48 protein-coding genes, 1 other RNA gene and 1 pseudogene (2 of these 50 only partly in view) are annotated in these 56,062 nt (G+C 71.6%); 27 read left to right on the top strand and 23 right to left on the bottom strand.

Going from position 1 to position 56,062, the window contains the following annotated elements; translation table 11 throughout:
• From rfbB to AC3IF1_RS22880, 7 genes are all read left to right on the top strand, one after another.
• Positions 1–733, top strand: partial view of a dTDP-glucose 4,6-dehydratase gene (gene rfbB, locus AC3IF1_RS22910; RefSeq protein WP_489219479.1) — the 3' portion only. The gene continues 317 nt to the left of window position 1, outside the view; 733 of the gene's 1,050 nt are visible here — the last part of the coding sequence; the start codon falls outside the window, past its left edge; it ends in the stop codon at positions 731–733.
• Positions 733–1,638 carry a dTDP-4-dehydrorhamnose reductase gene (gene rfbD / locus AC3IF1_RS22905; protein WP_489219478.1) on the top strand — a complete coding sequence of 302 codons (906 nt, stop codon included), beginning with the start codon at positions 733–735 and terminating at the stop codon, positions 1,636–1,638. The genes rfbB and rfbD overlap by 1 nt, the downstream gene beginning before the upstream one ends.
• Positions 1,635–2,525, top strand: a complete 891-nt coding sequence (gene rfbA / locus AC3IF1_RS22900) for a glucose-1-phosphate thymidylyltransferase RfbA (protein ID WP_243968033.1) — start codon at positions 1,635–1,637, stop codon at positions 2,523–2,525. Before rfbD ends, rfbA begins: the two co-directional genes overlap by 4 nt.
• A gap of 290 nt (positions 2,526–2,815) precedes the next feature.
• On the top strand, positions 2,816–3,913 hold the full coding sequence (locus tag AC3IF1_RS22895) for an OpgC family protein (RefSeq protein ID WP_243968031.1): 1,098 nt from the start codon (positions 2,816–2,818) through the stop codon (positions 3,911–3,913).
• Positions 3,874–4,758, top strand: coding sequence for an SGNH/GDSL hydrolase family protein (locus AC3IF1_RS22890; protein WP_489219476.1), 885 nt, complete (start codon positions 3,874–3,876; stop codon positions 4,756–4,758). Before AC3IF1_RS22895 ends, AC3IF1_RS22890 begins: the two co-directional genes overlap by 40 nt.
• Positions 4,759–4,812: 54 nt before the next feature.
• Complete coding sequence (locus AC3IF1_RS22885) at positions 4,813–6,153, top strand: lipopolysaccharide biosynthesis protein (protein ID WP_489219475.1); 1,341 nt, start codon at positions 4,813–4,815, stop codon at positions 6,151–6,153.
• Positions 6,150–7,286, top strand: a complete 1,137-nt coding sequence (locus AC3IF1_RS22880; RefSeq protein WP_489219474.1) for a GNAT family N-acetyltransferase — start codon at positions 6,150–6,152, stop codon at positions 7,284–7,286. The genes AC3IF1_RS22885 and AC3IF1_RS22880 overlap by 4 nt, the downstream gene beginning before the upstream one ends.
• A gap of 67 nt (positions 7,287–7,353) precedes the next feature.
• Here AC3IF1_RS22880 and AC3IF1_RS22875 read toward each other — a convergent pair whose 3' ends face one another.
• Positions 7,354–7,632 carry a hypothetical protein gene (locus tag AC3IF1_RS22875; RefSeq protein WP_489219473.1) on the bottom strand — a complete coding sequence of 93 codons (279 nt, stop codon included), beginning with the start codon at positions 7,630–7,632 and terminating at the stop codon, positions 7,354–7,356.
• Positions 7,633–7,742: 110 nt separating this feature from the next.
• Between AC3IF1_RS22875 and AC3IF1_RS22870 the strand changes: the two genes are divergently transcribed.
• Positions 7,743–7,997: a hypothetical protein gene (locus tag AC3IF1_RS22870; RefSeq protein WP_243968026.1), complete on the top strand. Its 255-nt coding sequence runs from the start codon at positions 7,743–7,745 to the stop codon at positions 7,995–7,997.
• A gap of 59 nt (positions 7,998–8,056) precedes the next feature.
• Here the strand turns inward: AC3IF1_RS22870 and AC3IF1_RS22865 are convergent, their stop codons facing one another.
• Positions 8,057–10,402, bottom strand: a complete 2,346-nt coding sequence (locus tag AC3IF1_RS22865; protein ID WP_489219472.1) for a PAS domain-containing sensor histidine kinase — start codon at positions 10,400–10,402, stop codon at positions 8,057–8,059.
• A 175-nt stretch (positions 10,403–10,577) separates the two neighbouring features.
• Entirely contained in the window at positions 10,578–13,190 is a 2,613-nt protein-coding gene (pepN, locus tag AC3IF1_RS22860) for an aminopeptidase N (RefSeq protein WP_489219471.1), read from the bottom strand.
• Between the two features lie 240 nt (positions 13,191–13,430).
• Here pepN and AC3IF1_RS22855 point away from each other — a divergent pair, with 240 nt between their 5' ends.
• The 9 genes from AC3IF1_RS22855 to murD all read left to right on the top strand — a co-directional run bounded on the left by AC3IF1_RS22855 (position 13,431) and on the right by murD (position 23,736).
• Positions 13,431–13,871, top strand: a complete 441-nt coding sequence (locus AC3IF1_RS22855) for a VOC family protein (RefSeq protein WP_489219469.1) — start codon at positions 13,431–13,433, stop codon at positions 13,869–13,871.
• A gap of 44 nt (positions 13,872–13,915) precedes the next feature.
• Positions 13,916–14,314, top strand: an RNA gene (gene rnpB, locus AC3IF1_RS22850) — RNase P RNA component class A.
• Positions 14,315–14,746: 432 nt separating this feature from the next.
• A complete protein-coding gene (gene rsmH, locus AC3IF1_RS22845; RefSeq protein ID WP_489219467.1) occupies positions 14,747–15,823 on the top strand; it encodes a 16S rRNA (cytosine(1402)-N(4))-methyltransferase RsmH in 1,077 nt (358 codons plus the stop codon).
• The gene (gene ftsL, locus AC3IF1_RS22840) at positions 15,820–16,233 is read left to right on the top strand and encodes a cell division protein FtsL (RefSeq protein ID WP_243968019.1); all 414 of its coding nucleotides are present in this window, start codon (positions 15,820–15,822) and stop codon (positions 16,231–16,233) included. Before rsmH ends, ftsL begins: the two co-directional genes overlap by 4 nt.
• A gap of 66 nt (positions 16,234–16,299) precedes the next feature.
• A complete protein-coding gene (locus AC3IF1_RS22835) occupies positions 16,300–18,120 on the top strand; it encodes a peptidoglycan D,D-transpeptidase FtsI family protein (RefSeq protein WP_489220448.1) in 1,821 nt (606 codons plus the stop codon).
• 10 nt (positions 18,121–18,130) lie between these two features.
• Positions 18,131–19,591, top strand: a complete 1,461-nt coding sequence (locus AC3IF1_RS22830; protein ID WP_489219466.1) for a UDP-N-acetylmuramoyl-L-alanyl-D-glutamate--2,6-diaminopimelate ligase — start codon at positions 18,131–18,133, stop codon at positions 19,589–19,591.
• A gap of 16 nt (positions 19,592–19,607) precedes the next feature.
• Entirely contained in the window at positions 19,608–21,074 is a 1,467-nt protein-coding gene (locus tag AC3IF1_RS22825) for a UDP-N-acetylmuramoylalanyl-D-glutamyl-2,6-diaminopimelate--D-alanyl-D-alanine ligase (RefSeq protein ID WP_489219465.1), read from the top strand.
• Positions 21,075–21,151: 77 nt separating this feature from the next.
• A complete protein-coding gene (gene mraY, locus AC3IF1_RS22820; RefSeq protein WP_243968016.1) occupies positions 21,152–22,237 on the top strand; it encodes a phospho-N-acetylmuramoyl-pentapeptide-transferase in 1,086 nt (361 codons plus the stop codon).
• A 134-nt stretch (positions 22,238–22,371) separates the two neighbouring features.
• A complete protein-coding gene (gene murD, locus AC3IF1_RS22815) occupies positions 22,372–23,736 on the top strand; it encodes a UDP-N-acetylmuramoyl-L-alanine--D-glutamate ligase (RefSeq protein WP_489219464.1) in 1,365 nt (454 codons plus the stop codon).
• A gap of 22 nt (positions 23,737–23,758) precedes the next feature.
• Here murD and AC3IF1_RS22810 read toward each other — a convergent pair whose 3' ends face one another.
• Positions 23,759–25,357, bottom strand: a complete 1,599-nt coding sequence (locus AC3IF1_RS22810; RefSeq protein ID WP_489219463.1) for a gamma-glutamyltransferase family protein — start codon at positions 25,355–25,357, stop codon at positions 23,759–23,761.
• A 170-nt stretch (positions 25,358–25,527) separates the two neighbouring features.
• Here AC3IF1_RS22810 and AC3IF1_RS22805 point away from each other — a divergent pair, with 170 nt between their 5' ends.
• Positions 25,528–27,063: a cation:proton antiporter gene (locus AC3IF1_RS22805; RefSeq protein WP_489219462.1), complete on the top strand. Its 1,536-nt coding sequence runs from the start codon at positions 25,528–25,530 to the stop codon at positions 27,061–27,063.
• A gap of 407 nt (positions 27,064–27,470) precedes the next feature.
• Here the strand turns inward: AC3IF1_RS22805 and gshB are convergent, their stop codons facing one another.
• Together gshB and AC3IF1_RS22795 are read right to left on the bottom strand one after the other, a co-directional pair.
• Entirely contained in the window at positions 27,471–28,427 is a 957-nt protein-coding gene (gene gshB / locus AC3IF1_RS22800) for a glutathione synthase (RefSeq protein ID WP_489219461.1), read from the bottom strand.
• A 46-nt stretch (positions 28,428–28,473) separates the two neighbouring features.
• Complete coding sequence (locus AC3IF1_RS22795) at positions 28,474–28,761, bottom strand: hypothetical protein (RefSeq protein WP_243968011.1); 288 nt, start codon at positions 28,759–28,761, stop codon at positions 28,474–28,476.
• 442 nt (positions 28,762–29,203) lie between these two features.
• Here AC3IF1_RS22795 and AC3IF1_RS22790 point away from each other — a divergent pair, with 442 nt between their 5' ends.
• The 3 genes from AC3IF1_RS22790 to AC3IF1_RS22780 all read left to right on the top strand — a co-directional run bounded on the left by AC3IF1_RS22790 (position 29,204) and on the right by AC3IF1_RS22780 (position 32,315).
• A complete protein-coding gene (locus AC3IF1_RS22790; RefSeq protein WP_243968010.1) occupies positions 29,204–29,413 on the top strand; it encodes a hypothetical protein in 210 nt (69 codons plus the stop codon).
• A 103-nt stretch (positions 29,414–29,516) separates the two neighbouring features.
• Positions 29,517–30,281: a hypothetical protein gene (locus tag AC3IF1_RS22785; protein ID WP_489220447.1), complete on the top strand. Its 765-nt coding sequence runs from the start codon at positions 29,517–29,519 to the stop codon at positions 30,279–30,281.
• A gap of 1,074 nt (positions 30,282–31,355) precedes the next feature.
• On the top strand, positions 31,356–32,315 hold the full coding sequence (locus AC3IF1_RS22780) for a helix-turn-helix domain-containing protein (protein WP_489219460.1): 960 nt from the start codon (positions 31,356–31,358) through the stop codon (positions 32,313–32,315).
• Between the two features lie 232 nt (positions 32,316–32,547).
• Here AC3IF1_RS22780 and AC3IF1_RS22775 read toward each other — a convergent pair whose 3' ends face one another.
• Genes AC3IF1_RS22775 through AC3IF1_RS22765 form a run of 3 tightly spaced genes read right to left on the bottom strand, consistent with a single transcriptional unit; the run spans position 32,548 to position 36,147 of the window.
• Positions 32,548–33,174, bottom strand: a complete 627-nt coding sequence (locus AC3IF1_RS22775; protein ID WP_243968006.1) for a DUF1254 domain-containing protein — start codon at positions 33,172–33,174, stop codon at positions 32,548–32,550.
• On the bottom strand, positions 33,162–33,845 hold the full coding sequence (locus tag AC3IF1_RS22770) for a DUF1214 domain-containing protein (protein WP_489219459.1): 684 nt from the start codon (positions 33,843–33,845) through the stop codon (positions 33,162–33,164). Before AC3IF1_RS22770 ends, AC3IF1_RS22775 begins: the two co-directional genes overlap by 13 nt.
• Positions 33,846–33,849: 4 nt before the next feature.
• The gene (locus AC3IF1_RS22765; protein WP_489219458.1) at positions 33,850–36,147 is read right to left on the bottom strand and encodes a transglycosylase domain-containing protein; all 2,298 of its coding nucleotides are present in this window, start codon (positions 36,145–36,147) and stop codon (positions 33,850–33,852) included.
• A 248-nt stretch (positions 36,148–36,395) separates the two neighbouring features.
• Between AC3IF1_RS22765 and AC3IF1_RS22760 the strand changes: the two genes are divergently transcribed.
• Positions 36,396–36,887, top strand: a complete 492-nt coding sequence (locus tag AC3IF1_RS22760) for a YcgN family cysteine cluster protein (RefSeq protein WP_243968055.1) — start codon at positions 36,396–36,398, stop codon at positions 36,885–36,887.
• 13 nt (positions 36,888–36,900) lie between these two features.
• Here AC3IF1_RS22760 and AC3IF1_RS22755 read toward each other — a convergent pair whose 3' ends face one another.
• The 6 genes from AC3IF1_RS22755 to AC3IF1_RS22730 form a co-directional block, all read right to left on the bottom strand.
• Positions 36,901–37,578 (bottom strand): NrsF family protein, encoded by a 678-nt coding sequence (locus AC3IF1_RS22755; RefSeq protein WP_489219457.1) that lies wholly within the window; start codon positions 37,576–37,578, stop codon positions 36,901–36,903.
• Positions 37,578–38,135, bottom strand: coding sequence for a sigma-70 family RNA polymerase sigma factor (locus tag AC3IF1_RS22750; protein ID WP_489220446.1), 558 nt, complete (start codon positions 38,133–38,135; stop codon positions 37,578–37,580). Before AC3IF1_RS22750 ends, AC3IF1_RS22755 begins: the two co-directional genes overlap by 1 nt.
• Positions 38,136–38,245: 110 nt before the next feature.
• Entirely contained in the window at positions 38,246–38,965 is a 720-nt protein-coding gene (locus tag AC3IF1_RS22745) for a DUF1223 domain-containing protein (RefSeq protein WP_489219456.1), read from the bottom strand.
• Between the two features lie 68 nt (positions 38,966–39,033).
• Positions 39,034–39,828, bottom strand: a complete 795-nt coding sequence (locus AC3IF1_RS22740) for a creatininase family protein (protein WP_489219455.1) — start codon at positions 39,826–39,828, stop codon at positions 39,034–39,036.
• Positions 39,829–39,933: 105 nt separating this feature from the next.
• On the bottom strand, positions 39,934–40,467 hold the full coding sequence (locus AC3IF1_RS22735; RefSeq protein ID WP_489219454.1) for a protein phosphatase CheZ: 534 nt from the start codon (positions 40,465–40,467) through the stop codon (positions 39,934–39,936).
• Between the two features lie 111 nt (positions 40,468–40,578).
• On the bottom strand, positions 40,579–40,962 hold the full coding sequence (locus tag AC3IF1_RS22730) for a response regulator (RefSeq protein ID WP_091719055.1): 384 nt from the start codon (positions 40,960–40,962) through the stop codon (positions 40,579–40,581).
• 300 nt (positions 40,963–41,262) lie between these two features.
• Here AC3IF1_RS22730 and AC3IF1_RS22725 point away from each other — a divergent pair, with 300 nt between their 5' ends.
• Positions 41,263–42,249 (top strand): bifunctional riboflavin kinase/FAD synthetase, encoded by a 987-nt coding sequence (locus AC3IF1_RS22725; protein WP_489219453.1) that lies wholly within the window; start codon positions 41,263–41,265, stop codon positions 42,247–42,249.
• A 63-nt stretch (positions 42,250–42,312) separates the two neighbouring features.
• Positions 42,313–42,531 (top strand): DUF2093 domain-containing protein, encoded by a 219-nt coding sequence (locus AC3IF1_RS22720; protein WP_161393655.1) that lies wholly within the window; start codon positions 42,313–42,315, stop codon positions 42,529–42,531.
• Positions 42,532–42,534: 3 nt separating this feature from the next.
• On the opposite strand, the gene lpxK is transcribed toward AC3IF1_RS22720, so the two are convergent.
• From lpxK to AC3IF1_RS22705, 3 genes are read right to left on the bottom strand one after another with little or no spacing between them, the layout of a single operon-like run.
• Positions 42,535–43,518: a tetraacyldisaccharide 4'-kinase gene (lpxK, locus tag AC3IF1_RS22715; protein ID WP_489219452.1), complete on the bottom strand. Its 984-nt coding sequence runs from the start codon at positions 43,516–43,518 to the stop codon at positions 42,535–42,537.
• Positions 43,518–44,849, bottom strand: a complete 1,332-nt coding sequence (locus AC3IF1_RS22710) for a 3-deoxy-D-manno-octulosonic acid transferase (RefSeq protein WP_489219451.1) — start codon at positions 44,847–44,849, stop codon at positions 43,518–43,520. The genes lpxK and AC3IF1_RS22710 overlap by 1 nt, the downstream gene beginning before the upstream one ends.
• Entirely contained in the window at positions 44,846–45,631 is a 786-nt protein-coding gene (locus AC3IF1_RS22705; protein ID WP_243967993.1) for a lysophospholipid acyltransferase family protein, read from the bottom strand. The genes AC3IF1_RS22710 and AC3IF1_RS22705 overlap by 4 nt, the downstream gene beginning before the upstream one ends.
• A gap of 292 nt (positions 45,632–45,923) precedes the next feature.
• On the opposite strand from AC3IF1_RS22705, the pseudogene AC3IF1_RS22700 reads away from it, so the two are divergent.
• Both AC3IF1_RS22700 and AC3IF1_RS22695 read left to right on the top strand, forming a co-directional pair.
• Positions 45,924–46,418 (top strand): annotated as a pseudogene (locus tag AC3IF1_RS22700) (VIT1/CCC1 transporter family protein); the annotation flags it as partial.
• A 77-nt stretch (positions 46,419–46,495) separates the two neighbouring features.
• Complete coding sequence (locus tag AC3IF1_RS22695) at positions 46,496–47,404, top strand: metallophosphoesterase family protein (RefSeq protein WP_243967992.1); 909 nt, start codon at positions 46,496–46,498, stop codon at positions 47,402–47,404.
• Between the two features lie 51 nt (positions 47,405–47,455).
• Here AC3IF1_RS22695 and AC3IF1_RS22690 read toward each other — a convergent pair whose 3' ends face one another.
• A complete protein-coding gene (locus AC3IF1_RS22690; protein WP_243967991.1) occupies positions 47,456–47,617 on the bottom strand; it encodes a hypothetical protein in 162 nt (53 codons plus the stop codon).
• 307 nt (positions 47,618–47,924) lie between these two features.
• Here AC3IF1_RS22690 and AC3IF1_RS22685 point away from each other — a divergent pair, with 307 nt between their 5' ends.
• A complete protein-coding gene (locus AC3IF1_RS22685) occupies positions 47,925–49,319 on the top strand; it encodes an amidase family protein (protein WP_489219450.1) in 1,395 nt (464 codons plus the stop codon).
• 22 nt (positions 49,320–49,341) lie between these two features.
• Here AC3IF1_RS22685 and AC3IF1_RS22680 read toward each other — a convergent pair whose 3' ends face one another.
• The 4 genes in view from AC3IF1_RS22680 to AC3IF1_RS22665 are tightly spaced (at most 31 nt apart) and all read right to left on the bottom strand, a layout consistent with a single transcriptional unit that may run on beyond the window.
• Entirely contained in the window at positions 49,342–50,484 is a 1,143-nt protein-coding gene (locus tag AC3IF1_RS22680) for a M20/M25/M40 family metallo-hydrolase (protein ID WP_489219449.1), read from the bottom strand.
• On the bottom strand, positions 50,481–51,953 hold the full coding sequence (locus AC3IF1_RS22675) for a M81 family metallopeptidase (RefSeq protein WP_489219448.1): 1,473 nt from the start codon (positions 51,951–51,953) through the stop codon (positions 50,481–50,483). Before AC3IF1_RS22675 ends, AC3IF1_RS22680 begins: the two co-directional genes overlap by 4 nt.
• Positions 51,954–51,984: 31 nt before the next feature.
• The gene (locus tag AC3IF1_RS22670; RefSeq protein ID WP_489219447.1) at positions 51,985–54,576 is read right to left on the bottom strand and encodes a penicillin acylase family protein; all 2,592 of its coding nucleotides are present in this window, start codon (positions 54,574–54,576) and stop codon (positions 51,985–51,987) included.
• Positions 54,573–56,062: the 3' portion of an acetolactate synthase large subunit gene (locus AC3IF1_RS22665; protein ID WP_489220445.1), read on the bottom strand. 55 nt of this gene lie beyond the right edge of the window; 1,490 of the gene's 1,545 nt are visible here — the last part of the coding sequence; the start codon falls outside the window, past its right edge; it ends in the stop codon at positions 54,573–54,575. Before AC3IF1_RS22665 ends, AC3IF1_RS22670 begins: the two co-directional genes overlap by 4 nt.

Genomic DNA, 56,062 nt, shown 5'->3' with positions numbered 1-56,062 from the left:
GATGCTGGACGGGGCCCGCAGGTATTATGAATCCCTGCCGGAGGCGGACAAAAAGAGCTTCCGGTTCCTCCACGTCTCCACCGACGAGGTCTACGGCTCGCTGCCGCCGGACGCCTTCTTCACCGAGGAGAGCCGCTACGACCCGCGCTCGCCCTACTCAGCCTCGAAGGCGGCCTCCGATCACCTGGCGCGGGCCTGGCACGAGACCTACGGCCTGCCGGTGCTGGTGACCAACTGCTCCAACAATTACGGGCCGCGTCACTTCCCCGAGAAGCTGATCCCGCTGATGATCCTCAATGCCCTGGAGGGCAAGGCACTGCCGGTCTACGGCGACGGTCAGAACGAGCGCGACTGGATCCACGTCGAGGACCACGCCAGGGGCCTCGTCGCCGTGCTGGAGCGCGGCCGGGTCGGACAGACCTACCTGCTCGGCGGCCGGGCGGTGCGCAACAACCTGGCGGTGGTGAAGGCGCTCTGCGCGGCCTTCGACCGTCTGCGCCCGGAGAACGCCCCGCACGAGAAGCTGATCAGCTTCGTCGCCGACCGCCCGGGCCATGACCGGCGCTATGCCATCGACTGCACCAAGGCCGAGACCGAGCTCGGCTGGCGCCCCCAGAAGACCTTCGAGCAGGCGCTCGAAGCGACCGTCGCCTGGTACCTCGACAACGAGAGCTGGTGGCGCCCGATCCGCGAGGGCCGCTACAAGGGCGAGCGCCTGGGGCTGAACACCTGATGGGGGTCCTCGTTCTCGGCGGTGGCGGCCAGGTCGGCACCGAGCTGCAGGCCCTGGCCTGGCCGGACGGCGTGTCGGTGCACGCGCCGAGCCGCACCGGACTCGACATCACCGACCCGGCGGCCGTGGCGGCGGCGCTCGACAGCTGCGCGTACCGGGTGGTGATCAACACCGCCGCCTACACCGCGGTCGACAAGGCCGAGTCCGAGGTTGTGGCGGCGTGGCGCCTCAACGCGCTGGCCCCGGCGATCCTGGCGGCGGCGACGGCCGAGCGCAAGATCCCCCTCGTCCATGTCTCGACCGACTACGTCTTCGCCGGCACGAAGCCAGACGGGGCCTACGCCCCCGACGCACCCATCGACCCGCAGAGCGTCTACGGGGCCAGCAAGGCCGCGGGCGAGCTCGCGGTGCGCACCGCCAACCCGCGCCACGCCATCGTCCGGACCGCCTGGGTGGTGAGCCCGCACCGGGGTAACTTCGTCAAGACGATGCTGCGGCTCGCTGGCGAGCGCGACGCCCTGACGGTGGTCGACGACCAGCACGGCTGCCCGACCTCCGCGGCCGACCTCGCCGCCGCCCTGGCCACGATCGCGCAGCGCATGGCGACCGACGCGCAGGCGCCCACCGGCACGTTCCACTGCGTCAACGCGGGCGACACGACGTGGCGCGGCTTCGCCGAGGCGATCGTCGCCGGCGGGGCCCGGCGCGGCGGCCGCTCCATCCCGGTCGAGGGCATCCCGACCGCTGCCTATCCGACCCCGGCCCGGCGGCCGGCCAATTCGCGCCTGTCCACCGACAGCCTCACGGCCGCCTACGGCATCGCCCCGCGGCCCTGGCAGGCGGCGCTCGACGACATCCTGGACCGGCTCGTCGGGCCGGTTCGCGAGGGAGTATCCAAGCCATGAAGGGCATCGTTCTGGCCGGCGGCTCCGGCACGCGGCTGCACCCGGCCACGCTGTCGATCAACAAGCAGCTCCTGCCGGTCTACGACAAACCGATGATCTACTATCCGGTCTCGGTGCTGATGCTCGCCGGCATCCGCGAGATCCTGATCATCTCGTCGCCGGAACACCTCGACAATTACAAGCGCCTGTTCGGCACCGGCGAGCAGTTCGGCCTGCGATTCTCCTATGCCCTGCAGCCCCGGCCGGAGGGCCTCGCCCAGGCCTTCGTGATCGGCCGCGAGTTCGTCGGCACCGACGACGTGGCGCTGATCCTCGGCGACAACCTGTTCTTCGGCGCCGGCATGGGCGCGTTGCTGGCGCGGGCCGCGGCGCGCAAGCAGGGGGCCACGGTCTTCGCCTACCACGTGGACAATCCCCAGGCCTACGGCGTGGTCAGCCTCGACAAGACCGGGCGCCCGACCCGGATCGTCGAGAAGCCGCAGAACCCGGATTCGACCTGGGCGGTGACCGGCCTGTATTTCTACGACAACCAGGTCCTCGACATTGCCGCCGACGTGAAGCCCTCGCCCCGCGGCGAGCTGGAGATCACCAGCGTCAACGAGGTCTATCTCGAGCGCGGGCAGCTGCACGTGGAGCGCATGTCCCGCGGCTATGCCTGGCTCGACACGGGGACCCACGACAGCCTCCTGGAGGCGAGCGAGTTCGTCCGCACCCTCCAGCACCGCCAGGGGCTCCAGGTCGCCTGCCTGGAGGAGATCGCCTATCTCCAGAACTTCATCACCCGCGAGCAGCTGGTGGCCCGCGGCGAGATGTTCGCCAAGACCAATTACGGCCAGAACCTGCTGCGCCTCGCCCGGGAGAGCGACGACGAGCGCGCCCTGCGCTGATCCCGCCCGTCCGGTCGGCACAACCCGCGGGCGCGCGTTGTGACATGGGGAAGGGACGTCTGACCCGGCGCCCGGCGAGCGGGCCTGTCGTGAGAGCGACCCCCGCACCGTGACCCGGCGGACCCTTTGTCCCCGATGGCGGCGCGTCACGCGGGTGTGACCGCCCCGCTTGGACCCGCCGCGCGGTCTCCCGCTTTGTTCGCCTTTGCAGACCCGACGCGGCGCCGTATCAGGGGCCGCGAACCCGCCGCCGCCGCGCGGACGCGTCGAACCCCGGAGCCGCCGCCCCGATGCGGGACCCCAACGCGATCGACTTCTGGCGCGGTTTCGCCCTGGTGACGATCTTCATCAACCACATCCCGGGCAACACCTTCGAGCGCTACACCTTCTCACAATACGGCATCTCGGACGCCGCCGAGCTGTTCGTGTTCCTGGCGGGCTGGTCGATCGGCATCGCCACCCGGGGCCGCGACGGGGTTCCGGAGCCCCCCGGCAAGAGCGTGGTGCGGCTGCTGGCCCGGACCGTCGAGGTCTACCGGGCGCAGCTCACCGTCATGCTCCTGGCGCTGGCCATCATCGCGGGGGCAGCCCTCCTGCTCGACAATCCGCTGATCCTCGAATGGCACAATGCCGGCGGCTTCTTCGCGGATCCGATCCAGTCGGTCTGCGGCATGGCGCTGCTGACCTACCAGCTCGGTTTTTTCAACATCCTGCCGCTCTACGTGCTGCTGATCGGCGTCGCGCCGGTCTTCGTGCTGGTCGGCCGCGTCAGCCTCGTCGCGGCCCTGGTCCTGTCCGGGGGACTCTACGCCGCCAGCCTCGTCTTCGAGTGGAACCTGCCCTCCTGGCCCGGGGAGGGGGACTGGTTCTTCGATCCCCTCTGCTGGCAGGTGCTTCTGGTGCTGGGCTTCGTGCTGCAGCGCTGGAACCTCCGCTCCGACGTGCTGCGCCGCTGGTCGCGCCGCTTGTTCCCGGCCGGCATCGCCATCGTCGTCGCGGGGATTGTGCTTTCCGTGGCGGAGATTCGGCCGGATCCGATGCTGGTGCCGTCGCCGCGCCTGCTGTTCACCTTCGAGAAAACCTACCTGACCCCGGCGCGGCTGGTGCATTTCCTGGGGGTATTGTTGGCGTTTGCCCCCCTGTACGCATTGCTCGCCCCCCGCCTTGGCCACATCGTGGGCTATCTCACGCAGCTGGGACGAAACTCCCTGGCTGTCTTCTCAATGGGCTCGATCCTGAGTCTGATCGGACAGCTCGTGCGTTTTCAGACCGGCGGCGGCCTGCTGATCGACATGCTGGTCGCCGGCACGGGCGTGATCGGGCTGGGTTTCACGGCATGGTTCGTCGAATGGCGTACCCGCAACAGGTCTCCGAGGCCGCGCCCGTGAGCCCGGCCGCGCGCGCCGGGCGCGCCGCCCGTCCGAGGCTGTCCCTGATCCTAAGCCTGCTCCTCGCCGGCCCGGCGCAGGCGGAGCAGGTCGCCGATCCCGGGGCGGGCGAGCCCGGACTGTCCCAGGAATGCCGGGTGCCGGGCGCGCAGCTCTACGCGGCGGCGCAACTGGGGGCCGTCAAGGCGGCCCTGGCCGAGAACCGGCCCCTGAAGCTGCTGGCGATCGGCGGCTCCGCGGCACCGGGAGCGTCGGCCTCCTATCCGGCCAAGCTGGAGGCTGCCCTGGAACGGGCGCTGCCGAAGGTCGACGTGGTGATCGATCATCGCGGCCTCCCGGGCGAGGTCGCCTCCGGGGCCGCCGAGCGCCTGCGCACCATGGTGGTCGAGGCCGAGCCCGATCTCGTGATCTGGCAGGTGGGCACCCACGACGCCATCGCCCGCGTCGATGCCGAGGCCTTCGAGGGGGCGCTCACCGAAGCCGTCGCCTGGATCCGGTCCCACGGGATCGACGTGGTCCTGGTCGACCCGATCTACACCGCCAGCATGGCCGCGGACGTGGATTACAACCGGATCGTCGAGGCGGTGCGGACGGTGGCGACCCAGCAGCAGGTGCCCCTGGTGCGGCGCTACGAGGCGCTGCACTACCTGTCGAGCCGCAGCGACCGGGGCGAGGGCCACATGCTCGGTCGCCAGTTCCGGCTCAACGATCTCGGCCTGCGCTGCATGGCCGAGCACGTGGCCCTGACCATCGTCACCTCTCTGGCGCGGACCGAGGTGCCCCCGGAGCCCAAGCCCGATCCGGCCGCACCGCCCTTAACCGGGCCGCAAGGCGCACCGGGCTAGACCGACAACCAGAGGTCGGCCTTCCGCCGTCCGAGGCCCGGCGCGGAGCGCGTAGTGTCAGCCAAGGCTCTCCCCGCCCGCGCGGTCCGGCGCCTGCGGGCCCTGCGCGACGGCCCGCAGCGGATGGCGCTCACGGTTTTCGCGATCCGGGTCGGTTCGGCCGGCTTCGCCTACGTCTCCCAGGTCCTGGCGGCGCGGCTGATGGGCTGGGAAGCCTATGGCATCTTCGCCTCCGTCTGGGTCTGGACCGCGATGCTCGGCCACACCCTGACCCTCGGCCTGTCGCAGGGCGCCTGCCGGTTCGTGCCGGCCGACCAAGCGCAGGGGGATCTCGACCTCGCCCGCGGCTACATCCGCGCCGGCGCGCTGGTGACCGGCGGGGCGGCGCTGGCCGTCGCCGGGCTGGGCGCGGCCCTCCTCCTACTCGAACCGGGCCTGTTCGCGCCGGCCTATCGCGCCCCGATCGCGGTCGCCGTCTGCGTGATGCCGCTCTTCGCGCTCCAGGATTATCTGGAGGGCGTGGCGCGCAGCCAGAACTGGATCGGCCTCGCCATCGCGCCCCCCTATCTCCTGCGCCAGACCCTGATTATGGCCGGCATGATCGCGGCGATCCTCCTCGGAGCGCCGCCGCGCGCCGAGGTGGCGATGGCCTGCATGCTCGCCGCCGCCGCTGCCGCGACCGCCCTGCAGGCCGGCCTGCTCGCGGCGCGGCTGCGCCGGGACTTGTCGTCCGGACCGCACCGCTATCGCTGGCGCTCCTGGCTCGGCACGAGCCTGCCGATCGCCGCCATCGATCTGGCCAATGCCGGCTTCACCTTCGTCGACGTGATCGTGCTGGGTGCCCTGGTGAGCCCGGCCGAGGTCGGGATCTACTTCGCGGCGACGCGGATCCAGCAATTCGTGGTGTTCGTGCATTTCGCGGTCAGCGCCGCCACGCTCCAGCGCTACAGCGCGGCGCAGGCCGGGGCGAACCGCCTCCTCCTCGCCGAACTCGTGCGGCGGCAAGCGCGGGTGACCGCGGCCGCGACCGTGGCGGTCGGCGGCGCGATCCTGGCCGCCAGCCCGCTTCTGCTGGCGCTGTTCGGCGCGGGACTCGGGGGCAGCGTCCCGATCCTGTGCGTCCTCGTGGCCGGCAGCGTCGCGGCGAGCCTGTTCGGGCCCGGCGAGGACCTGCTCACCATGCTGGGCGGCGAGCGGCTCTGTGCCGGGATCACCGCGGCGTCCCTCATCGCCGCCGCGGGCCTGTGCCTGATCCTGGTGCCGCCCCTCGGGGCGCTCGGCGCCGCCGTGGCGGTGGCGCTCGCCTCCGTCGTGCGGTCCGGCCTGCTGGCCCGCGCCGCCGGGCGGATCCACGGCCTTCCGACGCCGGTCTGGGTCGCGGGAGCCGTCCGATGAGCCGGACCAGCGCCGTTCCCGCGACGTCCGACCTGTCGATCGCCTGCTCGACGGCCCCCGAGGCCGAGGCCTGGGACGCGCTGTTCGAGGCCGCCGCCGCCCCGCACCCGCATTTCTCGCGGCACGTCATGGCGGCCCACGCGGCCGCCGGCCTGCTGCCGGCCGCTCTGCGCTACGTCATCGTCCGGCGGGCAAACCGCCTCGTCGCGCTCCTGCCCTGCGTGCCGACCCGCGACCTCTCCGGTCTCGGCGGCCGGGTGATGCGGCCGTTCCTTTCGCCCTTCGTCACCGCCACGGCACCCCTGGTGGCCGACGGGCCCGGGCGGGCCGCCGACGTCGATGCCCTGGTGACCGGCCTCGCGGCGGCCTCCGGCGGACGGGCCTGGCGCTGGCCGCTGCTGCCGACCGGGGAGGGCGCGGTGCCGGAGTTGCTGGCGGCCATGCGCGCACGCGGCTGGACGATCGGCACGGTGGCGGCCTTCGAGCGCCCGGTCATGGACCGCCGGGCCGATCACGACGCCTTTCTGGCAGGCCATCCGAACCGGTCCCGGTTCAAGGATCTGCGCCGCCGCGCCCGGCGGCTCGCCGAGACCGGCGCCGTCGCCTATGAGAGCGCGACGGCCGGCGCCGACCTGGACCGCCTCCGCGCGGCGTTCCTCGACCTCGAACGCGATGGCTGGAAGGGTCTGGCCGGCACCGCCATGGCCTGCCGCCCCGAGACCGCCGCGCTGGCCCACGCCCTGTTCGCGGACGCGGCGGGCCCGGTCGGCATCCGGGCCGACGCGCTGACCCTCGACGGGCGTCCCGTGGCGGTCAGCCTCGCCCTGACCGGCAAGGGGACCGCGACCCTGCTGAAGACCGCCTACGACGAGGCCCTGCGCAGCCACGCCCCGGGGCTGCTCCTGGAGGACGAGATCGTGCGCGCCTGCCACGCGACCGGCTTCGCCGACCGCCTGGATTCGGCGACCCTGGACGGATCGGCGCTGGAGAGCCTCTATCGCGACCGGACCCCGGTGGCCGAGATCATCGCGCTCCCGCCGGGCAACCACGCGCTCTCCCTGGAGCAGCGCCTGCGCCTGGCCCGGTTCGAGCAGGAGGCGCGCGCCGCTGCCAAGCGGGCCCTGAAGCGTTGAGCGGCGGTACCGCATCATCCGCCGCGGTCGTCGCCAGTCCGCCCGAAAGCCCCACGCGGATCGGCGCCTACCAGGCCCTGTTGGGACCCTCGACCCGGTCGTACACCCCATGGCCGGTCCGGGCGCGGTAGGCGCGGCCGGCGATCTCACCGGGGGTCGGCGGCGTGCCGGGCTGGGTGAAGCTCGTCTCCGGCCGGTAGGCCGGCCCCCAGCCGATCTCCTCGTCGCCCGCCGGATCCTTGCCGGGGAACCCGGTCACGTAGCCGGTGCTCTGGGCGAGCGCCGGGGCGGCGGCGAGGGCGAGCAGGGTCGCGAGGGTGAAGCGCAGCGCTGTCCTGGATCGCATCGATCGACATCTCCGTGCATGATCCGCGGAACGGATCGTCTGCGGGGTCAACCCCGCTCCGACGCGCGGGTTGTCGAGGCGCGCAGTCATGTCGCGGAGGCGCGGGCGTCATGGAAGACTGGAAGGCGGGCCTCAGGGCCGAATTGCGGGCCATGGAGATCGCCACCGGCGAGGCCGCTTCGGCCCAACTCCCGGAGCTGCTCCGTCGCCTGCGCCGGCATCAGGCGGGGCTCGACGGCAATCCGATCCTCGCCCTGTACAGGCGCTGGCGCATCCGGCGGCTCGCCCGCGCCGTGGCCGATGCGCGCTGGCACATGGAGCAGGGGCGCGCCGCGCGCCTCGGAGGCCTCGATCCGCGGCCCTGAATCGGCGTCCCGAATGGTCCGCGCGGCGCTTGCGAAGACGCGAGGCTCGGGCCCCGGCATTACACCGCGACGGGCGATCCCGCGCGCCGGCCCGTCCGCGGCGCCTCGGGTGCGCGCGCGCTCGGCCTGTTCGATGCCGTTCGATCGGCGATCGCGGCGGGCAGGCGCACGAGGACGATGGTGCCGACCGTTTCCTCGGAGCGGATGCGGAGCGATCCGCCATGCAGCTCGACCATCGAGCGCGTGATGGCGAGCCCCAGGCCCGATCCCTTGTGGCTCCGGGTCATCTGCGCCTCGACCTGCGTGAACGGCCGGCCGAGCCGGGCGAGGTCCGAGCGCGGGATGCCGATGCCGTTATCCTCGATGAACAGATGCGTGCTGGCGCCCGCACGCCGTACGCGCAGCGCGACGCGGCCCCCGATCGGGGTGAACTTCACGGCGTTCTGGACGAGGTTGACGAGGATCTGCTGCATGGCGCTCGGATCGGCCAGCAGGTCGAGCCCGGGCGGCACGTCCACGCTCACGGTGATCGCCTTCTCCCGGGCGGCCGCCGCCATCGGCGCCAGGGCGGACGACACCGCATCCTCGGCCGAGATCGCCCGGGGGCTCAGCCGCACGCGGCGCGCCTCCAATCGGGCCATGTCGAGGATGTCGTCGATCATCGAGAGGAGATGCGATCCGCTCTCGCGGATGTCCCGGCAATATTCGGTGTAGCGGGGGGTGCCGAGCGGGCCGAGCACCGCGTTCTCCATCACGTCGGCGAAGCCGATGATGGCGTTGAGCGGCGTACGCAGCTCGTGGCTCATATTGGCCAGGAACTCGGACTTGGCCTGGTTCGCCGCCTCGGCGACGGCCTTCTGGTCGAGGTAGCGCTCGGCGAGGTCGGCGAGCTGCTGGGTCTGGAGTTCCAGCGTCCGGCGGGAGCGCTTGAGATCCTTCACGGTCTCGATCAGCTCGCGCTCGGAGGCCTGGAGCTGCTCCTGGTGGCGCTTCAGGCTGGTGATGTCGGTGCCGACCGAGACGTAGCCGCCGTCCTTGGTGCGCCGCTCGCTGATCTGGAGCCAGCGGCCATCCGCCAGCTCGGCCTCGAAGGTCCGGGCCGCCATGCCGCCGAGCGCCATGCCGACCTCCGGCGATTCGCGCCGGACCTGGGGCAGCACGCCCCGCCCCATCACATCCGTGTAGCCTTGGCCGGACCTGGCATCCTCCGGGCTCAGGGCGTGCAGGTGACGGAATTTCGAATTGCACAGGACCAGCCGGTTGCCGGTATCCCAGAGGACGAAGGCCTCCGAGATGGCCTCGACGGCATCGCGCAGGCGCATGTCGGCCGCCGCGTTCGTCTCCTCCAGGGCCCGCTGCTCGCTGATGTCGGTGGTGATGCCCACCAAGTGCTGGCTGCCGTCGGCGGCGTTGACCACGACCTCGGCGCGGGCGCGGAACCAGACATAGGCCCCGTCGGCGCCGCGCATGCGGAACGCATGGTCGATATGGGTCTGGTTGGCCGCGACGCCCCGGGCGAGGCTGTAGAGATCCCCGTCGTCGGGATGGACCAAGCCGTTGACGTCGCCGAAGGAGAGGTACTCGTTCTGCCGCTGGTAGCCGAGCAGGCCGTACATCGAATCGGACCAGTAGATCCGGCCCCGGGCCACGTCCCAATCCCAGAGGCCGCAGGCGCCGCGGCGCAGGGCCGTCTCGAGGCGGCCGTGGATCTTCTCCCGGGCGCGGTCGGCCCGGGTCGCCTGCCGGGTCTGCAATCCGTAGGCGAGGCTGACGCCGAGGATCACGAGGGCCGCCGCGGCGATCAGGACGATCTGATCGCGGGTGCGGGCGCTCCAGCCGCGCAGGAGCGGCTCGATCGGCTGGACCACGGCCACCTGTCCGAGACCGCCGGGCAGGCTGTGCATGGCGGCCAGCACGGTCTCGCCCCCCGGGAGGTCCAGGGCGATGGTCCCGGCGCGCTCGCCGAGCCCGGACAGGGGCTCGCTCGCGCCGAGAACCTGGGACAGCGTCTGAAGATCGGCCGGGAGGGGCGGATGGGACGCGACGATGCGGGTATCGGGCCGAACCAGCAGGAGGCGCCGCCCGGAATGCCGCGCGCTCTCCGGCATCAGCCCGCGTAGGTCCGTCGCGAGGATCCCCGCGGGACCGACGGCCCGGGCGGCCAAGCGCGCGAATTCCTCGACCTCGACCTTGGCGACCGCCAGGATCTCGGCACGCTGGCCGCGGATGTGCAGCGCCGCCAGCCCGATCAGGCAGGCCAGGAACACTGCCAGCGTCCCCGGCACGGCGAAGCGCAACCAGCGCTCGGCCTGACCGAACCGCGACTCCGGTGCGCGGGCCGGCCAGGAGACGGTCAGAGTCGAGTCCGCACGCGCGGAGAAGGAAGCGGAAGCCGCCTCCGGCATGGCCGAACCTCGTCCGTGGGAACAACGACCCGAGCGGAGCCCCGCTCCCCGAATCTATGTGAATACAATCACCCTGGGGGGCGGTTTGTCCACGGCTTTTTTACCATACGGCCTTGACGAACACCCCGTGTTGCAGCCGTGCCGGAGAATCGATTTCTACCGCAGGTTCAAGTGCTTAGCCACCTTCCAGGCTACGCGCGAGGATGTCGGCGCTGTCCCGGGACAGGCCGGGGATCGCCTTGATCCCGTTGAGCATTTCGACGGCTTTGGCGGCGCGCGATTTTTCCAGCCGGCGCCACGATCCGAAGGCCGTGAGCAGGCGCGCGGCAACCTGTGGGTTGGTGGAATCGAGTGCCGCGACGGTCCGGGTTACGCAGGAAAATCCCGCTCCGTCGCGCCGCGCGAACTGCGTTGGGTTGCCGAACGCGAAGCTGCCGATCAGGGCGCGCACCCGATTCGGGTTGGTTAGGGTGAAGGCCGGGTGGTCCTGCAGCCGAATCATTCGGTCCAGCGTCCCGGCTTCGGGGATCTGGGCCTGGATGGCGAACCACTTGTCGAGGACGAGGGGCTCGTCGGCGTAGCGCGCGGCGAAATCCGCCAGCGCCGCCTCGCGCTCCGCCCCGGGGATCAGCGCCAGGGTCGCGAGGGCGGCGAGGCGGTCGGTCATGTTGGTGGCGCTCGCCAAGCGGTCCGCGGCGCGCGCGGCGCCCGCCGGCGGATCGCCCGCCGCGATCAGGTCGAGGGCGGCGTTGCCGAGCGAGCGGCGCCCCGCCGAAGCGGCGTCGGGGCTGTAGGGCTCACCCGCGACCGGCGCCAGGGCGGCGTCGATCCGTTCGAGGCGGGGTCGAAGCGTCCGGCCGAGATACGCCCGCAGGTCGGTGCGGGCCCGGTGGATCGCGTCGGGGTCGACATCGGCCAGGAGGGCGTCGGCAGCCTCGCCCTCGCTCGGCAAGGCCAGGACGAGGGCCGCGAAGGCCGGATCGGCCAGGGCCTCGCCGTCGAGGAAGCGGCCCAGGGCCTCCGCGAAGGCCTCCATCCGGCCGGTGTCGGCGTCGAGGATCAGGCGCAGGGCGACATCCTGCGCCGCCTGCCAGCGGTTGAACGGGTCGCTGTCCTGCGCCAGCAGCCGCATGCGCTGCGCGTCGGTGAGGGCGAGATCGAGGCGCACCGGCGCCGAGAAGTCCCGCAGCACCGACGGCACCGGCTCCTCGGTGACGGCCTCGTAGACGATCTCAACCTCCGGGCGGTCGAAGACGTAGACGCCGTCCTGCACCTGCGCGCAGGTGGCGCCGGACAGCGGCCCGGCCGCGCCGACGAGGCCGAGCGCCACCGGGATCACCAGGGGCGGTCCGTCCGCGCCGGGCAGGCTCTGCGCCAGCCGCAGGGTGTAGCGCGCCGCCTCCGGATCATACCGGCCGGAGACCGACAGGCGGGGCGTGCCGGGGCGCTCGTACCAGCGGGCGAAGGCCGCGAGATCGCGCCCGGTCACCGACGCGAAGGCGGCCAGAAAGTCCTCGACGGTGGCGGCGCGCCCGTCATTGTCGGCGAAGTAGCGGTCCATGCCGGCCCGGAACGCCGCCGGGCCGATCAGGGTGCGCAGCATCCGGACGATTTCCGCGCCCTTGTCGTAGACGGTTGCCGTGTAGAAGTTGTTGATCTCCGCGTAGGCCCGCGGCCGTACCGGGTGGCGCAGCGGCCCGGCATCCTCGGGGAACTGGCGCGCGCGCAGGGACCGGACCTCGGCGATCCGGTGCACCGGCCGGGACCGCATGTCGGAGGAGAATTCCTGGTCGCGAAAGACCGTCAGGCCCTCCTTCAGGCAGAGCTGGAACCAGTCCCGGCAGGTGACGCGGTTGCCCGACCAGTTGTGGAAATACTCGTGGGCGATGATCGCCTCGATGGCCGCGTAATCCCCGTCGGTCGCCGTCTCGGGGCTCGCCAGAACGTATTTGTCGTTGAAGATGTTGAGGCCCTTGTTCTCCATCGCGCCCATGTTGAAGTCGGACACGGCGACGACGTTGAACAAGTCGAGGTCATAGGCGCGGCCGAAGGCGGCCTCGTCCCAGGCCATGGAGCGGATCACGGCATCGAGGGCGTAGTCCGCCCGGGGCTCCTTGCCGGGCTCGACATAGACCGCGCAGGTGACGGCGCGTCCCTCGGCGGTGGTGAACCGGGTCTCGACCATCCCGAGCCGGCCGCCGACCAGGGCGAACAGGTAGGCGGGCTTCGGGTGCGGGTCGTGCCAGACGGCGAAGTGCCGGTCGGCGCCGACCGGGCCGGCGTCGATCCGGTTGCCGTTGCCCAGCAGCACCGGCGCCTCGGCCCGGTCCGCCTCGATCCGCGTGGTGTAGACCGCCATGACGTCGGGGCGATCGAGGAAGTAGGTGATGCGGCGGAAGCCGTCGGCCTCGCATTGCGTGCAATAGACGCCGTTCGAGCGGTAGAGGCCCATCAGCCGGGTGTTGGCCGTGGGGTCGACCTCGGTGACGAGGCGCAGGGTGAAGGGCCGCCGGGGCGGAGCGAGCAGGCTGAGGCCCGACGGGGACACCGTGTAGGCGTCGCTCGCGGGTTCCGCCCCGTCCAGGGCAAGGGACACCAGCCGCAGGTCATCGCCGTCGAGGATCAGCGGCGCCCCCGGGATGCCATCCGGGTTCGGGCGCAGCGCCAGGGTCGCGTCGATCCGGGTGGCGTGCGGATCGAGGCGGATGTCGAGGTCGACCCGGTCGATCAGGTAGTCGCTCGGCCGGTATTCCTCGAGGCGGATCAGCGGCGGCGTCTCGGTGCGCATGCGTCTCTCACTTCGGGTCTGGATCGGGTCCGTTCTGGTCCCTCGCGGCGCCCGGCGCAACGCGGTCGCGCGGGCGTCCACCCGGCGCCCCCGGTCACGGCGGGCTGCGGGCCCGGTCTACCCGTGCGCCGGCCCGCGCTCTAGCTAGGAGCGCGACCGGCCGCCGCGGGCGCGCCCGGTCGTGTCCGTTTCTCGGGGGGCGTCGCGACGGCCCCCGCCGCAACAGAGGCAGTGCCGCCGATGGAATACCTGCACACCATGGTCCGGGTGGCCGATCTCGACCGGGCGCTCGCCTTCTACGTGGATACGTTCGGCCTCCAGGAGGTGCGCCGGATCGACAACGAGAAGGGCCGCTTCACCCTCGTCTTCCTGGCAGCGCCGGGGGATGCCGCCCGGGCGACGGAGACGAAGTCGCCGCTCGTCGAACTCACCTACAACTGGGATCCGGAAACCTACTCGGGCGGGCGCAATTTCGGGCACCTCGCCTATCAGGTCGACGACATCTACGCCTTCTGCGCGCGGCTCCGGGACAAGGGCGTGACCATCAACCGGCCCCCGCGCGACGGCCACATGGCCTTCGTGAAGTCGCCGGACGGCATCTCCATCGAGATCCTCCAGAAGGGCGGCGCGAAGGAGCCGCAGGAGCCCTGGGCCTCCATGGAGAACACCGGCTCCTGGTAACCGACCTTGACCCGGGCGGCGGCGCGGGCGCATCTGCCCGCGGATCAGCCGGCCGGGCGGCCGCTCCGGGCGCTTCGGCGTCCGGGGAGGAAAGTCCGGGCTCCATGGAGAGACGGTGCCGGATAACGTCCGGCGGGGGCGACCCCAGGGACAGTGCCACAGAGAGCAGACCGCCCCGGACGCGTCCGGGGTCAGGGTGAAAGGGTGCGGTAAGAGCGCACCGCGGACGCGGCAACGCGGACGGCATGGCAAACCCCACCGGGAGCAAGACCGAATAGGGGCGGCGCGCCCTTCGCGAGAAGGGCAGGCCGGCTCTCCAGGCCAGTCGCCCGGGTTGGTTGCTCGAGGCGGTCGGCGACGACCGTCCCAGAGGAATGGCCGCCACGTCGGGGCGCTCCGGCGCTCCGGCCCTACAGAACCCGGCTTATAGGCCGGCTGATCCACCACCGACCAAAAAGCGACGCGGCTGCAAGGCCTTGTCGCGGGTCGGCGGCCCGGCGGCGGGACCGGCCGGACCGGATGGCGCGGAGGCCGAATTTCCCGCGCGGCAAAAACCTCCGGTTAACCTTGGCGGGGTCAGATCGGTCCGCGCGGCAGCGCCAAGCGCGTGCGTTGACGATCCTCCGAGGCCCATGATACCCGGCATCCTCCCGTCAACGGCGCGTATCGGATCGCCGGGCGCAACTTGCCTTCGAGCAGGTCCCGTCCGTGCGCGGCGTTTTGCGCATGTCGCATCCGGTGCCGTTCCCGTCACGCGCGCCGCCCTCGGGCGGCCCGGTACAGGGCACCATGAGACGCACGAGCCGCATCAGCGCCCGGAGTTCCGGAGCGCTCCGCCATCCCGCCCCCGATCGCGCCGCCGCGCCGAGGCGCCCATGAACCGGCGACGTCCCTCGACCGCTTTGCTGACCGCGGCGCGCCAGGGCTGCGCGGAGCGGGAACCCACAGCCCCGCCGCACATCCCGGTCCTGCTCGACGCGGTGACGGACGCCCTGCGGACCGAGGGCGGCCTCGCGGTCGACGGCACCTTCGGAGCCGGCGGCTATACCCGCGCGCTGCTGGAGCGCGATCCGGCCCTGCAGATCCTCGCCATCGACCGCGACCCGACCGCGATCGCGGCCGGCCAGGCGATGGCGGCCGCGTTCCCCGGACGTCTCCGGCTGATGAACGGGCGCTTCGGCGATCTCGACGCCCTCCTGGTCGAGGGGGGCGAGGCGCGGGCGGATCACGTCGTGCTCGACATCGGCGTCTCGTCGATGCAGCTCGACCTGCCCGAGCGCGGTTTCTCGTTCCGCCACGACGGCCCCCTCGACATGCGCATGGGTGGCGATGGCCCGAGCGCCGCGGACCTCGTCAATGAGGCCGAAGAGGTGGTTCTGGCCGACATCATCTATCATTACGGCGAGGAGCGTCGCTCGCGGGCCGTGGCGCGGGCGATCCACGAGGCCCGCCGCCGCGGCCGGATCGAGACGACCGCGCAGCTCGCCAAGTTGGTCGCTGGCGTCGTCCGGGTCGAGCCCGGGAGCCACATCCATCCGGCGACGCGGACCTTCCAGGGCCTCAGGATCGCCGTGAACGACGAACTCGGCGAGCTGGTGCGCGCGCTGCACGCGGCGGAGCGGGTGCTCAGGCCCGGCGGGCGGCTCGCCGTCGTGACGTTCCATTCCCTGGAGGATCGGATCGTCAAGCAGTTCTTCGCCGCCCGTAGCGGTCGCGCCGGACAGGGCTCGCGGCACCTGCCGGGCACGCCCGTGGAGACGGTGCGCAGTTTCGATCTCGTGACCAAGGGCCCGGTCCTGCCGGGCGAGGCCGAGACCGCGCGCAATCCGCGCGCCCGCTCGGCCAAGCTCCGTGCCGCCGCGCGCACGGAATCCGAGGTGCCGGAGCCGCTCGCGGCCCTGACCGCCCTGGCGAGCCTTCCCGAAGCCGCCCGCGGGGGCCACCGTCGATGATCCGCCTCCTGAACCTCCTGGCGGTGGCCGGGCTCGTCGCTTCGGCGATCTACGCCTACTCGATCAAGTACGACACGCTCTACCAGGGCGCCCAGGTCTCGAAGCTGCAGAGCGCGCTGCACTCCGAGCGCCAGGCGATCGCGGTGCTGCGCGCCGAGTGGCAGCTCCTGACCCGGCCGGACCGGCTTCAGGCGGCCGTCGACAAGCATCTCGACCTGGTGCCGATCGGCACGAGCCACCTGGCGCGCCTCGCGGACCTGCCCGCCCGGCAGGAGCGGGGCGACGAGATCGGCCGGCTGCTCGCAGCGACGGCGACGCCCAAGGACAAGGGTGCCGTCGAGCCGCGCACCACCGGTGCGATCACCCGCACCGTCACCACGACCCGCACCCCGACGACGGCTTCGAGGTAGTCTCCCGTGTCCGATGACGCCGACCTGATTCCCGACGAGGCCGCCGTGTCGACGCACGAGGCCGCCTTGCTCGAGGCCGCCGCCCTCGCGCTCGCCGCCACCGCCCCGCGCGCGCTCCCCGAGGAGGCGCTCGCCCCGGAGCCGCGCGCCGACCGCACGAAGGCCTTCGTGCGCAGCATGTTCCGGCTGGCCATCGAGCGGTCGCACATGCGCGTGGCCCTGGTCGGGCTGGTCTTCGTCGCCGTGTTCGGGACGATCTCGGCCAAGCTCCTGATGATGGCGATCTTCGGGGATCCGCCGAGCCAGGAGCACCGGGTCGCGGCGGCGTCGTCCACGGCCTTCCGGCCCGACATCGTCGACCGCAACGGCGAGATCCTGGCCACCGACATCCGCACGGTCTCGGTCTTCGCCGAGCCCGGCAACATCTACGATAAGGACGAGGCGGTGGAACTCCTCACCGCCGTGCTGCCGGAGCTCAACGCCTCCGAGCTGCGCGCGAAGCTGTCCTCGCGGAAAGGCCGCAGCGGCGCCGGCTTCGTCTGGGTGAAGCGCGAGCTGACGCCGAAGCAGCAGGCCGAAGTCCACCGGCTCGGGATTCCCGGCATCGGCTTCCTGCCCGACCACAAGCGCGTCTACCCGAACGGCGTCGCCGCCGCCCATATCCTGGGCGCGACCAACCTCGACGGCATCGGCATCGCCGGCATGGAGAAGTACATCGACTCCACCGGCCTCCAGGCACTCAACAGCTTCGGTCTGGTGAGCAAGCAGGCCGACCTGAAGCCGGTGCAGCTTTCCCTCGACCTGCGCGCCCAGTTCGCGGTGCGCGACGAGCTCGCCTGGGGCATCGACCACTTCAAGGCGAAGGCCGGCGCCTCCATGATCCTCGACGTGAAGACCGGCGAGGTCATCGCCCTGGTCTCGATGCCGGATTTCGACCCGAACGACCCGAAGGACGCGCTCTCCCCCGACCGGATCAACCGCATGAATGTCGGCGTCTACGAGATGGGCTCGACCTTCAAGGCGATGACCCTCGCCATGGCGCTGGATTCCGGCAAGTACAACGTCAACTCGACCTTCGACACCCGCGGCGGCGTGCTGAACTGGGGCCGCCAGAAGATCCACGAGTATCACGGCACCAACCGGCTGATCACGATGCCGGAGGTGTTCACCCACTCGTCGAACATCGGCTCGGCCAAGATGGCGCTGGGCGTCGGCGTGCCCGGACACAAGGCGTTCCTGAAGAAGATGGGCCTGCTCGACCGGCTGCGCACCGAATTGCCCGAGAGCGCGGCCCCGATCGTCCCGTCGCGCTGGAGCGAGATCAACACGATCACCATCGCGTTCGGCCACGGCATCGCGGTGGCGCCGATCCAGGCCGCGGCCGCGGTGGCGGCGATCGCTAACGGCGGCGACCTGATCACCCCGACCTTCATGAAGGCGAACCCCGACGACAAGGCGCGGTCCACGCACGTCCTGTCGAGCCAGACCTCCGAGGCCATGCGCTACATCATGCGGCTGAACGCCTCCGAGGGCTCGGCCAAGAAGGCCGCGATCCCGTACTACTTCGTCGGCGGCAAGACCGGCACGGCCGAGAAGGTGATCGGCGGCCGCTACATCCACAACCGCCTCTTCACCACCTTCATGGCGGCGGCGCCGATGAACGACCCGAAATACCTGTTCGTCACGATCATGGACGAGCCGCAGGGTCTGCCCGAATCCGGCGGCTACGCCACCGCGGCCTGGAACGCGGGCGTCGTCACCGGCAAGGTGATCGAGCGCGTTGCGCCGATCCTCGGCCTGCCGCCGCAATTCGAGCCGCCGGTGAGGCCGTTCCCGCAGATGGTCAAGCTCAACGCCTACCACGTCAACCAGCTCGGCGGCCCGTGATGGTGGTGTCGTGAGCGCCCGGCTCGCCGAGCTCTTCCCGGAAGCCTCCGGCGCGGCAAGCGACCTGGCCGTGTCGGGACTGACCGCCGACAGCCGGCAGGTCGCCTCCGGCACGGTGTTCGTCGCCGTGCCGGGCACCAAGGCCGACGGGCGCCGCTTCGCCGCGCGGGCGGCCAATCGCGGCGCGATGGCGGTGATTGGCGAAGGCGAGCGACCCGCGGATCTTCCTGATTCAGTCGCCTGGGTCGCCGTAGCGGATGCGCGACGGGCGCTGGCGCTCGCCGCCGCCCGGCTGGCGGGGGCGCAGCCGGAGACCGTTGTGGCGGTCACCGGCACCGCAGGGAAAAGTTCGGTCGCCGATTTCGTGCGCCAGATCCTGGCACGGCTCGGGCGCGACGCGGCGAGCCTGGGCACCGTCGGGATCGTCACAAACCGCGGCGCGCACTACGGCTCGCTCACCACCCCGGACCCGGTGACCCTGCACGAGACCCTGGCGCGCCTGGCCCGCGAGGGCGTCACCGACCTCGCCATGGAGGCCTCCTCGCACGGGATCGAGCAGCGCCGCCTGGACGGCGTGCGGCTCGCGGCGGCGGGGTTCACCAATCTCGGCCGCGACCACCTCGACTATCACGCGAGCATCGAGGAGTATCTTGCTGCGAAGGTACGGCTTTTCACCGATCTTCTGCCCCCGGGCTGTCCGGTGGTGGTCAACGCCGACGGGGCCTATGCCGATCGGGTGATCGCCGCCGCGCAGCGCGCCGGGCGGCCCGTCCGCACGGTCGGCCGCAACGGCCGGGACCTGCGGGTCGAATCGGTCCGGACGGAGGGATTCGCCCAGACGGTCCGCATCGCCTTCGACGGCCGCGACCACACCCTCCGGCTGCCGCTCGTCGGCGAGTTCCAGGTCGAGAACGCCCTGGTGGCGGCCGGCCTCGCGCTGGCCACCCCGGCCGGCGCGGCCGATCCCGCCGGCGTCTTCGCGGCCCTGGACCATCTCACCGGCGTGCCCGGCCGCATGGAACGGATCGGGGAGGCGCGGGGCGGCCTGTGTCTCGTCGATTACGCCCACAAGCCCGAAGCCCTGGAAAGCGTGCTGACGGCCCTGCGTCCCTTCGCGTCCGGCCGGCTGGTGGTGGTGTTCGGCTGCGGCGGCGACCGCGACCGCGGCAAGCGCCCGCTCATGGGCGCCATCGCCCATCGGCTGGCCGACACGGTCATCGTCACCGACGACAACCCGCGCACCGAGGAGCCTGCTTCGATCCGCCAGGCGATCCTGGCGGCGGCCCCGGGCGCCGAGGAGATCGGCGACCGGGCCGAGGCGATCCGGAATGCCGTTCGCCGGCTCGGACCCGGCGACGTGCTGGTCGTCGCCGGCAAGGGTCATGAAACCGGCCAGATCGTGGGGGATCGCACCCTGCCGTTCTCGGATCACGCGGTCCTGCGCGCCGCCATCGCCGACGCGGCCGCTTGACGGCGACGGGGGGATCATGACCGCACTCTGGACCTGCGAGGAGCTGGAAGCCGCCACCGGCGGGCGCCTGATGGGCGCGGTCCGGCCGATCGGCGGCGCGTCGATCGATACCCGGACGCTCCAGCCCGGCGACCTGTTCTTCGCCATCCGGGGCGAGGCGCGCGACGGCCACGACTTCGTCGCCGGAGCAATCGGACGCGGCGCCGGCGCCGCGGTGGTGCGCGCGGACCGCGCCGCGGATCTCGCGACGCACGGCCCCCTGCTGGCGGTGCGCGAGGCGGGCGACGATCCGGTCCTGACGGCGATGACCCGCCTCGGGGCCGCGGCCCGCGCCCGGACGAGCGCGCACGTGGTCGCGGTGACCGGCTCCGTCGGCAAGACCGGCACCAAGGAGGCCCTGCGCCACGTCCTGGCCGAGCAGGGCGAGACCCACGCCTCGGCGGCCTCCTACAACAACCACTGGGGCGTGCCGCTGACGCTCGCCCGGATGCCGGCCTCCACGCGCTACGGCGTATTCGAGATCGGGATGAACCACGCGGCCGAGATCGTGCCGCTCGCCGCCCAGGTCCGGCCCGACATCGCGCTGATCACCACGGTCGAGCCGGTGCATATCGAGCATTTCGCCTCGCTCGCCGCCATCGCGGACGCCAAGGGCGAGATCTTCTCCGGGCTCCGGCCGGGCGGCGTGGCGATCATCAACCGCGATGCCCAGCATTTCGAGCGGCTCGTGGCACACGCGCTTGCCTCCCGGGCCGGCCGGGTGATCAGCTTCGGCGAGCACCCGCAGGCCGATGTCCGGGCCCAGCGGATCGTGCTCCGCCCCGACCTGTCGGTGGTGGACGCGGTGGTGATGGGCCAACCGGTCACCTACAGGCTCGGCACCGCGGGCCGGCACACGGCGCTGAATTCGCTGGGCGTCATGGCGGTGATCCACGCGCTGGGCGCCGATCTCGCCCGGGCCGCCCTCGCCCTCGGGGCGCTGACGCCGCCGGTCGGGCGCGGCGAGCGCACCGCGCTGGCGATCGGCGGCGGCACCGCCTACTTGGTCGACGAGAGCTACAACGCCAACCCCGCCTCGGTGCGGGCGGCGCTGGCGACGCTCGCCGGCATCGAGACCGGCCCGCGCGGGCGCCGCATCGCGGTGCTCGGCGACATGCTGGAACTCGGGCCCGCCGCCCCCGACCTCCATCGCGGCCTGGCGGAGGCGATCGAGGCGGCACGCATCGACCTCGTCTTCGCGGCCGGTCCGCTGATGCGCCACCTGTTCGAGGCCCTGCCGGTGAGCCGGCGCGGCGGCGTGGCCGACGCCGCCATCGATCTGATCGAGCCCCTCGCCGGGGTCCTGCGCCCCGGCGACGCCGTCATGGTCAAGGGATCGAACGGCAGCCGCATGGGCCGGATTGTCGAGGCGCTGAAAGCCCGCTACGCGGTCGATCCGACGCGGCGCGCCGATGTCGAGATCCGCACGGCCGCCGCCCCATGATCGGCACGCCCGAGCGTCCGGGACGTTCGGTGCCGCCCCCCGAAACCCGCGACTGAACAGAGGGGCCGAGCGCCCGGATGCTGTACCTCCTCTCGGAACTGAGCGGCACCTTCACGCCGTTCAACGTGTTCCGCTACATCACCTTCCGCACCGGCGGCGCGCTGTTCACGGCGGGGCTGTTCGTGTTCTGGTTCGGGCCCTGGATCATCTCGCTCCTGCGCCTGCGCCAGGGCAAGGGCCAGCCGATCCGCGAGGACGGGCCGCAGACCCACCTGCTGACCAAGCGCGGCACGCCGACCATGGGCGGCCTGATGATCCTGGCGGGCGCGGTGGTGGCGATCCTGCTCTGGGCGAACCCCCGCAACCACTACGTCTGGGTGACGCTCACCGTCACCCTCGGGTTCGGGGCGATCGGCTTCTACGACGATTATCTCAAGGTCACGAAGCAGTCGCACAAGGGTTTCTCGGGCAAGTTCCGGCTGGCGCTCGAGGCGCTGATCGCCATCGCGGCCTGCACGATCATCTCGATCTACTCGCCCGCGGCCCTCCAGAACCAGTTGGCCTTCCCGGTGTTCAAGGACGCGCTGTTGAACCTCGGCTGGTTCTACGCCCTGTTCGGGGCCTTCGTGATCGTCGGCGCGGGCAATTCCGTGAACATGACCGACGGGCTCGACGGGCTCGCGATCGTGCCGGTGATGATCGCCTGCGGCACTTTCGGGTTCATCGCCTACCTCGTCGGCAACTCCTTCACGGCGAGCTACCTGCAGGTGAACTACGTCCGCGACTCCGGCGAACTGGCCGTGGTCTGCGGCGCGGTGATCGGGGCCGGCCTCGGCTTCCTGTGGTTCAACGCCCCCCCGGCCCAGATCTTCATGGGCGACACCGGCTCCCTGGCGCTCGGCGGCCTGCTCGGCACCATCGCGGTGGCGACCAAGCACGAGATCGTCCTGGCGATCGTCGGCGGCCTGTTCGTCCTGGAGATGATGTCGGTGATCATCCAGGTCGCCTCGTTCAAGCTCACGGGCAAACGGGTCTTCCGCATGGCGCCGATCCACCACCATTTCGAGCAGAAGGGCTGGAAGGAACCGCAGGTCGTGATCCGCTTCTGGATTATCGCGGTGATCCTGGCGCTCGCCGGGTTGGCAACACTAAAGCTGCGCTGAGATTGTGTGCTATTCGACCGGCGGAGATCGTTGATCCCACTCAGGTCCTCATCCTGAGGTGCAGCCGCGAAGCGGGTGCCTCGGGATGAGGGATGGGATCGGCCAGATGCCGCCATCGCGTTCCGAGCCTCACCATGATTCCCATCACCGTTTTCGAAGGCAAGACCATCGCCCTGTTCGGGCTGGGCGGCTCGGGGCTGGCCACGGCCCATGCGCTGAGGGCCGGCAGCGCCGAAGTGATCGCCTGGGACGACAACGCCGACAGCCTCGCCCGCGCCCGGGACGCGGGGATCGAGACCCGGGACCTGCGCAAGGCCGACTGGTCCGGCCTCGCGGCCCTCGTACTCAGCCCCGGCGTGCCGCTGACCCATCCCGAGCCGCACTGGACCGTCCGGCTGGCCCGCGACGCGGGGGTGGAGATCGTCGGCGACATCGAGCTGTTCTGCCGCGAGCGCCGGGTGACCGCGCCGGGGGCCCCGTTCGTGGCGATCACCGGGACAAACGGCAAATCGACCACCACGGCCCTCGTCGCCCATGTCCTCGCCCAGGCCGGCCGCGACGTGCAGGTGGGCGGCAATATCGGCACCGCGATCCTGTCGCTGGCGCCGCCCGATGCGGGACGCGTCCACGTGATCGAGATGTCGTCGTTCCAGATCGACCTGACGCCGGGCCTCGATCCGAGCGTCGGCGTGCTGATGAACATCACCCCGGACCATCTCGACCGCCACGGCACCATGGAGCAGTACGCGGCCATCAAGGAGCGCCTGATCCGCGGCGCGGGTCTGGCGGTGGTCGGCATCGACGATGCCCCCAGCCGGGCCATCGCCGACCGGCGCGGCACCGACCTCGTGCGCGTGCACGTGCCCCATGGCGACGTGCTCTGCGCCGACGCCCTGACCGTGCGCGACGGCATCGTCCGCGAGCCGGACGGCACGGCGCTCGCCGACGTGAACGGGATCGGATCGCTCCGAGGCGCGCACAATTGGCAGAACGCCGCGGTGGCGGTCGCCGTGGCGCGGGCGCTGGGCCTGCCGCTCGACGCGATCCAGGCCGGGCTGAGCTCGTTCCCCGGCCTGCCGCACCGGATGGAGGAGGTCGGACGGCGCGGGCCCGTCCTGTTCGTCAACGATTCCAAGGCGACCAACGCGGATTCCACCGAGAAGGCGCTGACCGCCTTCCGGGACATCCACTGGATCCTCGGCGGCAAGCCGAAGGACGGCGGCATCTTCCCCCTGGTCCCGTATTTCGAGCGGGTCGCCCACGCCTACCTGATCGGCGCGGCCTCCGATGCCTTCGCGGCGACCCTGGAGGGGGCCGTGCCCTATACCCGCTGCGAGACGCTGGACGTGGCGGTCCCGAAGGCCGCCGAGAACGCCGCCGCCTCGGGCGCCCCCGAGCCGGTGGTGCTGCTCTCGCCGGCCTGTGCCTCCTACGATCAGTTCCCGAACTTCGAGATCCGCGGCGACCGGTTCCGCGAGCTGGTGCGGGCCCTGCCCTGAGGGCAGCCCGCCCCAGGCCGGCTCAGAGGCCCAGCGCCCCACCGTCCGAACGCGGATCGTGGGTGGCCTCGATCCGCCCGTTCCGCGCGTGGCGGACCAGCATGCCGGCATGGCCCAGGGAGTCGATGTAGGAGCCGCCAAGCTCCTCGATCTCGTGGCCCAGGCGCCCGAGGGCCGCGATGCAGGCCGGGTCGAATCGGTCCTCCACCTTCACGCTGAGCGAGGGCGCTCCCCAGGTCCGGCCGTAGAGCAGGCGCGGGGCGTCGACGGCGTCGGCCACTGACATCCCGTAATCGGCGTAGCGGCTGAAGATCTGCGCCTGGAATTGCGGCTGGCCGTCGCCGCCCATGCTGCCGTAGCTCATCACCCGGCCGTCATCGAAGCAGGCCAGCGCCGGGATCAGGGTGTGGAACGGCCGCCGACCGGGCTCCAGCGGGTTCACCGCCGCCGGGTCGAGGGAGAACGACATGCCCCGGTTCTGCCAGCAGATGCCGGTGGCCGGCAGCACCGTGCCGGAGCCGTATTCCCAGTAGACCGACTGGATGTAGGAGACGGCGAGCCCGTCCTTGTCGATCGCCCCCATCCACACCGTGTCGCCGTGGCCCGGATCGGGAAGGGGCACCCGGGCGGCGCGGCCCATATCGATCTGGGCCGCCTCGCGGGCCAGGCGCTCGGGCGTCAGGAAGGCGGCGGGGTCGTGCCGCAGGCGGCCGAAATCCGTCACCACCCGGTCGCGGATCGCGAAGGCCCGCTTCGTCGCCTCGATCAGCCCGTGGTACTGGGCCGTGCTCTCCGCCTCGGCGATGGTCAGGCGGTCGAAGATCCCGAGGATCAGGAGCGCGGCCAGCCCCTGGGTCGGGGGCGGGAAGTTGTAGAGCGTCGCGTCGCGGCGCCGGATCGAGAGGGGCGCCCGCTCGACGGCCGCGTAGGCTTCGAGGTCCGCCCGGGTCACCGGCGCGCCGAGGCGTTCCAGGTCGGCGCCGATCTCCCGGGCCACGTCACCGCGGTAGAAATCGTTGAGCCCCGCATGGGCGAGCTGCTCCAGGGTCGCGGCGAGGCGCGGCAACGCCCGGGTCTCGCCCGCCGGATAGGGCTTCCCGTCCTTCAGGAAGGTCGGGGCAAAATTCGGGGCGTCGTGGAGCGTGTCGAGTTCCTGGGGCACATAGCGCGCCTCGGAGGGCGAGACCGGGACGCCGTTGCGCGCCTGCCCGATCGCGTCGGCGAGCAGCGTCTCCAGGGGCAGGCGCCCGCCGAGCGCCCGGGCCAGGTCCAGGGCAAGGCGCCAGCCGCCGACCGCCCCGGCCACCGTCACCATCGCGTCGGGGCCGCGGGCGGGGATCGCGTCGTAGTCCTTCTCGCGGTAGCGCTGGATCGTGGCGAGGCGCCCGGCCGGGCCGCAGGCCTCGATGCCGCGCACCCGGCCGCCGCGCTCCCGCACCAGCCAGAACCCGTCGCCGCCGATCCCGTTCATGTGCGGGTAGACCACCGCGATCGAGGCTGCCATCGCCACCATCGCCTCGACGGCGTTGCCGCCCTGGGCGAGAACGGTCTGGCCGGCCTGCGCGGCGAGGTCGTGGGGGGCGGCGACGGCCGCGGAGGTGAAGACGGGGGTCTCGGGCATCGGCGGTCCTGTGGTGTCCCAGGCCAAGGGTTAGGCGAGCGCGCGGGTCCTGCAAAGACCGTCGTGGTGGCCCGCGCCCCGGTCCGGGCGGTCGCCGCAGGCGCAACGCCGCCCCACGCGGCCCGCCGGCGAAATCGGGAACGGTCCCGCGCGTCGCCTCTTTCAGCAGCATGCTGATCTTCGAGTGGGTCGTCGGCGTCCTGTTCGGCGCCGTCCTGTTGGCTGGCCTCGCGCGCCGGCTCGGTGCGCCCTATCCGGCCTTCCTGGCCCTGGGCGGCGTCGGCCTCGCCTTCGTCCCGGGAGTGCCGAATCTGCGCCTCGATCCCGAACTCGCCCTCGCCCTGTTTCTGGCGCCGGTGCTGCTCGATGCCGGGTTCGATGCCTCCATCCGGGACCTGAAGGAGAATTGGCGCGCCGTGTTCGGGCTGGCGGTCGGCGCCGTCGCGGTCACGACCGTCGCGGTCGCGGTGGTGGCGAAGCTGATCGTGCCGGACATGCCGCTCGCCGCCTGCCTCGTGCTCGGCGCCGTGGTCGCCCCGCCCGACGCGGTGGCGGCCTTGGCGGTGCTCAAGCACGCGCCGATGCCGCACCGCCTCGCCACGATTCTGCGCGGCGAGAGCCTGCTCAACGACGCCGCCTCGCTGCTGATCTACCGCCTCGCCGTCGCGGCCGCGATGGCCGGCACCTTCCACCCGATCGAGGTGGCGCCGGCGTTTCTCCTGGGCGTGGTGGCGAGCCTCGCCGTCGGGCCCGTCCTCGGCGTGATCTTCGTCGCCCTCACGCGGCGCATCACCGACCCGGCGAGCGCGATCGTGATGCAGTTCGTCGCCGCCTTCGGGATCTGGCTCGCGGCGGAGCGGCTGGACCTCTCCGGCGTGCTCACCATCGTCACCTTCGCGGTGACGGTTGCCCGTCGCGCGCCCGGCGTGACCGCGCCGCGGGCCCGGGTGATCTCCTACGCGGTGTGGGACACGGCGGTGTTCGTGCTCAACGTCCTGGCCTTCGTGCTGATCGACATCCAGATCGATCCGATCCGGGACCGGCTGACCGGCGCGGATGCGTGGCAGGCCCTGATCCTCGCCGGTGCGACCTTCGCCACCGTAGTGGTGACCCGCCTTGCCTGGGTCCTGCCGACCACCGGGATGCGCGGCCTCGGTCTCCGGCAGGCGGGCGCGCCGGCGCGTCTCGGCCCCGGCCTCGCCCTGTCCTGGGCGGGCATGCGCGGGATCGTCACGGTGGCGGCCGCCCTGGCGCTGCCCGCCGCCTTCCCGCACCGGGACCTCGTGGTGTTCACCGCCTTCTTCACCGTGCTGGGCACCCTGATCGTCCAGGGCCTGACGCTGCGCCCACTCCTGGCGTACCTGAAGTTGGAGGACGACGACCCCGTGGGACGCGAGACGGGGCGCGCCCGGGCCGCAGCCTACAAGGCCGCCCTCGACTCACTCGCCGAAGCCGAGGACGAGCCGGCCACCGACGCCCTGCGCGCCGAATTCCGCGCGGCCCTGGCGGAGGCCGAGGAGCACGAGGAGGGCCGTGCTCCGGAGAGCCTGCCGGCGGATGCCGCGCGGCGCCACGCCGTCGAGGCGGCCCGCGACGCGGTGCTGGCCCTGCGCCGCCGCGGCCGCATCGGCGACGACGCCTATTACCTGCTGGAGGAGGAGTTCGACTGGGCCGAGCTCAGTGCGACGCCGAAGGCGGAGACGTGAGCGCGGCGGACGGATCACAGTGTTTGGACATCTTCATTAAAGAACGGGCGTGAACGGCCCCGCTGCTCTCCCCCCTCTGCGGGCTACCGGATCCACACGTCGGGTTTTGTATCGCTCCGGCTGGACTTTAGACCAAGCTCCAGAGATGACACGCGCCCTCCCTCCCCCTCTGCGGGGGAGGGACATGCGATTGTATCCGACCGCTGCCCTCTAGCGTCGAAGATGTGTGCATCCGGTAGCCCGCCTGGGAGAAGGACGCATCGCGGTCCGCGACAGCACCTGTTTCTCAAACCTGTGTAGCCCGTAGCCGCAAGGGGGAGGAGAGAACGTCTCGGCCAGCGATGTGTGACCATCGCAGCTCCGCGGGGGAGGGGGTGCGCCGAGACGTCTCCGGGAGGGCGCTTCGATCACACGCCCTTGCGCGCCGTGATCCGGGATTCGATCGCGTCCCAGACCGCAACCGAAAGGTCGGGGCCGCCGAGACGCTGGATCGCCCGGATGCCGGTGGGGGAGGTGACGTTGATCTCGGTGAGATGGCCGTCGATCACGTCGATCCCGACCAGGATCAGGCCGCGGCGCGCCAGTTCCGGACCGATCGCGGCGCAGATCTCGCGCTCGCGCTCCGTCAGCTCCGAGGCGGAAGCGGCACCGCCGCGGACCATGTTGGAGCGGATGTCGTTGGCCGCCGGCACCCGGTTGACCGCGCCCATGGGGACGCCGTCGACCAGGATGATGCGCTTGTCGCCCTCTGTCACCCGGTCGAGGTAACGCTGCACCACCCAGGCCTCCCGGAAGGTCGTGGCGAACAGGTCGAACATGGAGCCGAAATTCGGGTCCTTCTCGGTGACCTTGAACACCGCCGCGCCGCCGTGCCCGTGCAGCGGCTTCATCGCCACGGTGCCGTGCTCCAGCCGGAACGCCTCGATCTCCGCCTTGTCGCGGCTGATCAGGGTCGGTGGCATCAATTCGGGGAAGTCGAGGACGAACAGCTTCTCTGGGGCGTTGCGCACCTCGAAGGGATCGTTGACGACCAACGTCTCCGGGTGGATCCGCTCCAGCATGTGGGTGGCCGTGATGTAGGCCATGTCGAAAGGCGGATCCTGGCGCATCAGCACCACATCCGCCTCGGCGAGGTCGATCCGCTCCGGCGGCGCCAGGGTGAAATGCGCGCCCTCGACATCCTGGACGGTCAGCCGCTCGACCCGGGCGGTGACGCGCCGGCCCTGCATCGAGAGCCGGTCCGGCGTGTAGTGCAGGAGGGAATGGCCCCGCCGCTGGGCTTCCAGCAGCAGGGCGAAGGTGGTGTCACCCGCGATCCGGATGTTCTGGATCGGGTCCATCTGAACCGCGACGGTCAGGCTCATCGATAACGCCCCTCGCCGGCCGCGATCGTCTCGATCGGATCCGCGCTCAATCGTCGGACAGCGACTTGCTGCCGGTACGCTTGTCGTAATCCCCGATGGCCGAACGGCACTCGGGCGACAGGCGCTTGCGGTTGCGCGTCATGCACTTCTCCGCGTCCGGGCTGTTCGGGTCGACGCCGGCGCAGAGGCGGAAATAGTCGTTCGCACAGCCGAGCTGTAGACCCTGGTCCTCGCGTTGGGCGTGGGCCGGGCCGGCGGCGAGCGCGAGCAGCGCCAACGCGGCCAGCCCGCGGCGGCGGACAGCGCGCAGGGATCGTTCCGGAACCAGTCGCATTCAGCGGTGTCCTCAAATTTCGTTCGGGCGGAGGACCGACGCGGCGATCCCCTCCACAGGCCTCCGGCATATCGGTCGCGCCGGGCGGTAGGCAAGCGTCGGAGGTTCATGGGGGTTCCGCGCGCCGACGTCGCGGCCACGCTTCGCCGGAGTGTTGCCGCCGGGCCGCATCGCCCGAGCGTCGCTCCGGACGAGGGCATCCTCACAAGAAACGGCCCCGCCCGGGATCGGGCAGGGCCTCAAGTCAAAGGGAGGAAACGCCCGCCATGGGCAAATCCGTCTTCGCAATTCGCGCGCCAACCCGTCCGAAGGGTCGAATCCCGGTGCATTCGCCGGAAAGAGTCCGTTAACCACCCCGTGTTGGATTGCCCTCGTAGCCCTTGCCGACGCCCTCCGCAGGGCCCGGGCCGGACGCTCGGACCGCCGACAGGAGCCGGAGACCATGAGCCTTTTCAAGCCGCAGGAGACCGACGACAGCCCGTGCGTCGCCATGACGGGCCGGACGCGCGAGGCCGCCCCGGCCGCGGACACGATCGTGATTCCCTTCCCCGGCCCGGAGGCGCGGAAAGCCTTCCGGATCCCGCGCTCGGACGAGCGGCGCGGCGAAATCCTGCTGTTCCTCGGCGTGCGCTACGAGCGCCTCGCCTCCTGACGGCATCCCGGCGATGCCCGAGCGGCGACGCGCCGTGTCCGCCAACGCCCCAAGGCCGGTCCGTCAGGGCCGCGTCCGCCGCGCATTCGCAGCGGCCCGGCTTGTGCCCGCCGGCGTGACGCTGGCGCTCCTGGCCGCCTGCACGCAGGGCGGCGATTTCGGCCGGCCGCGGACGGGGGTCTGGAACGGGCTCATCGACACGACTGGCAGCTTCAGCACCCATGACCGCGGTCGGCTCCTGCTGGATTCCGGGCTCACCGACGACGAGCAGGCTTTGCGCGACCGCGCTTGGCGGTTCGTGCAGCCGGCAAGTTCCTTCTCGGCTTTCCAGGACCTGCTGCTCGGCCTCGCCAGCGCCCACGCGATGCCGCCGGCCTGGCGCTTCGAGGAAGTCGGCGCCTATTACGACGCGCTGACCGCCGAGCCGTCGCGCTCACCGGTGTCCCGCTACCGCCAGCTCGGCGACGATGCCACGGCGGATGCCCGCCTGATCCCGCTGTTCACGGCGCTGGCCGCCCGGGTGATCGACGCGGACGCCGCGCGCCTGCGCAGCCTGCCCTTCGCCAAGACCCTCGAGGCCGCAGACGTGCGGGACGCCGCCCAGCGCGTCGCCGAGAACCGCTGCCTGATCGCCTGGGTGCGGCTCGAGGCCGGCCTGCGGCTCGCCCGCTACCGCTTCGCTCTGGAGCACCTGTTCGCCGCGGCGCCGGCCCCGGACTCGGTCTCGGCGGAACGGTCCATCCTGATGCTGGCCGCGCGCCGGAACCTCCTCGATCCGCTCCTCCCGGCCGACGCGGCCGCGCGCTGCGGGCTCGGACCGGTGCCGTTGCCGGTCGCACAGGCGGGGCCGCTGGTGGTGAAGGACTGAGCGGCTGCGGGCGGCGTTGCCGGTGTGGCCGCGAAACGAAGGTCAAGCGTCTCGCGTCTCTGGACGCCGTCACCGGCAGGCCTGCCGCTTCGGCTGGATTTCAGCGGGTCGACGCCCGAGCGAAACGGCAGCGCGGCGGACGTTGCCGTTCCGCCCGCTCGCGACCCTCAGCGGCATCCGTGAGCGTGCGCATGCTGGCCACCCGATGAAACGGAGACTTACGACCGGAACGGCTTGTTTCACGGACGGATGATCTATCGGACTTTGAGGACGAAAGCGCGGATCACGGCCGCCATCGACCAGGATCCCGCGCTTAAGAAAGGTGAAAAACGACAGGCGGGAGATACAGGCGATCGAGTCCGAATGCTCCGAGCGTCTCGTTGGCGCTAACAGACGTTGAATAAATCGCGCCCGGACGAGACTGATTGTTGATATGCCGATTATAAACTTACATCAATTCACTTAAGCAACTAGGCGACGGCATCGAAATGATTAGAGGATACAAGCAAGACACTATCGCATGTAATATCGAATACGAACAACCGGTTACCAGGCTGAACCGGCATCGATGCCATAAGCTTTGCCATTCTGATTTCATGGCGCGGCGGATTGCTTTTGACGCCTTTCCGAATCGCCGTCGTTCATGCCCCTCTATTGCAATACAGTCTGCTTCAAAGAAAGCACTCTCATTTTCGGCTATCGGCTGCCGAGTTCAATGAAGTCCGATTGGCGCGGTGCGGACGAACTGACGTCGGGTCGAGTTGTCGTGTCTGAACCGAGAGGTCTTGAGATCTTATGCTCGGGGTGTATACGCTCATCTGCCGGGGGCGGATTGCTCTCAACACTTCGCGATGGACACTCTTCAGGTAGTGATCGACCGCCCCAGACCAAACCTGAACGAGCTAATCGGTACCTGGCATATCTCACAATGTTGTAAGCCCGAATACGTCACCTGTGCTTTCACTCGAGAAATCTGAACTGAAAAATTTTGCAAGCAAGATTTCTGGACGCACACTTGCTGACACCGTGTCATTCGCCGGCTGGCGATATGTCTTCGAATAAAAATATCTACCTATGAAAACAGTGTTTTCTACCGAGGGGCTTCATCCCCGGAACGCCTTCAAAGCCTGGAAAGACAAGATTTCCGAGCTTGGCGCGACGGTGGAGCAGCAGCGCCTCGACGACAGCGTGTTCGAAGCCAAAATGGCGGTCGCCCGCGTCGGATCCATCGCGATGAACCGCAGCACGATGGGCGCCGTGCGAAACGAGGCGACGACATGCCTGATTCCGCGTCACGGCGACGACGGACTTGTCATGGCGACCTTCACGTATGCCGGCCGGGCGACATCTTGCCAGGACGATCGGAGTTCGGTGCAACGGAAGGGTGACCTGGTGGTGATCGACCACCGGCCAACGGTGCTGACCACGAGCAGAGGCTCAGACTGCCTCGTTCTTCAGATACCACGCACGCGCCTGGAGAGCGTCCTCGGTCCGACCCGGCTCTACACTTCGTTGACCGTGGGGTCTGAGTTCGCCTCCACGAGCCTAGCCTTGACCTTTCTGAACGAGTTGATCCAGGTGGGGCATCAAATGACGCCTGACGCGGCCGACCGCATGGCGTCGATCGGCGTGGACCTGATCGTCGCCAGCATCGCCGAGCGGATAGCGCGGGAGGTGCCCCAGCCACTCTACGGCACTGTCGTTGTCCAGCGGGCCAAGGCCTATATCGAAGCGCACTTGAGCGATCCGACCCTCGACCCACCGCAGCTGGCCGCTGCGGTCGGTGTGTCGCTGCGTCGGCTGCAGCAATTGTTCCACGAGCGCGGGCAACACATCTCCGACTGGATCTGGAAGCGCCGGCTGGAGGTCGCGGCCGCGCGCTTGGCGGACCCGGGCTGCGCTCATCTGCCGATCGGAATGCTGGCCTACGGAAGCGGTTTCACCACCCAGGCCCATTTCTCCCGCCGCTTCAAGGACCAGTTCGGTGTGTCGCCCAGCGACTTCCGGCTTGCGAAACGTTTGGACGGCTCGTAGATCGCCGCGCCGCCCGGCACGCGAGCATCGTCCCGACAGGTGGCCTCCGGCTTTCGAAGAAAAACGATGCGGAAGCAAGGACCTCCGGCATCGTGCCGGTTCCGGTATCCGACAGGATGCGGCAGGTCAGTTTCCGCCGCGCCCGCCCCAAGGTCCGGTTCGAGGACGCTCTGACGGCCAACGATAGGCCCGACACGGGGCGACCACAGCCGATCAACAGGCCGCGGTCCCGCTACCGCCCCGCACCCTTGCCGGACGAATCCTTCCCCGCCGGCTCGTCCGTCGGCGTGTCGGTGGTACACGACACGCCCTGCACCGCGGCGTTCGCGGCGGGCCGCTGGCTCGGCAGGCCGGCGATCACCCGCACCACCACGAAGCCGCGCGTGTCCGGGGCGACGATGCGCACGTCGCGGCTCGGATCGTTCTCGTCGTCGTCGGCCAAGGCCTCGTCGTACTGGGCGCGGGTGAGGATCACGAGGTCCAGGGCACCGCGGACCGCCGCCTGGTCGGTCACCGCGTAGAAGGCGCCGCGGCGGGCATGGGCGGCGAGCGACAGGGACAGCGACCCGGTCCGCGCCGAGACGCGCATCGGCCCATCGGACAGGTCGTAGGCGCAGACGCCCACCGCTACGGCGGGATCCGGGATCGGCAGCCACGCCTCGGGCGGGGAGGGGTCGTCGCCGGTGGCCACCGTGTAGATCGACTGGGGGTGATCCAGGCTCTCGCTGGTCCCGGCGCGCGAGATGGCATCCTTCTCCGACAGGACCGGGATCGCCAGGATCGCCGCGATGTGGACGATCCCGGCCAGCACGAGGCCGAGCAGCGTGGCGTAGACGACGCGCAGGCTCACGACGCGCATCCCAGGCGGGTGATGGCCGGCACCGCGTTCCGGTCGAGGGATCCGACGCTGGCGGCCGCCGGCGTGTCGTAGAGGCGCAGGGCCAGCCGGACCGGACCGCGCGCCCGGGGGCTCGGGAGCCAGTTGCCGGGCTGGACGTCCGGCGCCAGCACCACTGCGAACCGCCCGTCGGCCGTGCGCAGCACCTCCGTGGAGGTGAAGCCCTCGCGCAGGGCCGGGCGGCCGGGCTCGCGCGAGCCGCGGCCGGCGACCGTGATGGTCCAGGCCCGGGCGGGGGGCGTTCCGCCGCCGATCCGATAGGTGCAGGTGGCGTCGAGCGCCTGGCCGGCATCGTCCACCGACGCGGTCATGAGGAGCCCTTCGCCCACCGCCAGGGGGATCTCGCCCCGACGGGCATTGACCGCGCGGGTATAGGGATCGGCGGAGGCGGCGCCGGCCCGCGGCCACGCCGTCCAGGCGCCGACCTGGACCCCGCCGAAGGGATAGCCGCCGCGCGTCGCCCAGTCGGCGCTGGCGAGCCCGAGCACGCCGCCGAGCCCCAGGGCATAGACGGCGAGCCCGGCCACCGAACTCTTGCGCCACAGGGTCCGGACGAACCGGATCGCACCGCCCTGCGGCGCCCCGTCGGACGCAGCGGCGCGGCTGACCGGCGCAGAAATCGCGCGCCTCATGCCGTCACCGGACCTCGACGAAGCCGGCGGGCGCGCGGACGCCCTCGGCCACGGCCCGGGGCCGGGCCGACGGTGTGCCCGAGGCGCGGTCGTCGGGCTTGCGGCCGCCCTTCGGCGCGTCGCCGGCCCCGGATCGCGGCGCCGGTTCCGCGGCCGGGACGCGCTCCACCGTGCGGAACAGCCCGCTCAGGCCGTTGATCACCTCGAAGGAGCGACGCGACAGCTTGCCGTAGGCGCTGGCATTGGGGTCGATCGGGGCGGTCGGCCCGCCGGAGGCCTGCTGCTGGGCGGCCCGGGGGCTCTCCTTCAGCCCGGGCAGGGGCTTGATCTCGATGCCCTGGTGGGCGGGCTCCATTACGTCGTGCCAGGTCTGGGCCGGGAGCGAGCCGCCGGTCAGCTTGTTGGTCGAGGTGTGGTCGTCGTTGCCGAACCAGACCGCGCCGACGTAATTGCCCGTGTAGCCGACGAACCACGCGTCCCGGTAGGCGTTCGTGGTGCCGGACTTGCCGGCGACCTTCATGCCCTCGAGCTGCGCCCGCTTGCCGGTGCCCTCCTCGACCACCTTGTTGAGCATGAAGTTCATGTCGGCCACCACTTGGGGCGACAGCACCCGCTCGGGCGCCTCGTCGGCGTGGCGGTAGATCACCTCGCCCGAGGAGTTCTTCACCTCCATGGCCGCGTAGGGCTTGGCCTTGAAGCCACCGTTGGCGAACACGGCGTAGCCGGCCGCCTGGTCGATCACCGTGACCTCGTCCGAGCCGATCGGCATCGAGACCGTGTCGATCAGGTTCGTGGTGATGCCCATGCGATGGGCGGTCTCGATGATCTTGGCGCGGCCGGCCTTGGCGGCGCGGGCCTCGTGGGTGATCCCCATGCCCTTGCCCAGCGCGATCGAGATCTTGATCGGGATCGTGTTGATCGACTTCGCCACGGCGAGCCACATCGGCACCCGGCCGGAATAGGAGCGGCCGTAATTCTGCGGGCACCAGTTGCCGATGCAGACCGGGCTGTCGACCACGACGGTATCGGGCTTGAACAGGCCCGAGGCCAGGGCGGCGGAGTAGACGTAGGGCTTGAACGAGGAGCCCGGCTGGCGGAGCGCATCGGTGGCGCGGTTGAACTGGCTCTCGCCGTAATCCGCGCCGCCCACCATGGCGCGCAGCGCCCCGTCCGGATCGAGGATCACCATGGCGGCCTCGTCGACGTCCAGGGCGTCGCCGGACTTGCGCAGCGTGTCGGCCACGACCTCGTCGGCCCGCTTCTGGATGGCGAGGTCCAGCGGCGTCTTGACCGTGAGGACGCGGTCGCTGCGCAGCTTGCCGGCATCGGCCATGGCCTTGATCTCGCCGAAGGCCCAGTCGAGGTAATAGTCGGCGGTGATGTCGCGGGTGCGGGTGACCGGCGTCGCCGGGTTGCGGAGCGCCGTCTGGATCTGGCCCTCCGTGACGAAGCCGGCCTCCACCATGTTGTGCAGCACGTCGGCCGCGCGGGCGCGGGCGGCGGGCAGGTTGACGTGCGGGGCGTATTTGGTCGGCGCCTTGAACAGGCCCGCCAGCATGGCGGCCTCCGCGAGGCTGATGTCCTTGAGCGGCTTGCCGAAATAGTAATCCGCCGCCGCCACCGCGCCGAAGGTGCCGCCGCCCATATAGGCCCGGTCGAGGTAGAGCTTCAGGATCTCGTTCTTGGTGAGGTGGCTCTCCAGCCAGAGGGCCAGGAACGCCTCGTTGATCTTGCGCTCCAGCGACCGCTCGTTGGTCAGGAAGAGATTCTTGGCGAGCTGCTGGGTGATCGAGGAGCCGCCCTGCGTGCCGTTGCCGCCCTTCGAATTGTTGACCAGCGCGCGCAGGGTGCCGATCGGGTCGATGCCCCAATGCTCGTAGAAGCGCCGGTCCTCCGTGGAGACCAGCGCCTTGATCATGATGTCGGGAAACTCGTCGAGCTTGAGCGAGTCGTCGTGCTTGATGCCGCGCCGGCCGACCTCGGTGCCGTAGCGGTCGAGGAAGGTGACGGCGAGGTCCTGCTGCTTCAGCCAGTTCTCGCTGGTCAGCTGGAAGGCGGGCTGCGCGAAGGCCAGCAGCAGCACCGCGCCGCCGGTCCCGATGGTGACGCCCTCGCTGGTCAGATCGAGGAGGACGCGCTTCCAGCCGCGCACGGCGAAGCGGCCCGTGAAGCGCCGGAAGCGCTCGTAGGCCTCGCCGGTGGACTGGCCGCCATCGTACAGGCTGGCATTGACCCAGGCATCGAACGCGAGGGCGGCGCGTTCGAGGCGGACCTTGATCTCGGTGAGCGTCGGCAGGCGCACGATGTCGGACCCGGCTTGTCGAGAGCCTTCGCGGCGGATGGTCGAGCGTCCGCGCCGCAGGCGTGGATCCCGCGGCCGGGGCACCGCACGGCATCGACCTCCATAGCAGGATCCGCAACCGCGGGCGAGGCTCTGTGCAGGCTTGCGAATCGCCGCGGCGGGCACGCGGGGCGATCCGGCCGGCCCCGCTTGCCCCGCTGGTCCGGCTCGGGCAGAGAGACGCGCCTCCCGATCGAGAGACGATGACCATGCCGAAGCCCGAGGCGGCGCGCCGCGGGGCAGCCGAGCCGTTCTGGCGGACCAAGACGCTCGAAGCCATGACCCCGTCCGAGTGGGAGAGCCTGTGCGACGGCTGCGGCCGGTGCTGCCTCCTGAAGCTCGAGGACGACGATACCGGCGAGGTTCACCACACCGATATCGGCTGCACGTTGCTCGACGGCCTCACCTGCCGGTGCCGGGATTATCTCCATCGCCAGAAGCGGGTGCCCGACTGCGTCCGGTTGACGCCGGAGGCGGTGCGGACGATCCCCTGGCTGCCCCCGACCTGCGCCTACCGGCTCGTGCGGGACGGCGAACCGCTCTATCCCTGGCATCCCCTGGTCTCGGGCCGGGCGTCGAGCGTGCACGAGGCCGGGATCTCGATCCGCGGCCGCCTCGCCGGCCACGAGGAGGAGTTCACCGAGGACGAGTTGCCGGATCGGATCGTCGACTGGCCGGCGGCCGATCCGACGGCCGACTGACGCCTATCGCTGCTCAGTCGAGGCCGGCACCGCGGCCGAGCAGCCGCCCGCCGGCGAGCCCGTTCAGGGCGATGACGATGGCAACCGCGGCGGCGTGGATCAGGAGATCCGTCGCAGTGGCATCGTGCGGGTGCACCGGCATCAGCAGCGCCGCCGCCGCGGCCGCCACCGCGAGCCCCCCGAGCGCCGCCGTCAGGTTCGGCCGCAGCGGGCAGGCGCGGCGCAGCATCACCACGATCAGCACCGACAGCGGCACCGAGACGCAGATCAGGAAGCTGAAACAGCCCGCGACCGTATGGGCGCCCGGAATGTCGGCCCCTGGGGCGATCCAGTCGCGGAGGCACCCCATCCCGCTGGCACCGATCCAGAGAGCCAACGGCGGCAGCGGCAGCAGCGCCCATCGTCCGGAGCGGCCCGGCACGCTCGTCGCGAAGGCCGCGTAGGCGGCGGTGACCGCCGTGGCGACGGCGCCGAGGGCCGCCAGGGCGAGATCCGGCACGTGCATGCGCAGCATGAAGCTCGCCGTGTCGACCTCCGCGGCTAGGAGCAGCCCGACCAGCAGGGCCGCGGCGAGCCACAGTGTCGCACGGATCGCCGGCGCGGGCAGGGGCCGGACCGGTTCCAGGCGGCCGGCGAGCGCTTCGACGAGCCGTTCGTGACGGGAGGGGTCGTAGCCGGCGCGATCGGCCATCACTCCGTCTCCCGCGTCAGGCTGATCCGGAGCGCCTTCAGCGCCCGATGCAGATTCACCTTCAGCGCCCCCTTGGTGCGGCCGGTCAGCGCCGCGGCCTCGTCGAGCGACAGTTCGCGCAGACCGAGATGTTCCACCGCCTGCCGCTGCCCCTCGGGCAGGGCCGCCACCGCGCGGGCCAGGGCGGCGGCGCGGTCCCGCGCCTCCAACCCCTGTCCCGGAGGCGGGCCTGGATCGACCTCCGCCTCGTAGGACAGGGGGTCGCTGACCTCCCGCGGCCGCCGGCCGGCCCGGCGCAGCCGGTCGATCGCGCGGCGCTGGGTGATGGCCCGCAGCCAGGGCATGAACGGGCGGCCGGGATCGTAGCTCGCCCGCGCCCGGTGGACGGTCATCAGCGCATCCTGCACGACATCGTCCACCGCCTCGCCGCGCACGCCCTGCGCCCGGGCGATCGCCGACACCACGGGCAGGCAGGCTTTCAGCAGCGCGCGATAGGCGGCGGTATCGCCGCCCTGTGCCGCGGCCATCAGCGCCGAGAGTTCGTCTTCGAGCACCATCCGGGCTCCGCCGCCGTTCCGTTCTCCGGCTCGCGCCGCATCTTGCGCCTGCTCGGTGCCCAACGCCAGCGACCAGCCGCGCGGAGCGGGTCCGGCCGGCAGGGTGAGGATCACCGCAGGGCCTCCCGCTCGGCCCCGGTGCCGGGGGTGCCGAGGCGCGCCGCGCCGAGGATACGGCCGTCCTCCGCCTGCAGAAGCACGGCGGCATTCTCGCCCTCGGGACGCGCCGCCGGGAAGGTCGCGGCGCCCCCCGACCAGCGGCCGAGATCGTGCAGCGAGCGGACGACGTTGGCCTGCGCGATGGTCTGCCCGGCATTCTCGCCGCGGAGCACCCGGGTGGTGTGGCTCGGATCGAACCCGATCAGCAGGACATGCGCCGTGCCGCTCCCGGGGCCGACCCGCGCGACGATCCGGTCGCCGTCCCGGGCCAGCGCCACCGGGATGCCGGGCCCGGCCCCGCGGGCCCGGGCGATCGCGCCGCGCAGCGCCGCCTCATCGGATCCGACGAGGCCCACCTGCCCGTCAATCACGGCCTGCGGGGTGTAGCTGGAGCCGCCGAAGCGGGCGGCGTAGGCGTCCTGGCGCGCGGTCGCGGCCGGCAGGGCGTAGGGGTCGCGCCAGTTCAGATGGTTCCAGTAGGTGACGTGGAACGCGAGCGGCAGAACGTCGGCACGCTCCTGGACGAGCCGGCCGATCAGCGCCTCCGCGGGCGGGCAGGACGAGCAACTCTGCGAGGTGAAGAGCTCGACGATCACGGGCCGCTCCGCCGCCGCGGCCGGGCGGAGGGCGACGCACAGCAGGGCGACGGCGAGCGAGGCGAAAGGGCGCATGGCCTGAACTCCCATACGCCGACGGGTCGAGCCGGCGCATCGGTCCTTTCGGCCCGCGGCGGCGGCGGTTACGCGGACCCGGGCCCGTCGAGCTCGAACGCGTCCACGTCGCGCAGCAGCGCCACGAAGACCTGCGCCCCGTGGGCCAGGGCCGCGCGCCCAGCCTCGGCGGTTCCGAGCCGCGCGTCGCCCATCGCGCCGGAGGGATGGAGATCGCCGGCCTTCCAGGCGAAGGCGGCGGGGCGGCCGGCGCGCAGGTGGGTGAAGTCGCGGACCATCGCCAGCGACCGCGGCGGAAAATCGGCGATCCGGTCGGCCCGCACGAGATCCGGCCGCAGGGCCAGCATCAGCGCGGTCTCGACGCCGCCGGCATGGATGCCGTGGGCGATCTCCCCCTCCGGAAACAGGCCTTCCGGATAGCCGAACCGCGCCCAGGCGGTCGTCACCGCCACCATGCCGCAGCGCGCCCGCAATTCGGCCGCCACGAGGTCGATGATGGCGCTGTTGCCACCGTGGCTCGTGACGATCACGAGCTTGCGACAGCCGGCCCGGTGGAGCGCAACGCCGATCCCTGTCCAGGCGGCCAGCGCCGTCCCGGTGTCGAGGGAGAGCGTTCCCGGGAAGCCATCGTGCTCGTCGGACTTGCCCACGGCCTGCACCGGCAGGAGTAGCACGTCGAGATCTGCGGGAACGAGGTCGCGAACGGCGGCGAGGTAGCCCTCCGCGATGACAGTGTCGGTTGCGAGCGGCAGGTGCGGCCCGTGCTGCTCGATGGCGGCCACGGGCAGCACCGCGACCGCGCGCCGCATATCCCGGCGCGCCAGTTCCTCGGTGGTGAAGTCGGACCAGAACCGCGCCGCCATGCCTGTCGGGACCTCCTCCCCGCCGCCGGGGGGCGGCAGGTCACCGGAGAGGCTCTACCCGGCCCGGGGCCGCCGAGTCGACGGACATGCGTTCGGCGAGTCGGGTCAGCGGAAGAGCGCGTCGATATCGTCCTGGGACGGCACCTGCTGATCGGCCTGGGGGCCGTGGAGCATCAGGTCCTCCGCCCGGGCGCGGCGGGCACGCTCGGTCGGGTCCATGGAGGCGGTATCGCGCGCCTTCACGGCGCCCACGAACCGGGCGAGCCGCTGCTCGAACAGCCGCAGCGATTCGACCACCTTGGCGATCCGCTGCCCGGTGATGTCCTGGAACGCGCAGGCCTCGAAGATCGTGTTGATGCGTTCCTCGACGGCGTCGCGGTAGCCCGGCCCGTCGGGCAGCCCGAGCATCGCCTCGGCGGCTTCCATGATCGTGTTGGTGGCACCGGCCGTCGCCGCGACGACGCTGCCGAGCTCCTCATGCGCCATGGGGATCCGGTCTTGGCTCATCTCGTTCGCCCGCAGCGCACCGATCTCCTCGCGCAGGTGGGCGATGTAGTCGGCGATCTCGCTCAACTCGGCGATCACGGCCTGCGGCTCCCGGAGCCGCGATTCGGCCGGCCGCGCGACGGCTAACGACATGCTGTTCTCCTCAGAGCGGAAACCGTCCTGCCGGGCCTCGCCGCGCTTGGTTGTCTTCCGAGACATCGACGAGCCGGCCGGACGGGGCGGGGAGCGTGGCATCGGTCCCGATCAGCTGCCGCAGACCGCCTCGATCTTCGACTTCAGCGTCGCGGCGTTGAACGGCTTGACGATGTAGTTGTTCACGCCGGCCTTCTTGGCGGCGATGACGTTCTCGGTCTTCGATTCGGCCGTCACCATGATGAACGGCGTCGTCCGAAGGTTTTCGTCGGCGCGCACATGCCGGAGCAGCTCGTACCCCGTCATCGGCTCCATGTTCCAATCGGAGATCACGAGACCGTACTTGCGGTCCTTGAGACGGGCGAGCGCCTCGGTGCCATCGGAAGCGTCATCGACCTCCTCGAAGCCGAGCTGCTTCAGAAGATTACGAATGATGCGAACCATCGTCTGATAATCGTCAACAACGAGGATCGGCATGCTCAAGTCGAGAGCCATCGAACAACTACTCCGTATTGCCCGGCGGGAAGCCGCGGCGGCTCCCGGAAAGTTTAACGCTTCGCTAAGGCTGCAATTTAGCTGCGCTGCACGGCATTTTAAATAGCGCGTGCGCATTGCGAAGCCGTTAATCGACACCGCCGACGCATGACTCGGCTCGGTGTTGCGTTGCGGCACCCCCTCGCTTGACCCTCCGGGCACCTTTCGGCAGGGTCCCGGCCGCGTCGGGCCCCTCGCGGGCATGGCAGGCGACCTCACCCGACCCCACCCCGACCCTTCCCAGCATCCGACTCCCAAACGATGGCCCCAGGCGACGACACGGCGGCGCGGTCCTTCACCATCTGCCGCCCCGACGCGCCGGTGCCGCCGGCCCTGACGGGGGCCGTGGCGGCGATCGGCAATTTCGACGGCGTCCATCTCGGCCACCGCGTGCTCGTGGAGAGCGTGCGGGCAGCGGCTCGGGAGGCCGGCCGGCCCGCCGTGGTCCTGACCTTCGAACCGCATCCGCGGGCCTATTTCACCCCGGACGCGCCGATGTTCCGCCTCACCGGCCTCGCCGCCAAGGAGATCGTGTTCGCGCGCCTTAGGCTCGACGGCCTGATCGTGCGCCGGTTCGACGGGGCGCTGGCCGCCACCGGCGCGCGCGCCTTCGTGCTCGATTTCCTGGGGAGATCGCTCGGCCTGTCCGGGGTGGTCGTCGGCCACGATTTTCATTTCGGCCGTGGCCGCGAAGGCACGCCCGCGATCCTGGCCGCGCTGTGCCGGGAGGCGGGCATGAGCTGCCACATCGTGGCGCCGGTCGCCCTCGGAAGCGAGGCCGAGCCGGTCTCGTCGAGCGCGATCCGCGCGGCCCTCGCCTCCGGGGACGTCGCCCGCGCCAACAGCCTCCTCGGCTATCGCTGGTTCGTCCTCGGCCCCGTCCGCCACGGCGACAAGCGCGGCCGGCAACTCGGCTTCCCCACCGCCAACGTGATGCTGCCCGATTGCGGCCTGGGCCACGGGATCTACGCGGTGCGGGTGCGCCTGGAATCGGGACGGTTCCGCGACGGCGTCGCCAGCTACGGCCGCCGCCCGACCTTCGACGACGGCGCGCCACTCCTGGAGACCTACCTGTTCGACTTCTCCGGCGATCTCTACGGCCAGGAGATCGCCGTGGAATTCGTCGGGTACATCCGCGGGGAGGAACGGTTCGTGAGCGCCGACGCCCTGGTGGAGCGCATGCATGTCGACGCCGCGGCGGCTCGGGCCGTTCTGGCGGGCGACCAGACCCGGTCCATGCTGGGCTGAGCCCCCGGGGGCATCGCGGCCGGCGCCGATCGTGTAGAAGGCCGCAACGAGCAGGAGGCGGACGTGCTGGGTCGTTACGAGCGGGCGAATAACGGCGAAGCGGTGGTCGAGTATGGCGACGGGACCATGCGGGTGGTCAAGCCCGGCAGCTTCGTGCGCTGCGCCGTGACCGGCGAGCCGATCCCCCTCGACGCCCTGCGCTACTGGAGCGCCCTGCGCCAGGAGGCCTATGCCTCCCCCGAGGCGATCCTGAAGCGCCTCAAGGAGACCGGCCGGCCCTGACCGTCACGGGGCGGGTTCGAGCGCGCGCCGCAGCAGCCGGCGCAGGGTCTCCGGGTCGTCGAGGACGAGGCGCACGCGCAGCACGCGCACCCGGGCCGCGAAGCTCGGGGGCAGGCGCGCGGCGTCCTTCTCGGTGGTGACGAGATCGGCCCCGAGCCGGAGCGCCTCCCCGGCCAGGGCCGTCAGCTCCGCATCCCGATAGGGATGATGATCCGGGAAGGCACGGCGCCCGGCGATCACCGCGCCCGCTTCGGCCAGCGTCGCGAAGAACTTGTCCGGGCGCCCGATCCCCGCGAAGGCGAGGCAGCGCCGCCCCGCCAGCGCCTCCGATTCCCGGACCAAGCGCGCCCGGAGGATTGGCAGGCCCCGGCTCTCCGCCGCCCGGGCGATCCCGTCGCCCGGCGCGCCGTCGCCGATCACGATCAGACCGCCGACATGCGGCCATTGCCGGGCCAGCGGCGCGCGCAGCGGGCCCGCCGGGACGGGCAGCCCGTTGCCGAGGCCGACGGCCGCGTCGATGACGGCCAGGCTGAGATCCTTGGCGAGGGACGGGTTCTGCAGCCCGTCATCCATCACGATGGCATCGGCGCCGAGGTGGCGGCACAGGGCGGCCCCCGCCGGGCGGTGGCGCGACACCACCGTCGGCGCCCGGCGGGCGAGGAGCAACGGCTCGTCGCCGACCTCCGCGGCGGCGTGCCGGTCGGGGTCGACCCGCACCGGACCGGCCGTCCGGCCGCCGTAGCCGCGGGACAGGAAAGCCGGGCGACGGCCGAGTTCGGCGAGCAGCGCCGCGACCGCCAGCGCCGCGGGGGTCTTGCCGGCGCCCCCGAGGGTGAAGTTGCCCAGGCACAGGACCGGACACCCCGCCAATACCCCCACCCGATCCATGCGCCGGGCCGTGAGCGCCCCGTAGGCCGCCCCGACCGGGGCCAGGACGCGCGCCCACGGGTGATCCGGCCCCGCCTGCCAGAAGCCCGGGGGCCGCATCAGGCCCGCGCGAGCGGGCGCACGCGGCCGCCGCGGTCGAGGCGCTGCAGCTTCATCTGGGCGACGAACGGATCGAGTACCGCGAGGGTGCGGGCCACCGCCCCCTCGAACGGCCGCAGGGCGTCCTGCCCGGCCCGCGCCATGCCGGCAAGCCGGGCCCGATCCCCGAGGAGTTCACCCACGATCGCCGCGAGCTCGACGCCGTCCTGCACCGCCACGGCCCCCCCGGCACGGTCGAGGGCCTGATAAACCGCCCCGAAATTCTCGATGTGCGGGCCGTGCAGCACCGCCGTATCGAGGCGCACCGGCTCGATCGGGTTCTGGCCGCCCCGCGGGACCAGCGATCCGCCGAGGAACCCCAAGGGCGCGAGCCGGTAGAACAGGCCCAGCTCGCCGATCGTGTCGGCGACGTAGATGTCTACGGAGGGATGGGGCCGCCCCCCGGCCGAGCGCCGGGCGCTGCGCAGGCCCAGCGTGGTCGCGCACGCGACGACCTCCTCCCCCCGGACCGGGTGCCGCGGGGCGATCAGGGTCAGAAGCTGCGGGAACCGCTCCTTCAGGAGCGCGTGCGCGTAGGCGATCATGGCCTCCTCGCCGGAATGGGTGCTCGCCGCGATCCAGATCGGCCGCCCGGCCACCATGGCGCCGAGATAGGCCAGTTGCTGCGGATCGGCCGGCGGCACCGGCGCGTCGAACTTCAGGTTCCCGGCGATGCTCACCCGCGGCGCGCCCAGCTTGGCGAAGCGTTCCCCGTCCTCCTGGGTCTGGGCGAGGCAGATGGCGATCCGCGACAGCAGCGCCTTGGCGGTGCGCGGGCAGCGCTCCCAGCCGCGGAACGAGCGCGCCGACATGCGGCCGTTGACCAGGATCAGCGGGATCTCGCGCTCGTCCAGCGCCAGGATCGTGTTGGGCCAGATCTCCGATTCGGCGATGACCGCGAGGTTCGGCTGCCAATGGTCCAGGAAGCGCCCCATCCAGCGCGGCGCATCGAGGGGCATGTATTGATGGACCGCGCCGACCGGCAGGCGGGCGCCGATCAGCTCGGCGGCCGCCCGCGTGCCCGTGGTCACCAGCACGGAGAAGCCGCGGCCGATCATGCCCTCCACGAGCCCGATCAGCGACAGCGATTCGCCGACGCTCGCGCCGTGCATCCAGGCCAACGGCCCGACCGGGCGGGCCCGGCCGGGCAGGCCGCGCCGCTCGGAGAGGCGCAACGGATCCTCCTTGCCGCGCTGGGCCCGCCACGCCAGCAGCCCGGTCAGCGCCGGCTCGCCGATCCGCAGCCCGGCCCGGTAGACCTGCAGGGGCAGGGTCACGGACGGGCGCCTCACGCGGCGTCTCCCACCGGCGCCGACGCGGCGGCCGGTGACGCCGCGCGGTAGAGCGCCGCCCGGTCGGCGCGTCCGACCATCGCGTAGGCGCGCGCATGGACCCGATCCATCTCGGATTCGACGAAGCGCCGGAGGCTCTCGAAGGCCTCCCCGGCGCTGTCGCGCGGGACATAGATCGGGTCGCCCAGGACGATCGCGCCGCGTCCGAAGGGCAGGCCGAGGCAGGCGCGGTCCCACGATCGGAAGCGCAGATGCCGGCTCGTCACGACGGCGGCCGGGACGATGGGCCGGCCGGAGAGGCGCGCCAGGGTCAGGATCCCGGCATCGCACCGGCGCGAGAGCTTCGGCACGTCCGCGCTGAAGGCCACCGATTCGCCGTCCCTGAGCGCCCGCAGCATGGCCCGGAGCCCCTCGGCCCCGCCCTTGGCGCGAACGTCAGTCGCCCGGCTCCGGCCTCGGGCGCCGGAGGCCCGGATCACGCGCACGCCGAGCCGTTCCAGCGCGATGGTGTTGATGTTGCCGTCCGCATTCCGCGAGATGATCGTGGCGACCCGGTCGCTCGGTCGGCGCATGAACGGCATCATGATGTGCTGGCCGTGCCACATGCCGGCGATGAGCGGCGTGCGCGCGTCCATCCAGGCGTCGACCCGCCCGGTCGGCGTGCCGCCGGCCTGGATCGCGAAGCGGTTGGTCCGCTGCACCAGCCGCAGATAGGACGCCGCGAGGCGACCGAGCGCGCGCTGCACGACGGGGTGACGCAGGAAACGTTTGCCGAGGCTCATGTCATGCCCGGGATGGCCGAACCGCCATCGCCCGATCGGTTCCGGATCGCAATCGATCGCCCATGATCTAGCCCCCGCGCCTGAGACGAAACAATCGGCCTGGATCACAACCTGTGAGAGCGGCTTGCCTGGGTCGCCGGTCGCTCGGGCGCCGCCGATGCTCCCGTCGCGCGGCGAAAACACGGCGAGACGCCTTGTTTAGATTTATTCCAGCCTATAGATTGGAATCAGTCTAGAGAGGAATTCCGGGATGGCAGCCGTTTTCGAGGATACCGCCACGTTGGCCGCGGATGCGCGTCGCGCCTTCGTCCTGCGCTACGTGCAACCCGGCCTAGCCGGCCTGATCGACGGCTCGGTCTCGACCCTCGCGCCGATCTTCGCGGCGGCCTTCGCCACGGGACACAACGGCGCGACCTTCCTCGTCGGTCTCGCGGCTTCCGTGGGCGCCGGGATCAGCATGGGCTTCACCGAGGCCCTCTCGGACGACGGCAGCGTCACCGGCCGCGGCGACCCGTGGATCCGCGGCCTCGTCTGCGGCGTGATGACGACGCTCGGGGGCCTCGGCCACACGCTGCCCTACGCGATCCCCGACACGCTGCCCGCGGGCTGGTCGAATCCCTTCGTCCTGGCCACGACCCTCGCGGTGCTCGTCGTGGTGGTCGAACTCATCGCCATCGCGGCGATCCGCACGCGGTTCATGGCGACGCCGTTCTGGCGGGCGGCCATGCAGGTGATGCTCGGCGGCGCCCTGGTGCTCGCGACGGGGATCCTCATCGGGAGCGCTTGACGGCGCTGCCCGCGCCCGCGATGCCGGGGCCGTATTTTCAGGGCCGCTCCCGGCCGACTCGCGCGTGACCTCCGGCGTTGACCTTCCGCCTCGCCCACCTCAGCGACCCGCATGTCGGCCCCCTCGGCCGGGTGCGCCTGCATCAGCTCATCGGCAAGCGGGCCACCGGCTATGCCAACTGGCGGCGCGGCCGCTCGCGCAGCCACGACATGGCCGTGCTTGAGGCCCTCGTGGCCGACCTGAAGACGCAGGGGGCCGGGCACGTCGCCTGCACCGGGGACCTGTGCAACATCGGCCTGCCGAGCGAGTGGGAGACGGCGCGCACCTTCCTGGAGGCGCTGGGCACGCCCGACGCGGTGAGCTTCGTGCCGGGCAATCACGACGCCTATGTCCGCGGCTCCCTGGAAGGACTGCTCGCCGCCTGCAGCCGCTTCACCAGCGACGATTCGGGGTCGTGGGGCCGCTTCCCCTATCTCAGGCGGCGGGGGCCGCTCGCGCTGGTCGGTCTCTCCAGCGCGATCCCGACGAAACCGTTCGTGGCCACCGGACGCCTCGGCGCGCCGCAACTGGCCGCGGCCGAGGTCCTGCTCCGGGCACTCGCCACTGAGCCGGGCCGGCCGTTCCGCGTGGTCATGATCCATCACCCGCCGCAGCCGGGGGGCGCCGCGCCGGGGCGCGAGCTGAAGGACGCGGCGGCCTTCACGGCGATGATCGGGCGCGCCGGCGCCGACCTGATCCTGCACGGCCACAACCACGTCATCAGCACGGCCGCCATCCCGGGTCCGGACGGCCGCGCCGTGCCGATCGTCGGGGTCCCCTCGGCCTCGGCCCGGGCGGACGGGCACGGGGCACTCGCCGCGCGCCGGGCCTCCTACGTCCTGTACGACATCGACCGGGCCGGGGACGGCTATACGCTGGCGGCCCGGCGCCGGGGCCTCGGCGCGGAGGGGGCGATCTGCGATCTCGGCCCCGTCGATCTGACCTGATTCGTCCGACCGGCGCATCGGTCGCGCCGGCCCGTCGATCGGCAGCCCCGATCAGGCGCCGGCGGCCGTCATATTGGTGCGCTGCTGCCGGGTGAGGCTGGCCTCGTAGCGCTCGGCCTGGAGCCGGGTCAGACCGCAGATCAACGCGAGTGTCCCGCGATAGACCGTATAGGTGCCGTCGTGCGTCGGCTTGACGCGAATCACCTGTGCCATGGGTCTCTGCCTTCGCTGGAGGTGGGTTGCCGTGGACTGAGGAGAGCGATCCTTTTTTCGGATTGATCGGTCGAACGCGCGAACAGACGGCAGGTTAGCTATCGTCGTCGCGGTAGCAAGGGCTCGATACGGATGAATGCTTAGGTAATTCTGCTGCAATGCGGCAAACCCTTGCCGATACTGGCGATCCGCGGATGCGCAAAAATGCGGCGGCTGGCCTGCATATTGAATAAGGTAACCACACCCCGCGTTCGCCCCGAATCGCAGGTCGGACCCGGCCCTTCCGGGACGTTCCAAAGGATACCCCATGCAGCTCTGGCGTCTGACGGCGACCGACCTCGCGGCCCTGATCCGGACCGGCCAGGTCTCGGCCCGGGAGGTTGCGCAGGCGGCCCTCAATCGCCTGGATGCCGTCAACGGCCGGATCAACGCCGTGGTCGAGCACCGTCCGGAGGAGGTGCTGGCGCAGGCCGACGCGGTCGATGCCGCCCGGACCCGCGGCGAAATCCTGGGGCCGCTAGCGGGCGTGCCGGTGACCGTGAAGGTGAACGTCGACCAGCGCGGCTTCGCCACGACGAACGGACTGCGCCTCCAGCGCGACCTCGTCGCCGCGGAGGACAACCCGGTCGTGGGAAATCTCCGTCGCGCCGGGGCGGTGCTGCTCGGGCGCACCAACACGCCCGCCTTCTCGCTGCGCTGGTTCACCACCAACCAGCTGCACGGCGCCACGAAGAACCCGCGCGATCCGGCGCTGACCCCGGGGGGCTCGTCGGGGGGCGCCGGGGCGGCGGTGGCGGCCGGGATCGGCGCGCTGGCCCACGGCACCGACATCGCCGGGTCCGTGCGCTACCCGGCCTATGCGTGCGGGGTCCACGGGCTGCGTCCGAGCCTCGGCCGGATCCCGGCCTGGAACCCGACCGCGCCGGAGCGCGGGATCGGGCCGCAGCTGATGGCGGTGTCGGGGCCGCTCGCCCGCAGCATCGCGGATCTGCGCCTCGCGCTGGAAGTCATGGCGGCCCCGGATCCGCGCGACCCGTGGTGGGTGCCCGCGCCCCTCGGCGGTCCACCCGTCCCGCACCGGGTCGCCCTGTGCGTGCGGCCCGGGGGCCTCGCGGTCGTTCCGGAGGTGGAGACGGCCCTGCGGGAGTCGGCGCGGCGCCTGGCCGAGGCCGGCTGGGCGGTCACGGAGATCGACGACACGCCGCCGATCCGGGAGGCGAGCGCGCTGCAGCTCCAGCTCTGGCTGGGCGACGGCTTCGCGGCCCTGCGCGCCGCGGCGGAGCGGGAGGGCGATCCCGCCGCGATCGGCCTGCTGGACAGCTTCCGACCGCAGGCCGAGGCGATGACCCCCGACGCGATCGCGGCGGCGCTCACCCGGCGGGCCACCTTGGCCCGGGCCTGGTCGCTGTTCCTCGCCGAGAACCCGGTCCTGCTGGTACCGGTCTCGGCCGAGCTCCCGTTCCCGGACGGGCTCGACTGCACGGGCGATGCCGGAATCGCCCGGGCCTTCGAGGCGAACCTCCTCCAGGTCGGGCTGGCGCCCCTCGGCATCCCGGCGCTCACCGTCACCACCGGTCTCGTCGGCCGGACCCCCGTGGGCGTGCAACTCGTGGCGGCCCGCTACCGGGAGGACCTGTGCCTCGCCGCCGGCGCGGCCATCGAGGCGGCCGGCGTGCCCGAGATGCCGGTCGATCCGGCCTGACGCCGGGGCATAGGTGCAGGGCTCAGGCCTGCCCGCCCGCGCCGAGATCGGCCAGCAGAGCCGCGAACAGCCGTGCCCGCTGCGGTAGGGTCTCGATCAGGACGTGCTCCTCCAGGGTGTGGTAGCCCTGGCCGAGGGGCCCGAGACCGTCGAGGGTCGGGATGCCGTTGGCGCCGGTGAAATTGCCGTCCGAACCGCCGCCGGCGCTGCGGTGGGGCAGGGGCTGGCCCAACGCCTCGCTCAAGGCCCGGGCCCGGGCGTAGAGGGCCAGGCAGCCGGCATCCGGCTCCCAGACCGGGCGGGTCACGCCCCGAGTCACCGTGAAGCGGACCCCGTCCTCCTCCCCCGACAGGGCCAGCATCCGCGCGACGCCGCGGTCGAGATCGGCCTGGCGCTTGGCCATGCTCAGCGCCTGCCCGCGGCAGAGCGTCGGAACGCAGTTCACCCACTGGCCGCCGGAGACGATGCCGGTGGAGACGGTGCAGTCGCCATCCGACAGGGCGTCGATGGCGAGGATCATGCGCGCCATCGCGCGGATCGCCGAGCGCCCCTCGTGGGGTGCGGATCCGGCGTGGCTCGGGCGGCCTCGGGCCTCCAGGTCGAAGCGGGCGATGGCGTAGCGGCCGGTGACCACGCCGTTCTCCGGCTGGCCTGGCTCGGGGACCAGCACGAAGGCGTGGCGGGCGGCCTCGGCCTCGATCAGGTCGCGGGTCGAGGGGCTGCCGACCTCCTCGTCGCCGGTGAACAGCACGGTCACGGGCAGCGGCGTCTCGATTCCCGCCGCCGCCAGGGCACGGATCGCCGCGAGCGCGATGACGTTGCCACCCTTCATGTCGAGGATGCCCGGCCCGTAGGCGCGATTGCCCTCGATCCGCCACGGCAGGCTCCCGAGGGTGCCCACCGGATGCACCGTGTCGAGATGGCCAAGCACCAGGATGCCGGGCACGTCCCGCCGCGGGTGCGGGAAGCGGGCGCGGACGCAGTCGCTCAGGCCCATCCGGCCGGGAATCGTCTCGACCTGGGCCCCCGCGACGGCGAGGTCGCGGGCGGCGAGGCCCATCATCCGGTTGACCGCGGCCGCGTCGTGGGTCGGGCTCTCGCATTCGACCCAGGGGCGCAGGGTCGCCAGGATGTCCTGGGCCTCGACGTGCAGATCCGGGATCATCGGGCGGCCTCCGCGGCGAAGGGATCGGCGACCCGCGGCCAGTAGGCGCCGGATCGCTTGGTGTAGGGAATCGCGCCGTAATCCGGCGGGACGGCTCCGGGGGCGGCCACGTAGCGCACCGCGCTCGCGATGGGCGCGAAGGCGGCGTAGAAATGCTGCATCGACTTCACCACGACGATCTGCTTGTCGGCGAGGGTCAGCCCGAGCCCCGTGAAGGCGTCCGGCGCGAAGGCCTGCTGGCGCCTGTGGGTCAGCACCACGTGGATCCCGTCCGCCTCGACCCAGGCGGCGGGGCCGAGATGGGCCCGGCCGCCGCTGAGGCCGGTCTGGCTGTGATCGTCCGAGAGGCCGCGCACGGTGATCCGCAGGTCGACGGGATCGCCCGAGGTCACGCCGCACTTGCCGCCGATCCGCAACGTGAAGGTCGCCCCGAGCCCGGCCTCGTGGCAGATGCCGACCGCGCCGGGATCCCAGATCAGGCCGAGCGCCACGTCCTTGACGGCGCGCTCCGCGAGGCGGGCCAGGATCGCGGTGTTGTCCGAGGGCGCGCCCGCGCCGGCATTGTCGGCGAAGTCGGCGAGCACCATCGGGCGCGGGTCGGTGGAGCCCAGCGCCGCGTCGATGGCCGCATCGATGCTGTCGCACCGGCTGGCCGCCGCCTCTCGCATCGCCCAGACGGCGGCGGCGAGGTCGTCGGCCAGGGCCTGGGCCTTGGCGGCATCGCCGTCGGCGACGACGAGCATCTTGGCGCCGACATCGGGCACGTCGCCCCACGGGAAGCCGTGCCCGAAGGAGACCGACAGGATGCCATCCCTCCCTTCCAGCGATTCCATCCGGCGAACGAAGCCCGCGACCGGCTCGCGGCTGGTGCGCCACATGTTGATGATCCGGCAATCGGCATAGGCCATCACGGGCCGGATTTCCTTTGAGACGGTCCGGATCACCAGCGGATAGAGATCGCGGGCGCGGTCGACGATGTCGGTGTGGGGGTATTCCTTGTAGATCACGATGACGTCGGCGTTTCGCCGCATCGTCTCGGTGAGGTGGCAGTGCAGGTCGAGTTCGACGCCGATCGTGGTGTCCGGCCCGACGAGGGCGCGAGCCCGCTCCAGGGTGTCGCCCTCGCAATCGTCGTAGCCCGCGGCCACCATGGCGCCGTGCATGAACAGAAGCACCGCGTCCACCGGCATCGCCGCCTTGAGGTCCGCCAGCAGGGCGTCGCGCAACTCTTCATAGACGTCCCGAAGCGTGATCCCGCCGGGCTGGGCGAAGGTCGAGAGGCTCTCGATCACGCTGTGCCCGTCGGCCTCGGCCATCGTGCGCCAGGCCTTGAGGCCGATATTGCTGAGGCTCGGCGGGTTCCGCGTCCCGTCCCGGCGGGCGTAGTCGGCGCGGAAGGCGGCACGGCCGGTGGGCAGCGGCGCGAAGGTGTTGGTCTCGGTGGCGAGGCCTGCGATGAAGATCTTCAAGGTCCTGTCCCGTTCGGTCCCGGCCGCCGGGTCAGGGGGAGCCCGGCATCAGGGTGATGATGGTCTCGGTCGCCGCGTCCACGGCCGCGCGGCCGTAGAGCATCGGCACATGGTCCTGACGCCCCCAGATCGGGGCGAGGTCGGCGTAGTGCGGGCTCTCCGGATTCCCCGACTGGCCCGGCACGTTGACGAAGACCGAGCGGTCCCAGTCGCCCACATCCACGACCATGCGGAACGAGGCGCCGTGGGTGAGCCGGAACGTGTCGGTCCGGTACTCCGCGTGCATGACCGATGCCGCGGACCCGCCCACGGGCAACGGACCGACATCCCAGGCCGGATCGGGCCTCACGGCGGTGAGGGGATGGGCGAACAGGGCGTGATGCAGGCGGCCCCAGGACCAGCCGGCATCGAGGGCGGTCGTCTCCACGGATTTCCCTCCCCCCTCTGCGGGGGAGGGTGGCCCGCGAAGCGGGTCGGGAGAGGGGAGCGACGGCGCAGAACAGGGCTGCGCCCTGCCCGCCGCGTGCGCCTCTTCCGGAAGCCGGGTTCCCCTCTCCCGATTCTCGCTGACGCGAGGGCCACCCTCCCCCGCAGAGGGGGGAGGGAGGGTGCCTACTGCATCCACAGTGAACCGCCCCATCGGATCCGGCCCCAGCCGGTCCAGGCAGTCCCGGAACGCGGCCCCGAGGGCGTCCGCCAGCAGCGCATCGCGGGTCACGGGGTCGAGGCCGGTTTCCAGCCGCTCGATCAGGCTCTGGGTGTCGCCGGGCGGCAGCAGGCGGCGCGTCCCGGCATCCGGCGCGAGCGTCTCGAGCAGGGCCGGGCGCAGGTGATGCACCCAAAACACCTCCACGAGGGCGGCCGCGGCGGAATCCGGGCTCAGCCCACCGTCGAACGGGGCCAGCAGGGCTCGGGCCGCGGCGACCTCTGGATCGGTTCCCGCCGGCAGCGCCCGGATGAGATCGGCGAGGCGCAGGGCCGGTTCGGAGAAGGCGTCGCCCTGGAGGGCCTGCGAATCCGCGAGGCTGTGGTGCGTCTGGCCGCCGAGCACTGCGCGGATGCGGCGGGCGCGCCAGGGCTCGGCCCATTCGAACCCGACCTTCCGGCCCTCGGCCGGAAAATCCGGCGGCAGGTTCATCTCGTTGGCGGTGGCGAGCCAGCCCGAGGCCGGGTCGATGCTCCGGGGCAGGGTGTCCGGATCGTGGAACCCGGCCCAGTCGTAGCGGCCGTCGCCCGGGACCGGCAGCAGCCCGTCATGGGCCGGGCGGACCGGCGCCTTGCCGGCCATGAACCACGCGATCCGGCCCGTGGCGTCGGCATAGAGCTGGTTCACCGACGGCGCCGACCAGTGGCGCAGGGCCGTGCCGAAGGCCTCGGGGCTGGTGGCGCCGAGATAGGCGAGGCTGCCGAGATAGGCGGCAGCGCCGGGCTCGGACCAGACGGTCCGCAGGGCGAAGGCCAGGCCCGGTGTTTCGCGGATGACCGGCCCGTGCCGGGTTAAGCCCAGCACCACGGTCTCGTCCGGCCCGCCGCGCACCGGAATGTTCTCCACGTTGCGCGCGATCCGCTCCCAGCCGCCATCGTACCTGTAGCGGTCCGGATCCGCCGGATCGGTTTCGCAGACAAAAAGATCCTCCTGGTCCATCGGCGCGATGGTGAGGCTGAACGCGGCCTGCCCATTATGGCCGATGGAGATGCCGGGGAGCGCCGGCTCGCCGGCCCCGATCACGTCGAGCCCCGGGGCGGTGAGATGGACCGCGTAGCGCAGGGAGGGCTGCAGGTAGACCCGGTGCGGGTCGCTCGCCAGGATCGGGCGGCCGGTCTCGGTGCGGGCGGGTCCGACCACCCAGTTGTTCGAGCCCTCGGCCGGCTCCTTCGGGACGGCGCGCTTCCCCCGCGTGACGGCGCCGTGCGCGTCGACCTTGGACCAGTCCGAGGCCTCGTCGCGGGAGGCCGCCATCCGCTCAGGGCTGAACCCGACCGTGGCGGTGGCCAGACGAAACGCGTCCAGGAGATCGTCCGGCCAGGCGGCAGCGTCGATCCCGCCCGGCACCACCGGATCGTGCGGTGGGCTGATGCGCTTGCGCAGGTCGTCTGCGGCGAGACCGGCCTCCCGGGATTCCGCGCGGGCCAGCACCTTGGCGCGGGCGACCTCGGAGAGGACGTTGCGCACCAGCCCGTGGCTGCGGATGCGCACCACGTCCTCCGGTTGCCAACGGGCGGGGCGCGTATCCGTCAGGGCGAATTCCGGCGGCCGCAATTCCGGCCGGGCTTCGGTGAGCGCCACGTAGGCGTTGAGCCCGTCCACGAAGGCCGTGACGATGGCGCGCGTATCCTGCGGGCCGTAGGCGGCCCATTCGGCGGCCATGTCGCCCCGGTAGAGGAACAGCCGGGCGGCGCGGTCCTGGGCGAGGTAGCCGGGCCCGAAATCCGCCGCCAGCAGGCCGAGGCCGCGCTTGCGCCAGAGGTCGAGCTGCCAGAGCCGGTCCCGCGCCGCGTTGAAGCCCTGAGCCCGGAAGGCGTCGGGGGCGGTCCCCGCCCGGATATGCGCCAGCCCCCAGCGGTCGACGCGGATCTCGACCGGGCCTTCGAGCCCGGGGAGGGCGTACGTGGCCCCGCTCACAGTTCCACTTCGATCAGGTGCGGGCCCCTGTTGGCCAGCGCGTGCTGGAACGCCTCGATGAAGTCGGGCAGCGTCTCGACGCGTCGCGCCTCGACCCCGAAGCCCTTGGCGAGGCTGACCCAATCCACCGCCGGATCGTCGAGGCTCAGCATGCCCAGCGCCTTCGGGCCGGGATTGTGGGCGCCGACATTGGCGAGTTCCGCCCGGAGGATCGCGTAGGAGCGGTTCGACCAGACCAGCGTCACCACGTCGAGGCGCTCGCGCGCCTGGGTCCAGAGCGCCTGCACGGTGTAGAGGCCGCTGCCGTCGGCCTGGAGGTTGATGACCTTGCGGTCCGGGCAGGCGATGGCGGCGCCCGTAGCCATCGGGATGCCGAGCCCGATCGAGCCGCCGCTGAGCTGGAGCCAGGTATGGGGCGCGGCATCCCGGGTGAGGGCGAAGAAGTTGCGGCCCGTGGTGATCGACTCGTCGCAGATCACCGCGCCCTCCGGGATCAGCGCACCGAGCACCTGCCCGATCGTGTCCTGGTCGAGGGGCCCGGAGGCCGGGAGCTTCGGCCGCGGCGCCACCGGGACGGGCTCCGCGGGCGGAGCCGCGACGGCCTCGGCCAACCGCTCCAGGGCGTCGATCTGGTCCTCCTCTGGGGTGGCCAGCGTGATCGTCGTGCTGCCCTCGGGGGCGAGCAGGCTCGGCTTGCCGGGATAGGCGAAGAAGCCGACCGGGGGGGTCGCGCCGATCAGGATGATGTGCCGAAACTCCTTCAGGGCCGCGATGCCCTGGTCGATCGGGTAGGGCAGGCGCTCGATCGGCACGGTGCCGGCACCGCGGTCGATCCGGGAATTCGAGGTCATCGCCATCAGCGTCGCGCCGGTCTTGCGGGCGATCCGGTCGGCGATCACCCGGCCCTCCCCACGCACCGCCCGGTCGCCGAGATGCAGCAGCACCGGCTCGCCGCTCCGGAGCGCCGCGACGGCCGCCGCGACCGCGTCGTCGCCGGCCTTCGCCCGCTCGGGGACCGGCGGCACGGGGGCGGGGCCGGTGCCGGGATCCCAGGCGGTATTGGCCGGGAGGATCAGGGTCGCGACCTGCCCCGGGGCGGTGCGGGCGGCCGCGATGGCGGCGGCGCCGTCCGGGCCAATCTCGGCGGCGCTCATCCCGGTCCGCACCCAGGACGACATCGGCCGGGCCAGCCCCTCGATGTCCGAGGTCAGCGGCGCGTTGTACTCCCGGTGATAGGTCGCGTGTTCGCCGACGATGTTGACGACCGGGGTGCGCGCCTTCTTGGCGTTGTGGAGGTTGGCGAGGCCGTTGGCGAGGCCCGGCCCGAGGTGGAGCAGGGTCGAGGCCGGCGTGTCGGTCATGCGGGCGTAGCCGTCGGCCGCGCCGGTGGCACCGCCCTCGAACAGGAACAGCACGCAGCGCATGCCCTCGACCCGGTCGAGGGCGGCGACGAAATGCATCTCGGAGGTGCCGGGATTGGTGAAGC

It is taken from the genome of Methylobacterium sp. E-012, assembly GCF_057836545.1.
This window is presented reverse-complemented; position numbering and strand designations above follow the sequence as displayed.

Bases quoted from the DNA above. Each gene is read 5' to 3' on its own strand.
- AC3IF1_RS22690 (WP_243967991.1), bottom strand. From the start codon at position 47,617: ATGGCACAGGTGATTCGCGTCAAGCCGACGCACGACGGCACCTATACG.
- gshB (WP_489219461.1), bottom strand. From the start codon at position 28,427: ATGAGCCTGACCGTCGCGGTTCAGATGGACCCGATCCAGAACATCCGG.
- AC3IF1_RS22895 (WP_243968031.1), top strand. From the start codon at position 2,816: ATGCGGGACCCCAACGCGATCGACTTCTGGCGCGGTTTCGCCCTGGTG.
- AC3IF1_RS22795 (WP_243968011.1), bottom strand. From the start codon at position 28,761: ATGCGACTGGTTCCGGAACGATCCCTGCGCGCTGTCCGCCGCCGCGGG.
- ftsL (WP_243968019.1), top strand. From the start codon at position 15,820: ATGATCCGCCTCCTGAACCTCCTGGCGGTGGCCGGGCTCGTCGCTTCG.
- AC3IF1_RS22825 (WP_489219465.1), top strand. From the start codon at position 19,608: ATGACCGCACTCTGGACCTGCGAGGAGCTGGAAGCCGCCACCGGCGGG.
- AC3IF1_RS22870 (WP_243968026.1), top strand. From the start codon at position 7,743: ATGGAAGACTGGAAGGCGGGCCTCAGGGCCGAATTGCGGGCCATGGAG.
- lpxK (WP_489219452.1), bottom strand. From the start codon at position 43,518: ATGCGGCCCCCGGGCTTCTGGCAGGCGGGGCCGGATCACCCGTGGGCG.
- AC3IF1_RS22780 (WP_489219460.1), top strand. From the start codon at position 31,356: ATGAAAACAGTGTTTTCTACCGAGGGGCTTCATCCCCGGAACGCCTTC.
- rsmH (WP_489219467.1), top strand. From the start codon at position 14,747: ATGAACCGGCGACGTCCCTCGACCGCTTTGCTGACCGCGGCGCGCCAG.
- AC3IF1_RS22880 (WP_489219474.1), top strand. From the start codon at position 6,150: ATGAGCCGGACCAGCGCCGTTCCCGCGACGTCCGACCTGTCGATCGCC.
- AC3IF1_RS22725 (WP_489219453.1), top strand. From the start codon at position 41,263: ATGGCCCCAGGCGACGACACGGCGGCGCGGTCCTTCACCATCTGCCGC.
- AC3IF1_RS22705 (WP_243967993.1), bottom strand. From the start codon at position 45,631: ATGAGCCTCGGCAAACGTTTCCTGCGTCACCCCGTCGTGCAGCGCGCG.
- AC3IF1_RS22865 (WP_489219472.1), bottom strand. From the start codon at position 10,402: ATGCCGGAGGCGGCTTCCGCTTCCTTCTCCGCGCGTGCGGACTCGACT.
- AC3IF1_RS22805 (WP_489219462.1), top strand. From the start codon at position 25,528: ATGCTGATCTTCGAGTGGGTCGTCGGCGTCCTGTTCGGCGCCGTCCTG.
- AC3IF1_RS22770 (WP_489219459.1), bottom strand. From the start codon at position 33,845: ATGAGGCGCGCGATTTCTGCGCCGGTCAGCCGCGCCGCTGCGTCCGAC.
- AC3IF1_RS22875 (WP_489219473.1), bottom strand. From the start codon at position 7,632: ATGCGATCCAGGACAGCGCTGCGCTTCACCCTCGCGACCCTGCTCGCC.
- AC3IF1_RS22750 (WP_489220446.1), bottom strand. From the start codon at position 38,135: ATGGTGCTCGAAGACGAACTCTCGGCGCTGATGGCCGCGGCACAGGGC.
- pepN (WP_489219471.1), bottom strand. From the start codon at position 13,190: ATGCGCACCGAGACGCCGCCGCTGATCCGCCTCGAGGAATACCGGCCG.
- AC3IF1_RS22760 (WP_243968055.1), top strand. From the start codon at position 36,396: ATGCCGAAGCCCGAGGCGGCGCGCCGCGGGGCAGCCGAGCCGTTCTGG.
- rfbD (WP_489219478.1), top strand. From the start codon at position 733: ATGGGGGTCCTCGTTCTCGGCGGTGGCGGCCAGGTCGGCACCGAGCTG.
- AC3IF1_RS22890 (WP_489219476.1), top strand. From the start codon at position 3,874: ATGGCGTACCCGCAACAGGTCTCCGAGGCCGCGCCCGTGAGCCCGGCC.
- AC3IF1_RS22855 (WP_489219469.1), top strand. From the start codon at position 13,431: ATGGAATACCTGCACACCATGGTCCGGGTGGCCGATCTCGACCGGGCG.
- AC3IF1_RS22730 (WP_091719055.1), bottom strand. From the start codon at position 40,962: ATGGCTCTCGACTTGAGCATGCCGATCCTCGTTGTTGACGATTATCAG.
- mraY (WP_243968016.1), top strand. From the start codon at position 21,152: ATGCTGTACCTCCTCTCGGAACTGAGCGGCACCTTCACGCCGTTCAAC.
- AC3IF1_RS22680 (WP_489219449.1), bottom strand. From the start codon at position 50,484: ATGATCCCGGATCTGCACGTCGAGGCCCAGGACATCCTGGCGACCCTG.
- AC3IF1_RS22755 (WP_489219457.1), bottom strand. From the start codon at position 37,578: ATGGCCGATCGCGCCGGCTACGACCCCTCCCGTCACGAACGGCTCGTC.
- AC3IF1_RS22810 (WP_489219463.1), bottom strand. From the start codon at position 25,357: ATGCCCGAGACCCCCGTCTTCACCTCCGCGGCCGTCGCCGCCCCCCAC.
- AC3IF1_RS22685 (WP_489219450.1), top strand. From the start codon at position 47,925: ATGCAGCTCTGGCGTCTGACGGCGACCGACCTCGCGGCCCTGATCCGG.
- AC3IF1_RS22790 (WP_243968010.1), top strand. From the start codon at position 29,204: ATGAGCCTTTTCAAGCCGCAGGAGACCGACGACAGCCCGTGCGTCGCC.
- AC3IF1_RS22775 (WP_243968006.1), bottom strand. From the start codon at position 33,174: ATGCGCGTCGTGAGCCTGCGCGTCGTCTACGCCACGCTGCTCGGCCTC.
- murD (WP_489219464.1), top strand. From the start codon at position 22,372: ATGATTCCCATCACCGTTTTCGAAGGCAAGACCATCGCCCTGTTCGGG.
- AC3IF1_RS22745 (WP_489219456.1), bottom strand. From the start codon at position 38,965: ATGCGCCCTTTCGCCTCGCTCGCCGTCGCCCTGCTGTGCGTCGCCCTC.
- AC3IF1_RS22735 (WP_489219454.1), bottom strand. From the start codon at position 40,467: ATGTCGTTAGCCGTCGCGCGGCCGGCCGAATCGCGGCTCCGGGAGCCG.
- rfbA (WP_243968033.1), top strand. From the start codon at position 1,635: ATGAAGGGCATCGTTCTGGCCGGCGGCTCCGGCACGCGGCTGCACCCG.
- AC3IF1_RS22740 (WP_489219455.1), bottom strand. From the start codon at position 39,828: ATGGCGGCGCGGTTCTGGTCCGACTTCACCACCGAGGAACTGGCGCGC.